The sequence below is a fragment of the Geobacter argillaceus genome (assembly GCF_007830735.1).
GTDB lineage: Bacteria > Desulfobacterota > Desulfuromonadia > Geobacterales > DSM-12255 > Geomobilibacter > Geomobilibacter argillaceus.
On sequence record NZ_VLLN01000004.1, the window covers coordinates 1 to 57,671 of the forward strand.

Here is a 57,671-nt window from a genome sequence, read left to right on the forward strand (position 1 = left end):
ATGCCGGTGATGGCGCCACCCTTGAAGGCGACGTTAAGGGCCTTGTGGATGCCGGATTTCGCTGCCTCGGTGGTGCGGATGTTGGCCCGGACCGAGACGAACATGCCGATGAAGCCGGTGAGGCCGGAGAACAGGGCGCCGACGGCAAAGCCGACAGCGGTCTTGGCGCCGAGGGTGGCAAAGAGCAACACGAACATGACCACGCCGACCACGGCAATGATGGTGTACTGGCGCTTCATGTAGGCGCTGGCACCCTCCTGGATGGCGGCGGCGATCTGTTTCATCCGCTCGTTGCCCTGGGGAAGCCCGAGTATCCACTGGGCCGAGACCAGGCCGTAGGCGATCGCTGCCACGGCACATGCCAGGGCAAAGTAGACTGCATACTGTTCCATTGCGAAAAAATCCTCCTTCTACGAATATCTCCAACCAAAAAGGTTTGGGTGCCCAGAAACGCAGAATGGTTAAAGGAAAAGGGCCTGATTGTCAACTCCTTAATGTGTCTATTGAAAAAAATCTTCCCAACAACATTGCATAGATTTTCAAAGCAGGTATACTCAACCCGATACACTAATAATGGGAATCATTCGGGCTCGGCACATTAAGCCGAATGGGATCAGGTTGCAATTCATGCATGACGCCATGAAAATCAAGGTCGAAACCAAACTTCAGTCCCTTGCCTCAGTCTGTCGCGCCCAAGGCCTTGCCTTGACTGTCCAGCGCAGGGTGATCCTCGAAAATCTTGCCGGACGGACCGACCACCCGACCGCGGACCAGATCTATTCGGCCATCAAGGACCGGCTGCCCGGCATCTCTCGGACAACGGTATACCGTGTTCTCGAGGCATTCGTCGACCTGGGGATCATCCAGCGGATCAGCAACCCCGGTGCCACGGCCCGCTTCGATGCCGATACCAAGCGCCATCACCACCTGGTCTGCCAGAAGTGTCAAAAAGTGAGCGATCTCATGAGCAGTGCCCTGAACAACCTCCCCATCCCGTCAGCGGATGAGGCCGCATTCCACATCACCGACTACTCGATCACCTTTACCGGAACCTGTCTCGACTGCCACGCCGGACTATCTGCCTGACGCCAACAACCAACGGAAAAGGAGCGTAGCCCATGAAAAAATGGCGCTGTGTCATCTGCGACTACATCCACGAAGGCCCCGAACCGCCGGAAACCTGCCCGGTCTGTGGCGCAGGTGCCGACCAGTTTGAAGAAGTGACCTGATTAACAAGTGCTGTCCCGTTCCGACGGGCCTCAGCGCAGGAGGGATTTGATGAAACCTGTTGAACTTGCCAGCGACATCTACTGGGTTGGTGCCGTTGACTGGGCAGTCCGTGATTTTCACGGTTACGAAGTCCCCCGCGGCACCAGCTACAACAACTATCTGATCATGGATGACGAAGTCACGCTCATCGATACGGTCAAGTACGACTTTGCCGACATCACCCTGAAGAACATCCAGAGCGTGGTGGAGCCGTCCAGGATCAAGCATGTGATCATCAACCATATCGAGAACGACCACGCCACCAGTCTCGATCGGATAATGGAGCTCGCCCCCCAGGCGACCATCTACCTGACCGAAAAGGGACGCAAGGGACTGGAGCGGTTTTACTACAACACCAACTGGAACATGAAGGTGGTCAAGACCGGCGACACGCTGAAGATCGGCAAACGCACCCTCCGGTTCATCGAATCGGCCATGCTGCACTGGCCCGATTCAATGATGACCTATGCCGAGGAAGACAAGATTCTCTTCTCCCAGGATGCCTTTGGCCAGCACATCGCCTCGGCCTCCCGTTTCGAGGACGAGTACATCGCTTCGGCATCGCAACCGGAACTGGACGATGCGGTGATTGACTACTATGCCAACATCCTGATGCCCTTTGGCGCCCTGATCAAGTCCAAGATCGCGGAGATACAGAAGCTCGGGCTGGAAATCGCCATGATCGCCCCGGATCACGGGGTCATCTGGCGTAAGAATCCCCAGCAGGTACTTGGGCGCTACCTGGAGATGGCCAACGGCAAGGCGAACCTGAGTGTGGCAATTGCCTACGACACCATGTGGCAGAGCACCGAGAAGATGTCGGTACCGATAGCGGAAGGGATCAAGGCCGAAGGGCTCGACGTGAAGGTCGTCAAACTGCGGGCCACCCCCATGAGCGTGGCCATCAAGGAGTTCTGGAAATCCCGCGGCACCTTGATCGGCTCCCCGACCCTGAACAATATACTCTATCCGTCGGTGGCCGAATTTCTCACGCATCTCCGCGGCTTGCGCCCGAAGAATCGTATTGTCAGCGCCTTTGGCAGCTACGGCTGGGGTGGCGGAGCGGTCAAGGAGGCGATCGAGGAGGCGAAGAAGATGGGGCTGGAAACGGTGGAGCCCGGAATCCAACTCCTCTACCGGCCGTCCATCGCGGATGAACAGGCCTGCTTTGAGTTTGGACAGAATTTTGCCCGGCGGGTCAAGGCGTACCACGAAACCATCTGATCGGGATATGCATTACCGGTGTCAAACGTGACAAGTACAGGAGGATTTCAGTATGGCTAAAAAGTTGGAAGTATACAAATGCGCTCTCTGCGGAAACATTGTCGAAATATTCCTTGCCGGCGACGGCGAACTGGTCTGCTGCGGTCAGCCGATGCAGCTGCTGAAGGAAAACACCGTCGACGCATCCAAAGAAAAGCATCTGCCGGTTATCGAAAAGGGCAGCGCAGCCATCACGGTCAAGGTGGGAAGCGTTCCCCATCCCATGGAGGAAAGCCACTACATCCAGTGGATCGAACTGATTGCCGACGGCAAGGTCTACCGGGAAATGCTGAAGCCGGGGCAGGCCCCGGAAGCCACCTTCAACATCTCGGCCGGCCAGGTGACGGTGCGCGAGTACTGCAACCTCCACGGCCAATGGTCTGCTCAAGGATAACGGTTAACTCCTGACCAATCAGCATCGTCAAGGGGGGGCACTGCTCCCCTTTTTCCGTTCAAACTCGTAGATCTTGCCCTTTTCCAACAGGACCGGTATGATGAGGACGCTATGGAACTGAAGTACGGCGACACCGCATTCCCCCTGCAGTTACCCGAACGGCATCTACGGGGTGTCATCCAGGCGCGCCCCACGCTGCCGACCGAATCACCCGAAACCATCATTGACCAGGCTCTCGACGCCAACGCACCGTTCTTTGCCTCACTGCATTCCGGTCAGCGGGTGGTCATCGTCACGTCCGACATTACCCGCTATACCGGCAGCGAGGTCTACCTGCCGCGACTGGTTGCCGGGCTCAATCGGGCAGGGATCGCCGATGCCGCCATCACGATCATCATTGCCCTTGGCATCCATCGTAAACAGACCGAACACGAACACCGCAAGATTCTCGGGTCCCTTTTCGGCCGGATTCGCGTCCTTGACCACGACTGCGACGATCCGGGCCGTCTGGTCCATATCGGGGTAACAACGAATGGTATCCCGGTGGAGATCAACCGGAGGGTGGCAGAGGCAGAGGTAGTAATCCTCACCGGCACCATCGGTTTTCACTACTTCGCCGGTTTCGGTGGCGGCCGCAAAAGTATCCTCCCCGGCGTTGCCAGCCGCAGAAGCTGCATGGCCAGCCATTTTGCCGTGCTCAACCACGGCGAGGGGGCCGGCAGAAACCCTCTGGCCACGACCGGCAACCTTGAGGGGAACCCGGTCCACCAGGCAATGATGGAGGCGTGTGCCATGGTCAAACCCGCCTTCATCCTGAACACCGTTCTTGCCCCGGACAAACGGCTTATCGCCGCCTTTGCCGGTGACTGGCAGGAAGCGTTTGCCGCGGGGAGCCGCACCTATGCCGAACAGTTCAGCTACCCACTGGCGGAGCAATCCGACCTGGTGGTGGTTTCCTGTGGTGGCTTCCCCAAGGACATCAACCTGATCCAGGCCCACAAATCCATGGAATACGGCTGCCAGGCACTCAAAGAAGGCGGCGTCATGATACTGCTCGCCCAGTGCCGGGATGGCTACGGCAACGCCACCTTCTTCAACTGGTTCCGCTTCCGGGAACTGTCCGCGTTTGAAGCCCATCTCCGACATCATTACGAAATCAATGGCCAGACAGCCTACGCAACCCTGCACAAAGCCCAACGATTTCAGGTGATACTGGTATCTGACCTCCCTCCTGAAGAGGTACGGACCATGCAGATGACCCCGGCAAAGGGCCTTGACGAAGCGTTGGCCCTGGCGGAACAGATGCTTCCGCACGATTATTCCGCATATGTCATTCCCGAAGGAGGAACGGTTTTACCGGTGGTGATGTAGGGGCAAACCTTGTGTTTGCCCGATTTCAGGGCGATCACAAGGATCGCCCCTACAAGGAACGTCATGCTCAATTCGCGAATCATACAGGGACTGAAACAAATCGTCGGCGCGGAAAACGTTGCCACCGACCGGCAGGACCTGATCTGTTACGGTTACGACGCCACCCAGATGGAATTCCGCCCGGATGCCGTCGTTCATCCGGGGAGTACGGAAGAGGTCGCCAGGATTCTCAAGCTGGCCAATACCGAAAAGTTTCCGGTCTTCCCCCGCGGTGCCGGCAGCGGCTTCACCGGTGGCGCGCTCCCCAAGGGGGGGGGTATCGTCCTGGTGGTGACACGGTTGAACCGCATACTGCGCATCGACACGGAAAACCTCATCGCCGAGGTGGAACCGGGCGTGGTCACCGAGCAGTTCCAGATCGAGGTTGAAAAACTGGGGCTCTTCTACCCGCCCGACCCGGCATCCCTCAAGTTCTCCACCCTGGGCGGCAACGTGGCCGAGAATGCCGGCGGTCCCCGCTGCGTCAAGTACGGTGTGACCCGCGACTTCGTCATGGGGCTTGAGGTGGTACTGCCGACGGGCGACATCATCCGCACCGGCGGCGAGACTTACAAGGGGGTGGTGGGGTACGACCTGACCCGCCTGCTCTGCGGATCGGAAGGGACCCTCGGGGTGATCACCAAGATCATCTTCAAGCTGCTGCCGTTGCCGGAAGCAAAAAAGACCATGCTCACCATCTTCGACTCCATCGACGGTGCAGCCAAGGCGGTTTCCACCATCATCGGCAACAAGATCATTCCGACAACCCTGGAGTTCATGGACTACGCGACGCTGCAGTGCGTCAACAAGCGGTTCAACCTGGGGATTCCCGATAGCGGGCGGGCGGTGCTGATCATCGAGGTGGATGGCGACCGGGACCTGATCGAGAAGCAGGCGACCCGTATCCAGGAGCTGATCCAGCCTTTGGGACTGGTGGAGTGCAAGGTGGCAAAGGATGCCGCCGAGTCCGAGGCGCTCTGGAAGGTACGGCGCCTAGTGTCGCCCTCCCTTCGGGACGTGAACCCGGACAAGTTCAACGAGGACATTGTCGTGCCGCGCTCCAGGGTGCCGGACGTCATCCGGGTGATCGACGGGATTCAACAGAAATACGACATCCCGATCGTCAATTTCGGCCATGCCGGCGACGGCAACATCCATGTGAACGTCATGATCGACAAAGCTGTGCCGGGACTGGAGGCGAAGGCCCATGAAGCCATTGCCGAAATATTCCAGGCAGCACTGGACCTTAACGGCACCATGTCGGGCGAGCACGGCGTGGGCCTGGCCAAGCAGCCGTACATCCACCTGGAACTGAAACCGGCCCAGGTGGCGGCGATGCAGGCGATCAAAAACGCCCTGGATCCCAATAACATATTGAATCCCGGCAAGATGTTTCCGGTGACGGGATAATGCCGCACTTTTTACACAGCTGCTCCCGTCCCGGAGGGACTGAAGACCTGTAGCCGGGGGATTCATCCCCCGGTCTCCGATTCGGATAAATCCAGACGTCACGTACGTGACGAAAATTTGCGCAATCAACGGGACCCGGCGATAAATCGCCGGGCTATCTGCATTCTGTCCCTACGGGACGTCATAGGCCACTTCATAATGAATCAGCAAGTGAACACCGACGCAATCAAGCGTGTCGAAAACGAACTGAAGAAATGCGTCAAGTGTGGCGCCTGCCGGGCGCACTGCCCGGCATTCACCGCCTTCCAGCGTGAGCCGGCCGTGGCACGGGGCAAGGTGGCGCTGGCCCAGCACCTGCTGACAGGGGACATCCAACTGGACGACCAGACCTATCTGGCCATGTCCAAGTGCCTCCTCTGCGGCAGCTGCGTGGAGAAGTGTCCCAACGAAGTGCCTACCGACGAGATCGTCATGGTTGCCCGCGAAGCGCTGGCCCGGCAACGGGGGCTCACCACCTTCCACTCGGCCGTGGGGCGGGTGATCCGCAACCGGTCGTTGATGAAGTTCGGTGTGGCAGCGGCCCGGATTCTCGGCCCCCTCTTTTTCCGCAAGGTGCCTGAGACTTCGGGCTTACGGCTCCGGTTTCCACTCCCCTTTGTCGGAGGCAAGCGCCACATTCCCCCCATTGCCAGGAAGCCTTTTCTGGAGCGGCACCCCGAACTGATCCCCGGAGAGCCCGGTAAGCCGCGCATCGTCTATTTTGTGGGGTGCATGACCAATTTCTGCTACCCGCAGGTGGGAGAGGCCGCACTGGCGCTGTTCAGGCATCTCGGGTGTACCGTCATCATTCCCAGGAACCAGCAGTGCTGCGGCCTGCCGGGAATGTCCGGCGGGGACCTGGACACGGTGCGGGGACTGGCGGAAAAGAATCTGGCCGAACTGGAGCGTTTTGACGCCGACTACATCATGACCGCCTGTGCCACCTGCGGGGGGGCACTGCACAAGTTCTATCCCAGCCTGGTGGGGAAGAGGCACCCGGAACTGGCGGCCCGGCTCAAGGCAATTGCCGCAAAGACCGTCGACGCATCCCAGTTGCTGCAGCAGCTGGGATTGAACCCCGAGGAGACCGGAGCCGGCGGTGACGTGCGCATCACCTACCATGACCCGTGCCACCTGCGGACCCGGGCCATCACCAGGCAGCCGCGGGAACTGCTAAGCGCTACCCCCGGGGTCGACCTTGCCGAGATGGAGGGGGCCGACAAATGCTGCGGCCTCGGCGGGACCTTCAATGTCTATCACTACGAGAGTTCTCTGGCCATCAACCGGATGAAGAGCGCGGCCATTATCAATACCGGTGCCCGGGCCGTCGTTACCGGCTGTCCCGGCTGCATGATGCAGCTTTCCGACGGCCTCAAACAACAGGGCAGTGGCGTCAGGGTGCTCCATACCCTGGAGATCCTGGCCCGCAGATTGACCGTGCCGGCTGACAAACGGAAACAACGTTGAGCCGCGACATTCATGACCGGACGCAAGCCCCCCCAGGTTTGCGTCCGGTCATGAAAAAATAGTAGTCTGACAGTTTCCGCACCCCCTCCCGGGGCCCTTCCCGCCAGGCCCATATTTCAGTCAAATCAAAAATCCCCCGGCCTCCACGCCCAATCACCGCGCAGACAACGTTAAACAACTTCCCCTCTTTTCCTTTGTGCATGCCATTTTAGCCTGCTTGTGTATACAAAATAACTATTGACAGTTTTTGGCTATTTGAGTATTTTTAGCCGAAATAAAAACCAGTTTTACTGCAATCCATGTAGAACCGGAGCATTGACAGATGACCGACTACAATATCGGGGCAAAGATCAAAAGGCTGCGCCTCGCTAAAAAACTCACCCTTCAGGCGGTTGCCCGTGAAACCGGCTTCTCGCCCGCACTGATCTCGCAGATCGAGAACAACAACGTCTCGCCTCCCATCGCCACCCTCTCCAAAATCGCCAAATTCTTTGACGTGAAGATCGGTATCTTCTTCACCGAGGACGAGGAAGAGTACCGTTACGAGGTGGTCCGCAAAGAAGAACGAAAGATGATCCCACGCGTCATCTCGCGGGCCGGCACCAACCAGGGCTACTCATACGAATCCCTCTCCTTCCGCAAGCAGAACAAGAAAATGGAACCGTTTCTCCTGACCGTTTCGGAGAAAGCCGTGGAAGAAAACACCTACAGCCACGACGGTGAAGAGTTTCTCTTCGTCATGAAGGGGACAGCGGAACTGCTCCTGGAAGACGAACGGATCACGCTCCATGAAGAAGACTGCGTCTACTTCGACTCTTCACTGCGCCATCGCCTCCTTTCCAAAGATGGCAATGAAGTCAAGGTGCTGGCGGTCGTTACCAGATAATCTTTGATTCGCGGTGTCAAGAGCTGTCCGCTCTTGAACCGAAATTATTTGCGGTACTTAATCCCATGAACCGGAAGGAAGTCCGAGATGTCGAAGAATGCGATCAAGCCCCAGCTGAAGAACCCGTTTGACCCACCTGAGAAAGTCGAATTCACCATCCCGGGCGAGATCTCCCGGGTGACCGGCGGCTACGAAGAGGCGATGAAGGAGGGGTATGACCTCATCCAGCGCCCTATCAAGTCGGTCAAGATCGATCAGATCGAAAAACAGCACTTCAAGAAGCGGATGACGGTCTGGGAGCGGCTCAAGGTGCTTTCCGACCAGACTCCCAACGTGCTGTACCAGAACTGGGGCAAGAACCTGGACGGCGCCTCCCTGGTGACCGCCATCCTCAACATCGGCGGCCGCGACGTGGCGGTGTACGGCCACGACTTCACGGTCCGCGCCGGTTCCATCGACGCCACCAACGGCAGCAAACTGGCCCGGCTCTTCAACATGGCCGGCGAGAAGGGGATCCCCCTCATCGGCATGAACGACTCGGCCGGCGCCTTCGTGCCGGCAGGGGTCGGCGGCCTTGACGGCTACGCCGAGGCGTTCACCGCCCTGCGCAAGATCAGCGGCGTGGTTCCCTCCATCATGTGCATGTTCGGCTTCAATGCCGGCGGCGGCTCTTACCTGCCGCGTCAGGGGAGCTTTGTCATTCAGCCCAACGACACCTTCTTCGGCCTCACCGGCCCCGGCGTGGTCAAGTCGGTCCTGGGCGAGGACATCACCCCGGAAGAGCTGGGAGGACCAAAAGTACACGGCAAGTCCGGCGTGGCCGACCTGACCGTGGCCGACGAAGTGGGAGCACTCAGGACCGCAGTGCGGCTCCTCTCCTACATACCGGACAACAGCGGCGTTGGCGCCCCCTTCCAGGCGACCAGCGACCCGCTCGACCGCAAGACCTGGGAGATCAACACCCTGCTGAAGAAGGCCTTCAACTCGCCGACCGGCTTCAATACCCCGTTCGACGTTTCCATCGTCATCCAGCAGATCTGCGACCACGGCGACTATTTCGAGCTGCAGCCGGAGCGGGCCAAGGAAGCGGTTACCGCCTTCGGTCGTGTGGGCGGACAGGTGGTCGGCTTCGTGGCCAACAACTCGGCGGTCTCCTCCGGCCAGATCGACTGCGATTCGGCGGTGAAGATCGCCCGCTTTGTCCGCTTCTGCAACATCTACAACATTCCGATCATCTTCATGGAAGACACCACCGGCTTCCTGCCGGGACGCGAGCAGGAATCCCGCGGCATCGTGCAGGCCGGCCGCTCCATGCTCGATTCCATCGTTGACGTCCGCACGCCGCGGATACTGCTGATCCTGCGCAACGCCTACGGCGGCGCCTACGCCTCCTATAACAACTACCCCACCGGCGCCGACCTGGTGCTGGCGCTTCCCACTACCCGCCTGGCGGTCATGGGGCCTGCCGGCAAGGAGTTCGTCTATAAGGACGATCTCCGCAAGATACGCGCCGCCGCTGCCGACCTGGTTAGGAAGGGGACCGAGGAGCGGATCAAGTGCGGCATGGAAGGGGCTGCCGCCAAGCAGGATGCGGAGAAGGAAGCGGCAGAGTGGCTGAAGGGCCAGGAAACGGCGCTGAACCAGCGGTACGAAAAAGAACTGATGAACCCGAAGGAAGGCCTGGCCCTGGGCTCCATCTCCTCCATCGTCATGCCCACCGATCTGCGTCAGGTACTGGGAGAAAACATCGCCTTCCTGATGCGGCACTACAAGCCGGCACCGATGGGCGGCCCGCAGCGCGAGTTCCACTAAATCAACATTCAATAAACACTGAGCAACAGAGCAACGGGGAAAAGGACATAAAAATTATTCGATAGTCTTAACAGCAAGGCAGTAGTTTGGTTCTTAAGGTTCAAAACTCAGTTGCTCAGTTGCTCTGTGTTTTAAGCAAATTTTATATCTTTGAATTGGAGATAGATACCAATGACCGACCTGTATATGAACAACCCCCTGATTCACCGGGACCGCCAACTGGGCAAATCCCCGTCCGAATGGGTCCGGACCTTCGCCTGTGAGGACCTGAAACCCCTCATTGTCTGTCGTGGCCCGATCCGGAAGGAGGCCATGGATGTATTTGAAGAGATGGGGATCTCCCATTACGGTATCCTCCTCTCGGAGAAGGACTCCATCGTCTACGCCAACGCCCTTGCCCCTGAACTGCGCCAGCTGACCGATTCCACCCGTGTCCACCGCGTGCCCGACTATACCGGTGCCAGCAAGGAAGAGCGGGTCGAGCGGATCGGCCAGATCATCCAGATTGCCAAGGACAACAACTACGACTCCGTCTTCGCCGGTTACGGCTTCATGGCCGAGGATGAGGAGTTCGTTGCCGAGATCGAAAAGGCCGGCCTGTCGTTCATCGGCCCCAATTCCCGGACCCAGGCCGATGCCGGCAAGAAGGACGAAGCCAAGCGGACCGCCCTTGCAGTCGGGGTCAGCGTTACGCCGGGGATCAACAACGTCACGGCCCGCACCCTGGTCAGGAAGCACCCGACCCGGGAGAAGCTGCTGGCCCTGGCAAAGACCGAGGGGATCGAACTCGACGCCAAGCTGCTGAAGGATGCCAAGCTCTCCCTGGAAGACCTGGCTGACGAGATCCTCTATGCCTCCTACGAGAAAGGGCTCGACCTCTACTCCATCGAGGAACTGAGTGCCCAGGTACAGATTGAAGTGGAGAACATGTTCAAGGAGTACCCGGGGAGCAGGATCCGCCTCAAGGCGATCGGCGGCGGCGGCGGCAAGGGTCAGCGGATTCTCGGCGCCTCGCTGTTGACGGCCAAGAACCCGACCGACAAGCAGATCAAGGAAGCGGCCGCCGAAACCCCGACCCTGGTACGGGAAGTGCTGAACGAGGTCAAGGCCAACGGCGTCGGTGACAACAAAAACGTCCTGGTCGAGCTGAACATCGAACAGACCCGCCACAACGAGATCCAGCTGCTGGGGAATGGCGAGTGGTGCGTATCGCTGGGCGGCCGCGACTGCTCCCTGCAGATGCATGAACAGAAGCTGCTGGAAATCTCCGTGACCCAGGAAGGTCTGGCCCTAGCCATCGAGAAGGCCAAGCAGGCGGGTCGCAAGGCCGAAGTGAAGGCCCTTGAGAGCGACCTGAAAGTGCTGAAAAGAATGGAGGATGACTCCACCAAGTTCGGCCAGGCCGTGGGGCTCGATTCCGCCTCCACCTTCGAGTGCATCGTTGACCGGGACCGCTACTACTTCATGGAGGTAAACACCCGGATACAGGTGGAGCACCGGGTGTCCGAACTCTGCTACTCGCTCAAGTTCACCAACCCCAAGGACAAGAACGATTTCTTCATCGTCGAGTCGCTGGTGGAGGCCATGGCCCTGCTGGCACGGCACAAGAAGCGGCTCCCCAAACCGGAGCGGATTCCCCGCTTCAGTGCCAGCGCCGAGGCCCGCCTCAACGCCACCGATGCGTCACTGTCCCCCCACGCCGGCGGCATGATCCGGTACTGGTCCGCACCGATCGAAGGTGAGATCCGCGACGACCAGGGGATCTGCCTGGTAAACCCGGACACCGGCATGTTCATGCGCTACAAGGTGGCCGGCGCCTACGACTCCAACATCGCCCTGCTCCTCACCAAGGGGGAGGACCGGCTCGCCAGTTACCAGCACCTGGCAAAGGTGCTCGGCAAGACCACGCTCAGGGGCTCCGACCTTGCCACCAACCTGGAATTCCATTACGGCCTGGTCAACTGGTTCCTCGGCCAGAACGTCATGGCCAAGCCGACCACCCGTTTTGTCGTGCCGTACCTCACCCTGGTCGGCCAGCTGAAGGAAGAGGCCGGCAAGCTCGACACGGTGGCGGCATTCATCCAGCTGAAGAAACACTATGCCAAGAAGATGGCCGAGCAGTTCCCGGACGACGCCACCATCGGCAAGAGCATGTCGCAGATCCTCGACCGCAAGGGAACCCTGGTTACCCGTCCCATGGACAAGCTGCTGGAGGACCCGCACCTCCTCTCCGGCTGGCTCTCCCTCAACCGGAACAACTTCACCATGGAGAAGGGGAAGGTGGTCTGGCATGACAACCCCTTTGTCATCCTGGCCGACACCTATGAATACCTGAACATGACCTTCGACCCATCGGCTCCGGCAGCCGAGGTGATCTGGAACCATGACAACGACCTGCTCCAGAATGGCCTGCGTTTTTATGCTACACTGTCCGAGCGGTTCAAGCTGGGAATGCATGAGTTTGACAAGCTCTCGTCTCTGCTGGAAAAGGAAAAACCGCAAGTAGGGTTCTCGGCCGAGGAGTGGCTTGAGATACAGTCCGCCCATATGGGATTCGAGGCCGGCCTGGAACTGCTCGGCATGCTGTTCATCATTGCCGACAACACCAAGTTCTGGGCGTTCAAGGTAGAAGACGACCTTGAGGTCACGATCCCCGACTACCTGCACGACGCCGACCTGCAGACCCGGATGAAGAAGGTCCTGGTGCCGCCGCCGGCCACCAAGGCCGACGAGATCGTCGCCATCTGCGGCGGGATGTATTATGGTCAGGAGGCCCCCGGCCTGCCGCCGTTCACCCAGGAAGGGATGCATTTCGAGAAGGGCCAGGCCCTGTACATCATCGAGGTCATGAAGATGTTCAACACGGTCCGGGCGACCTTCTCCGGCACCATCGAACGGATTATCATGCAGGGGGCGGACGGCAGCATCGTCCAGAAGGGGCAGCCGCTGTTCAAGGTCACGCCTGACGAAAAGTTCGTGGAAGTTGACCCGGAAGAGCTCAGGCAGCTCAAGCGGGAAAATACCTTCGCTTATCTGAAGGCAATCATCTAGTTTTCATCCGTGAACGTCCGGATGGATACTACCAGGAGGATATCGTGAGAAAAGGGAAATTCATCGTTATCGAGGGGATCAGTGGCTCCGGTCAGCAGGTCAAGGCAGCCATCGTCGCCTTGCACAAGGCCCTGGTCGAACTGAAATACGACGTTGTCGAATGCGCGAACCCTGATTCCGGGCGGGTCAAGGAGTTGGGCATGGCGTCGATGCTCAACTGGCCGTTCGGGAAAAACGCCCGGGCCGACTTCATGTTCGAAGGCGCAGTACGGACCGAGATCTTCAAGAACATTGTCGAGCCGGCGTTGCAACAGGACAAGATCGTGCTCTGCAAGCAATCGAGCATCTCCTCGCTGGCCAATGCCTGGGTGAGCGGCTACACGAAGCATTTTGACGTGCTGCGCCATCTGGACAAGATATCCCGGGGATTCCTTTTCGAAGACGAGATCTACCCAGACCTGACCATCTTCATTGATGTGCCGGCCGAAGAAGCCCATGAGCGGGTCGAGGATGTGCTGCAGATCCACCACGAGGGTGGCCTCGAATATTATCAGCAGATGCGGGACTTCTATCTCAAGGAAATCCACCGCTGGCGCGGGGTCAGGGTCGATGCGCCAACGGACCGAGATCCGGACGAGATCACTGCCGAGGCACTGGCTTTGGTTAAGGCCATCCTCTGACCCACATTCACAGCTTTATGAAATGCCCTTACATCCCCTTTTCCCTGCCGGCATTGCGGTTGATTCGCGGTTAGGGGTAAAGGGGATGTTTGTCATTTATCGCCATCGAAGGAGAACGCTATGAGCATCGTTGACAAGAAAAAGAGCTGGCAGGAAACCGTTGTTGCCAAGAATATTGCCAAGGCCCCGGAAAGAAAGCCGCGCTTTCTTACTTCCTCCAACATCGAAATGGACCGTTGTTTCGCGCCGGAATTCGAGTATCCGGGCTATGACGAACAGCTGGGCTTCCCCGGCCAATACCCGTTCACCCGCGGCGTGCAGCCGACCATGTACCGGGGCCGTTTCTGGACCATGCGCCAGTATGCCGGGTTTGGCACCGCCAGGGAGTCGAACGAGCGCTACAAGTACCTGCTAAACGCCGGCCAGACGGGCCTGTCCGTTGCGTTCGACCTGCCGACCCAGATGGGATACGACTCCGACCACGGCATGAGCCAGGGCGAAGTCGGCAAGGTCGGGGTGGCCATCGACTCGCTGGCCGACATGGAGGTCTTGTTTGACGGCATTCCGCTGGATAAGGTCTCCACCTCCATGACCATCAACTCCACGGCGGCGATCCTCCTGGCCATGTACATCGCCGTGGCCGAAAAGCAGGGGGTCTCGCCGGACAAGATCTCCGGCACCATCCAGAATGACATCCTCAAGGAGTACATGGCCCGCGGCACCTACATCTACCCCCCCAAGGAGTCGATGCGGATCATCACCGACATCTTTGCCTACTGCAAGGACCATGTGCCCAAGTGGAACACCATCTCCATCTCCGGCTACCACATCCGCGAAGCCGGCTCCTCGGCGGTACAGGAGGTGGCCTTCACCCTGGCGGACGGCATCGCTTATGTGGAAGCCGCCGTCAAGGCCGGGCTGGATGTTGACGAGTTTGCCCCGCGGCTGGCCTTCTTCTTCAACGCCCACAACAACCTGCTGGAAGAGGTGGCCAAGTTCCGGGCGGCCCGTCGCATGTGGGCCCGGATCATGAAAGATCGCTTCAAGGCCAAGGACCCCAAGTCCCTGATGCTCCGTTTCCATACCCAGACTGCCGGCTGCACCCTCACGGCCCAGCAGCCGGACAACAACATCATGCGGGTCACCATCCAGGCCCTGGCCGCAGTGCTGGGCGGCACCCAGTCGCTCCACACCAACTCCCGGGACGAGGCCTTGGCCCTCCCCACCGAGGACTCGGTGCGGATCGCCCTGCGCACCCAGCAGGTCATTGCCTACGAATCCGGGGCTGCCGACTCCATAGACCCGCTGGCCGGAAGTTTCCTGGTGGAATCCCTCACTGACCAGATCGAGCAGGCTGCCACGGCCTACATCGAAAAGATCGACCAGTTGGGCGGTGCAGTGGAGGCGATTTCCCGCGGTTTCCAGCAGAAGGAGATCCAGGATTCGGCCTATGCCTACCAGAAGGGGATCGAGACCAACGACATGATCATCGTCGGCGTCAACAAGTTCACCGTCGAGAACGAGACCGCACCGGAACTGCTTAAGGTCAAGGAGGAAGTGGAAATCGCCCAGAAGAAGGGGCTTGCCGAAACGAAGGCCGGGCGCGACGAAGCCACGGTAAAGACGACCCTTGCCGAGTTGGAGTCGGTAGCCAGGGGGACGGATAACGTCATGCCGGCAATTCTGGCAGCGGTCAAAAGCTACGCCACCCTGGGTGAAATCGCCGACGTCTTCCGTGGTGTTTTCGGCAAGCATACGGAGACGGTAGTTCTTTAAATTCCTGAAACATAAGACGCGAGACGTACGACGTGACACGCTGTTACGTCTGGCGTCTCGCGTTTCACATCTGACGCTGTACCGGAGGTATCATGCTTTCCAAGATCAACCACATCGGCATTGCCGTGCAATCCATCGACGAAACCCTCCCCTTCTATCGCGACAACCTGGGCATGACCTGTGCCGGCCTGGAGGACGTCGCCGAACAGAAGGTGAGGGTCGCCATGCTCGCCATCGGCGCATCGAAGATCGAACTGCTGGAACCGACGTCACCGGACAGCCCGGTGGCTACGTTCCTGGAAAAGAACGGTCCCGGTATCCACCACATCGCCTATGAGGTTGCCGACATCGAGGCTGCAATCGCCAGGCTCCAGCAGGACGGCGTCAGGATGATCGATACCGTGCCGAGAAACGGCGCCCATGGCACAAAAATCGCTTTTGTGCACCCCAAAAGCAGCTCAGGTGTTCTGACCGAGCTTTGCCAGTCAGGGCACTAACGATAGATTCTCTTCGTAAACTCAACTGGCTAGCTCCGGAGACCTTCGCTTCCAACCAGCATCACCCGGACCTGCGCCATCAGGTAACGACCCGCCTCCCCGCTATTGGCCACAAACCATGGCAACCTGAATAAAGAAAAAGGCGCCTCCCTGTTGAGTCAGGAGGCGCCGAATCACTGCATTTCAATCGTTATCAGATTATTCTAGAAGAAGTAATAAAGCGCCAGACGCCCCACATTGGCATGGCCTGAATCAGAAGTTCCTACAGAATTATTACCGTACTGCGTGTTGAGGTTCTGGTACTCAGCGGCAACCCTTACCGCCGCATTCAGATCATAGGCGACATTGGCAAAGACCTGGGAGAATGACTTTTCAAAATTGCTGATTCCTGCATAGCTGGCATAGTTGTAGGCGTTTCTCTTGCCGTACCCGGCGGTGATCCCCAGATCCTGCGTCGGGTAGAAGATCACTTGACCGAACAGGCCGTACCCCTTGGCGGGAGCAAAGTTCTTAGTTACCGTGCCGGCGGTCGCGCCAATTCCACCAGAGGAGTTCAGGTTGGCCGCCATGTAGGCCTGCCCTTCAAATGAAGCGGTCATGGTCCGGTTCTTACCGTCTTTTGATTTCAGAACAGGGACAAACGTGTAGAAACCGTACCCCCAGTTATCCACTCGACTTGAAGCTCCCGCAACGTCCTGGTTGCCGTAGAGCCCGAACACACCGGCGGTCAACGAATTCATCGGCAGACCGTAATAGCCCGGGGAGACCCCGAGGGCATTGCTGACCAGCATCGCCTGGCCGGCCATGTTCACCATCGACCCCCAGGAATCACCGGTGGTTCCGGTTTGGGCATTCGAATCCTGTACCGGGTTCTGCACGCCAGCCACCAGTTTCAGGGCCGTGCCGGCACCGAGGTCCACCTTCTGGGTCACACGAATCTGTGGCACCCTGGGATTGTTTGGTGCTCCAGTGTTTGCCCCGGAACCGAAATCAACTGTCGAACCAACAATCGGACCGAAAATGTCGTACGCCTGGCCGAACAGTACCTGGGTATTGGCCCAATCCAGGGTCGCATTTGCGAGGCGCAGCCTCATTGTAGCGGACTGGTTTGCAGCCTGGCTGGGTGCGCCTTGTCCGTAGAAATCCGCCTCTATGAGGGCGCCAGTTTTGGCCCCGAGAAACGTGGGCCCGGCGACCTTGAACCAGATGCGCGATTGGCGGGCGGTAAAGATTGACTGGTCCTGCTGTGCAGCAACGGAACTGCTCTTGGGCATGCCTGGTTGCAACGCTCCGAGGGCTCCATTGTTCCCGAAGTTAGACGAGTTATAGGCATAATCAAGCTTTACAAAGCCGCCAATCGAGAGATCGAATTTGCTCTTTACCGGGGAGCCCATCTTGCCGTAAATACCGGGTGCCACCTCACAGTTTGGCTGAAAATCGCAGTTGTACACCGGTGGTGCAACCTGTGGAACTTCCTGGCTCAGGGCCGGAGACGCAAGCAACAAACTGGTAGCAACCGAAACCGATATCTTTTTAAGCATAGCCACCTCCTGATTTCATTGTTAAAAGTAGTGTGGAATAATGCCATTAACAAATCCCCGCGGTGTCTCGTTGCATTAGCTTGTGATGTTTCACCTCCTTGTTTTTCTGTAACGTGCGGGCCAGATTTACTCAGGGTATTCAACCCCTACCAAGTCGTTAAGCCGCACCTGTCCTCCCGGTTTGATAAGGCCATAGCTCCCCTTGGCGCCGACATAGCCAACAATCTCAACAGTTCCCACCAACTCTCCCCGGGCAAGGCCGAGCCCTTCGACTATGGTTCCCCCTCGATATATTTTCAGCTTCTGCCCCGGAACAATTCCGGCCTCACTGCCGATATTGAAGTAGACCTTCTCACCATCCACAGCTACGACCATGCCAAACCTGGGAATGAACGCCGCAGGCTTCCCTGCCAACCCGGTTATCCCGGCTTGCTGGGGTGTTGCCGTGGGAGCGGAAACTGCAGCAGCTGTGCTGCCACCGGTCACGGCTTCATACCCCCGCTTCACCAACTCACCACCACGAGGAACCCCGCTTTCCACATACCGCCGCGGTACCCATATCGTCGCGGGGGCATTGGGGGACATGGTAAGTGCGGGGTTTGGTACTTCCACGTAACCCTCTGTTCCAGCCGACTGGCCTTTGGTGCTTGCACAGCCAGCGATCAGGACGAACAACAAAAGGGCAAGTATTCTACCGTGCAGATCGTTACCGATTGTTTTGAAATGATGCATTTTTACCTTTCCTTTATGGGGTATTAAGTTTTTTCCACTTGAGGGATACCTTGATGCTGGTGCACCTCGCCACAGCCTTTAAATTTGTAACCATGTTTTATGTCTTGGCTGGAATGAAAAAAAAGCCCGGATACTTGAATCCAAGAGCCAGGCACTGTGCTTATCAATACTTTGGATTTCAATACCATGTTTTGCAATGACTTGTCTAGCTTAATTTGCGCTAGGAGATTCAGTCGAAATGGATTTTGCTTACGCATGTATTGAAATAATACCTGGTTTTTAACTCATTGACTTTGCAACAAAATCAGCTTTGGGTCAATCGGACATCCCGCCCAAAGGCTGTCGCAAAAATCCAAAACAGGCAATGAGAACCGGATACGGCTGTTAATGGACCAAGATCTTGTTCACCCATTTGGTGAAGCCTCCTGACGGGTAATCTGCTTTGCTGTCGAGATGTTACAACCTTTTTGGCATTTCAACTGCCGTTTTTGGAATTTACCCGTCCTACCCGATTGCAAGATGCTCTTTACCCGCAGCTATCCCTCTGATAACATCCAATGGCCCGCGTAGATCATCATGAAATCAATTGAGCTGTTGTAGAAGGTCAGAGTGAAGCTGGACCGGGATTGCGAGGATTGTCGCATATGTATGAAAGATATTACCGCAATCTCTTTCACTTTTTTGAGAGCCGCTCGAAGGTGTTTCACGTGATGCTCAGCGTTCTGCTGGGAAGCGGTATCGGATACCTCGACTACGTGACAAGCGACATTGATTTCGTCCTCTTTTATATTGTTCCCATCTTTCTTACCACCTGGTTTGTCGGCAAAAACGCGGGGAGAGCTGCGAGCGTTCTCTCATGCATCACAAGCTTCGGTGTAAACATGGATACTGCGTTAGCAAAAAGTACCGCAAAACATATGGCCTGGGATTTTACTCTGGACATGCTGTTCTTTATATTTTTGGGGTTCATGTTCCGGATGCTTCGGGAGAAATATGATGAAGTGAACAATCTGGCCTTGCGGGATCCACTTACCCAGGCACTCAATCGGCGCAGCCTGACAGAACTGGCTGAGTATGAACTGCTCGCCTCCAGGCGTCACCGCCGTCCCTTTAGCATAGCCTTTATTGACCTCGACAATTTCAAGACGGTCAACGACCAGTTAGGCCACAATGTAGGGGATCGTCTCCTTCTACGGATTGTTGACGTTATGAGGAGCACCGTCCGTAGCACCGATCTGGTGGCCCGAATGGGTGGAGATGAGTTTGTTGTCGCATTGCCCGAAACCGGTACTGAACAGGCCAGGAAGGTATTCGACAAATTGCGCGAAGCACTGCTGGAGTCAATGGCTGCCGAAGATTGGCCCGTGACCTTCAGCATCGGCGCGGTGACCTGTGAATGGCCCGCCTGCTCATTGGACGCTATTCTCAATAGGGCCGATACGCTTATGTATCAGGTGAAATCTCTGGGTAAAAACAGCATTATTCATGACGTTGTCGGCGAACGGCACTCGGCCGACAGCCCGGATGTAACGCCTTCTGAGGACTGAATGGGGCCGAATCTGGGTCGGTATTGCAACGTATGACAACAACCAAGCCATGGAAATCATCAACAACCTTCTCCCCCAAATAGGGCACTTCCGCATACAGGGATACTGGCTCGTCCTGCTCGCCTCTTTGCTGGAATCACTGGTGCTGGTGGGCGTAATCGTTCCGGGGGCTGTTTTAGTCGTCTTCGCCGGAGCTTTGGCCGCACAGGGATATTTTGATCTCGGCGATCTCATCTGGTTTGCCGCCGTCGGCGCGGTCCTGGGCGATGGGATCAGCTTCCTGCTTGGGCAACATGGAACCGGATTGTTCAAAGAAACGAACAAGGTCCTCAAGGCAAGCTACCTGGAGGCAGGAGAACAGTTTTTTCGTAAACATGGTGCCAAAAGCATATTTCTTGGGCGTTTCATCGGTCTTGTCCGAGCCGTCATCCCGTTTGTTGCCGGGCTGTCGGGGATGGCCGCCAAGCGGTTCTATCTCTGGAATATCCTCAGTGCCTTTGCCTGGGCCGCTTCCCACCTCCTTGCCGGCTACTTTCTCGGACAGGCGTGGCAGATGGTTGAGGTATGGACAAGCCGCGCCGGCATCTTTCTGACGGCGCTGATTCTGGTTCTCTTCTGTGCCAACCTGCTCAAGCGGTTCATCGTGAAACAGGGTGGGCAGCTGTTGAATCTGTGCCGGTCACTATGGCTTTCAGTTACCCAGGCCCTCATCACCAATCCCGATGTGGCAAGGCTCATTGCTCGTTATCCCCGGTTCTTTTCCTTCGCCAATGCCAGGCTGGACAGAGCCCGCTTCTCCGGTCTGCCGTTAACCCTGCTGGGCATCGCTTTTCTGTACACCCTACTGCTCCTTGGCGGCATCATCGAAGACATGCTGGCTCTTGACCCGATTGTTGCAGTTGATACACGGCTTGATAATCTCCTCTATTTTTATCGAGCCGAGATGCTGGTCAAAGGATTTCTCTGGATTACCCTGTTGGGGAAGGCCAAGGTTGTTCTCAGTGTGGCAACGCTCTTCACGGTTCTTTTCTGGATACGGAAAAACCGTGAATTCATCCTGCCGTTCTGGCTAACACTAGCCGGAAGCGGCGTCTTCAGCCTACTCGGGAAGTTGGCATTCCACCGGCAGCGACCGCTTGGCATCAGTGTCTTTACTGAGGCAAGTTTTTCCTTTCCTAGCGGTCATGCGACCATCGCCGCCGCGTTTTATGGTTTCATCGTGTATTACTTGTGGAGGCAGGCGCAAAACTGGAACATACGGCTGAACCTTTTGTTTGGCGGCAGTGCGCTTATTCTGGCAATCGGTTTCAGCAGGCTGTACCTGGGGGTCCATTTCTTGAGCGATGTGCTCGGCGGCTATTTGCTCGGGTTCCTGTGGCTCATACTTGGTATCTGTATGGTTGAAAGGCATCTTTTTGCCAGGAGTGGCATGCAGGCGCCGGAATGCTCGTCGTTCTCGGTAAGGCTAACGTCCGCAGCTCTCATACTCGTCGAATTGATCTTCTATATCCATAGTGGGTTACATTACAACCCGACACGTAACAGTGTTGAAAACCTTGGGGCGACAAAGTCAGTCAGCATGGATGTTGTCAGTGGTTTTGATCGTTACCGGCTTCCCCGCTTCACCGAATCCATATCTGGCAAGCAACAGGAACCCTTGAACATCATTATTGTCGCCAGGGACGATGCTTCGCTGGTGAGCGCTTTCAAGGTTGCTGGCTGGCAACCGGCCGATCCGGTAACCATCGGTACCGTCGCAAGAACGGTAAAGGCACTCCTCGGCACCGAAAGCTATCCAACCGCACCTCTTACCCCTTCATTCTGGAACGGTAGCATCAATGATTTCGGATTTGAAAAGCCGACTCCGGTGCACACCATGCTCCAACGCCACCAAGTCCGGCTCTGGAAAACTGATTTGGTGACGACCGGCAAGAGCTGCGTTTTTATCGGCACGATCAGTCTTAATGCGGGACTGAAATGGGGATTGATGCACAAGATGAAACCGGATATTGACTCCGAGCGAGATGCGCTTCTCAATGACCTGCTTCTTGGCGGCAGGGTAACAGCTTACTACAAGAACAGATTTGTTGCGCCACTCTCAGGTCGCAATTTTGCTGGTGACATTTTTTCCACTGATGGCTATATATGCGTAGTGATTATTGATTATTGATTAATGGCTGTCATCGCCATGTGATTTCGTTCCTGCTGTGGTTCAAGGTAGGCACAGTAGGCAACTCCTCAAGGAAGTTAGTCAAACAGAAGGAAGAATGGCTACATGGAACAGATAGAAATGTTGAATCGTGCGCTTTTCCTAAAGATCAATGCATTACCGGACACCGCTCCGTGGGCCATCGGGGTAGCAAAGGTGGTTGCCGATGACCTTATCTACATAATCCCGGCATTGCTGATCATATATTGGCTATGGGGCAGTGAGGCGAAGCGATCATTGGCACTTAAAGCGTGTCTTGTCGCCATGCTGGGTGTGGGGATTAACCAGCTTATCGGTCTGGCGTGGCAGCATCCGAGACCCTTTATGATCGGTTTGGGGCATACATGGGTACCGCATGTAGCGGATTCATCGTTCCCCAGTGATCATATGACGGTATTTGTCGGTATCGGCATTAGTTTACTGTTTGGTGGCGAGGTATTGGCGGGGATACTTACGCTGGTCACCGGCATGGCTGTAGCATGGTCCCGCGTATTTCTCGGAGTGCATTTCCCCCTTGACATGATGGGCTCAATCGGCATGGCATCTCTTTCCTACACGCTGATTTCGCCAGTATGGCGGCGTGTGGGTAACACTGTGACCACACTCATAGAAATGTTGTATCGAAGTATCATGGCTAGGCCAATTGAGAGAGGTCTCATGCGGCGCTGAAAGCGACAAAGTTGTTTTAGTAGACTCACATGAAAAAAGGCCGCATTGCTGCGGCCTTTTTTCATCGCCAGCAAACGTCTGCTGCGACCGTTAGGCAGCGCTGGTGGCCTGCTTCCCCAGGACTGCGTCGCGGAATTGCTCGATCCCCATCTCCTCGACAATTGTGCCGATACGGACCTCCCGCCCCGATTGCCGGTACCAGTCGAGGATCTGCTCAACAACGGCGAGCACCGCCGCCTCATCGGCCGGTGTCTCGACCAGCAGGTCGGCCAGCCGCGGCCGCGGGCCGGCGTTTCCCCCGACCAGTATCCGCCACCCCTTGGGGGTCCCCATGATGCCGATATCCTTGATCGCTACCTCGGCGCAGGAGAGCATGCAGCCGGAAACCCCCATCTTCAGTTTGTTCGGCAGCGGCATGGCGTGGTAGATGGCGTCCATCCTGAGCCCCAGGGAGATCGAATCCTGGACCGCTCGCTTGCACTGGGTGGTGCCGGGGCAGATCTTAATGCTCCGGACACAGAGCCCGATGGCTGCGCCGGGCTTTTCCGACAGTTCGTCCCAGATCGCGTCGATCTCCTCCTCCTTCACGCCGAACAGGGCGATCCGCTGGGCCGATGTCAGTTTCATCTGCAGGTTGTATTTGTCGGCCACGTCGCAGATCTTCCGCAGGGTTGCGGTGGTGGTGATGCCGCCGGGGATGTGGGGGGCAATGGCGTAGGTTTCCCGGTCCCGTTGCAGGATGGCCCCTTTTTCTCTGATATCCTTTTTCACGCGTGCTCCTTGGTGCGAAATAGTGTGGGCAGATCAGGCGTCGTTGTGCCGTAGCGGATAATACCCCAATCTGGTGCAGAGGGAAAGAGGGTGCTGAGGGGCTGGTGTAAAAGAATTGTTGGCTTGCAGATGGGTTGGTATAGGTTAATATCATTTGTGAGAAATTACCACACAAGCTTTATGAGGGGAGATTCAACGATGCTGAAAGTTCAAACAATCAAGGCCAAGCTGGTGATGTTTTCCTTGATTGCTTTTTTATCGGTCGGTTTTTGTGTTGGTTTCTCGTACTTCATTGCTGTTCATGAGGTAAAGACCATAATGGAGGCGGATATAGCATCAGTTGCGGATGCGCTGCAGGGAAACCTGACCTATATAGCCTCAGTTAAGCCCGATTCGTACAAGGACCCCGCGTTTAAGAAGCTCTTCAACCAGATAAAAATAGGGAAGAGCGGCTATGCCTTCCTGCTCGACGAGCAGGGAACTCTTGTTGTGCATAAGAAGGATGAGGGGAAAAATCTTGCCGGACAGAAGCATATCGACTTCATTCGCAGCCATAAAGAAGGCGGGACATACCAGTACACCGCCAAGACCACTGGGCAGGACAAGATCGTTGCCTACAGATATATCGAACCGTGGAAACTCTGGGTCGTCCCCGGTACCAACGTGGCGGACTATTTCGATGCAATGAAAAAATCGTTTTTGTGGTGGAACCTCTTTTTCGGAGTTGGGATCTTGCTGGTTCTGGCAGCCTTTGCCATCGGAATTACGCGAAGCATATCCCGCCCGATTGGTGATGCCGTAAGTATTGCCAACAGACTGGCCGACGGAGACTTAAGCATTGAAATCCGGACCATGGCAGGGGGAGAAGCCGGGCAACTGCTCACGGCGATGGGGAATATGGTGGACAGTCTCAGGGATATCGTGAGCAAGGTAAAACAGGTTGCCGAGGAGGTGGCATGCGACGCCTCGAGGCTAAGGGTATCGGCCGGCCAGATGGCGGCTGATGCCGATGCGGAGTCGCTTCAGATCGGTACCATGGCAACTGCCAGCGAGGAGATGGCGTGCACCTCTACCGAGATTGCCCGCAACTGTGTTTCCGCGGCTGAAGGGGCGAAACAGGCAACTGAAACTGCGGATGTGGGAGCTACGGTCGTCGAGGAGAATGTCAGAGGGATGTCCCGCATTGCCGAGCGGGTCAAGGAGTCGGCTGCCACCGTGCAAAATCTTGGCACCCGGAGCGACCAGATCGGTGCGATCATCGGTACCATTGAAGATATTGCTGACCAGACTAATCTGTTGGCTCTGAATGCAGCAATAGAGGCAGCCCGAGCGGGCGAACAGGGGCGAGGGTTTGCCGTCGTTGCGGATGAGGTGCGTGCGCTGGCGGAGCGGACCACCAGGGCTACCCGAGAGATAGGTGAAATGATCCGCGCCATACAGGTAGAGACTAAAGGGGCGGTTGGGTCTATGGAAGAGGGTGTGGTGGAGGTTGAAAAGGGAACAGACGGCGCTGCCAAATCCGGCCAGGCTTTGAATGATATACTGGAACAAATTAACAGCGTAACCTTACAGGTGAACCAGATAGCCACGGCAGCCGAGGAGCAGACGGCTACAATCGGAGAGATCAGCGGCAACATTCACAAAATTACCCGGGTAGTCCAGGAAACTGCCCGAGGGGCGGAGGAGAGTGCCACTTCGGCGAATGATCTGGCTGAGCTGGCGGAAAGGCTTAAATTGCTGGTGGGAAGGTTCAGGATGGCAGCATAAGCAGGTAATGGGTAAGTTGAGAAGGATGGGGGCAGAACTCAGATGAGGCGATGATGTTACGACGGAACACCAAGGTGATCATCGGTCGCCTTGGTGTTCCGTGCTACAGTTAATTGTCTGGTCGGCTGTTATTCGTAAACCCCGCACGCTACGGTCAGGTCGCCGACAGGCTCGGCATACGTCACTTTGTTCTCGATCTTTTTGGTCGCCGGATTGGTGAACTTATATTTCGGAGTCCACCCCCCGCCCTTTTTCGCAACGTTTAAAATATCTCTCGTAAAATAAATTCCATCAGGATCTTTCAGGTCATACAGGTTCTTGCCGATCAGTTTCGCGTTGGCGCCATGTGCCAACATAACCCCTTTGGGATCAAAAACGAAAACGTACAGTTCACCCTTGACGAACTTGCCATGCTGGTTGCTGATCTCGGGAAATGCCTTTTCTTTGCCGTTTTCCTTCAAAAAAGCCGCGGCCTTCTTGACAAGCGCCTTGGCGTCCTCCTTATCCCCGGCACAGGCAACCCCGAGTGTACCCAACATAACCATCCCTGCTACCATCAGACTGATGAACTTTTTCATGCGTGTCCTCCCTTTCTGTTTACTTGTTGTTGCCCCACTCAATTGGCAGGTGCGTTGAATAATATTCTCTTCAGGCTGCAAGTTTGAACTGTGCGACCAGTTGCTGCAGTTCGCCCGACAGGTGCGATAGTTGCGATGCGGCCGAGGCTGTTTCCTGGGCACCCCTGGCGGTCTGATTCACCACTTGGTTTATCTGCTGGATATTGTTGCTGATCTCGCCCGTGGTCGCAGTCTGTTCAGCCGCGGCGGTGGCTATCTGGTTCACCTGCATGGTAACCTCGCTGATGTGGTTCAATATGTCCTGGATCGCCTGGCCGGATGTCGCCGCTCGCTGTGTCCCCTCTTCGACTTCCTTGACCCCTATCCCCATTGCTCCGACGGCATTTTCCGTCTCAAGCTGGATCGCCTTGATCATGGTGCCGATCTCTTTGGTTGCTTTGGTGGTACGTTCGGCAAGTGCCCGCACTTCATCTGCAACCACGGCGAAACCGCGTCCCTGCTCGCCGGCCCGGGCCGCCTCGATGGCGGCATTCAGGGCCAGCAGGTTGGTCTGGTCGGCGATGTCTTCGATGGTGCCAATGATCTCGCCGATCTGATTGGATCTCTGCCCCAGAGTCTCCATGGTCTTCGCCGATGCTTTGACCTGCAGGGCGATCTTTTCCATCCCCTTGACCGATTCTTCGACAACTGTTGCCCCTGAACGGGCGGACAGGTTGGCTTCGTTGCCTTTTTGCGCGGCCAGATTGCAGTTCTGGGCGATTTCATCGGAAGTGGCAGCCATCTCCTCACCTGCAGTCGCAACCGTGCTTGCCTGGGTTGCCACTTGCTCGGTACCGGTGGCCATCTGCTCCGAGGTGCTGCGGAGCTGGTTTGCCGCCACTGCCACCTTGGTCGAGGTTTCGGCAACTTCCCTCAGTATCCTGTTCAGCTTTTCCAATAGTTGATTGAAATTCCCTGCCATCTGTCCGACCTCGTCCCTTGAGGCGACATCGATTTTCCTGGTGAAATCTCCGGCGGCAACACGCTCGATCCCGGCAACGGTTTCCCGCACGGGAGCCAGAATTATCTTGTGCAAAAAGGTGCTGATGGTGAACGAAAGGATGAAGGCGACGATCAGAACCGTGATGACTATCAGGTTGGTCCGGTTAGAGCTGGCGATGGCGGTTGCATACTGATCGTTGCTCAGGCTCTTTTCCAGGACCAGCAGCTTGTCAAAATTCGCTTTGATGTCACGGAATGCGTCTTCGGTGCTCCCCATGAACATGGTTGCGGCATTCAGGTCTGTTTGCAGCATGTCTATCAGGTCATTGGCGCTTTTGTCGTATTCGTTCAGCTTGGCGAGGATAGGCTGGAGCAGTTTCTTCTCCTCGGCACTGGTGCCCGGCGCTTTCTGCAGTTGTACCAGGCTGGCGGTTGATTCCTTTAGTGTCCTCTGCACTTCCTGGCCGAGCTCGCTGACCTTGTTGCTGTCATATTTTGCGCCGGTCCAGCTGATCAGTTTGTAGAGGCCTGTGTTGGCCTGGGATATATCGCCGAATCGGTTTGCGCACGTTTCATAGGTCTTGAATCTGATATTGTAAATATCGTTGATGGATTTAGTCTGGGTATGGAGCCCGCTGTAGGCGACAGCTCCGAGCAACAGGAGGGAAAAGAGGCTGACGGCTGAAGAGAGCATGAGCTTGTTCGACATCTTCATGTGCAATAGAAAGTTCTTCACGTCAGGTTCTCCTTGTTGAGTTCTTGCTGAGGTCGCGTAGTGACAGCCAGACGAATCGATTCCCTGGATATTTTGTTCTCATTAAGTATGGAGCTTGTATCGGGTTGCTGAAAGAGAACTTGAACAAAAAATGCGTGTGGATGTAGAAATTTATAACAATATTATTATTTTTTCGCCTGTGCAAGGCTAGTCAATTAAGGTAGTTGTGTTGATGATGTTATTGCTTTGGAGCTGGTGATAGGCATGGGTATGAGATAGTTGTATGCGTGTTTGATCGTCTGCGAGGAGGACGGGCCGTGAGGGGGGGCAATAAGGTCTGAAAGATGTGGGGATGATTCGTGGGGCCGTGATTGCCGATTCTCCACAAAAAAGCCCCCAACCAAAGGCCGGGGCTTTTTTGTGGAGAAATGTCACTCCACGCTTTTTAGCGCTTTTACGATCCCATCGGCAGTAATCTCGTTTCCACCGACGAGCGCTTTTGACTTGTTGGTCTTGGTGTTGAAAAAGACCATGGTCGGAGTGGCGTTAACCTTGAACTGTCCGGAAAGGGCCTGGAATTTCCCCATCTGCTGGGTCACCTCCATGAAGCTCAGCTGCTTGTAGGTGACCTTCAGAGGGGCGATGGCTGATGTGATGTCTGTCAAGGTGGGGTTCTTGGTTTTTCTGGCCACGGCAAAGAGGACCCTGCGGAGCTGCAGGTATTTCTCCTTTTCATTGACGGCAAAGGAGAGGTGATACGGGACGAAGTTCATCGATTCGGGGTGGATTGCCTTGTCCACAAAGGTGACCTTCGCCTTCTGGGACAGGGTGGGGAACGCCGCTTCGATGACCGGCTCAACCTTTTGGCAGACAGGGCAGAACCAGTCGGAGAAGACGTATACTTCAACCGTCCCCTTTGGCTTGCCGAGGGAAAAATCGTGCTGATCGGCGGTGGCATCCATTTTCATGATGCCGGTAAAGGAGATCAGAAAGCCGGCCAGGGCGACGAGGGCTACCAGCAGAGAGTTGGCGAACAGACGTTTTTTCATGACAGAGCTCCTCCCGAGTTCCCGAAAATATCTGAATGTCCTCATGATGCAGAGAAGATAGACGACTCCCGCAATCCCGAGGCAGAGGGGACACCAAGCTTTGATGACGTTTTTTTGCAGGTGGATCATGGTCAGTTCCGCTCCGGCGCCACCGGCCAGCAGTAAGGTTGTCGTGAGTCCGGCGAGCGCCAGCCGAGAGGAGAGGATCTGGGCAGTGGCAAGTAGGCCGAAGTAGACCATGCCCAAAATCGGCAGAGTGACTCTGTGGAATCGGTACTGGTGGGCCTCGGTGCAGCCGCCGAAATTGCAGAGATCGGTTGCCGAGAGTATTGACAAGATCAAGCCGACGCCGGTCAGGAGCAGGGAGAGTGTAAACAAGCGCTTGGTCATGCGGCACATTCCCGGCAGTTCTGGCTGGCAACGTCAAGCGTCTGCCGTTTGTCCGCCGATTGGCTGGCACTTTCGGCATGGCGGCATCCCTGCCAGGTGCCGCGGCGTTTCAGCTCGTGCACGATGGAATACCACATCTGATTATTTTTCAGGTTCCAGGTGGGGGCAATCCGTATGGCCAGGGGGGCCGATCCGTAGAGGCGTTGGACGCTGATTCCGGCAGGGAGCCGTTCCAGGAAGTCACATGCCGTGGCCACATATTCGGTGTGGGTAACGGGAATAAACTCGTGGCGCGCGTACAGCTCCGCCAGACGCGTCCCGCTGACGGCGTGAAGCTGGTGGAGCTTGACCGAGCTGATCGGCAATCCGGCCAGGAGTTCGGCGGTTTTCAGAAAACCGGAACGGGTCTCGCCCGGAAACCCATAGATCAAGTGGGTGCAGAGCTCTATTCCCCGTCCCGCTGCCCGCGACACGGCCTGCAGATAGTCGTCCAGGGTGTGCCCCCGGTTTATCCTGCCGAGGATGGCGTCGTCCATGGATTGCAGTCCGAGTTCCAGGCAGACGTAATGGCTCTCGGCCAGCCCGGTCAGCAGGTCCAGGGCTTCGTCTGAAAGGGCATCCGGGCGGGTGCCGACCGAGATGCCGAGGACATCCGGGTGGGCGAGCGCCCGGGTGTAAAGGTCTCTTAGTTGCTCCACCGGGCCGTAGGTGTTGGTGAATTTCTGGAAATAGACGATGAATCTTTCGCTGCCGAGCCGGTGCCGGTGGTAGGCCATGCCGGCGGCCAGCTGCTCTTCTATCGGAACCGTTGCCTGGGTGTTGCCTGGCGAGAAGGAGCTGTTGTCGCAGTAAATGCAGCCACCAATCCCCTTGCTCCCATCCCGGTTGGGGCAGGTAAAGCCTCCGTCAACATTGACTTTGCTGACCCGGTAACCAAACCGACGGCGCAGCTGAAACCCATAGGAGTTGAAGCGCAGTTCGGGATGCACTGTTGCGGGAAGGGCTGTCATGGAGTCACTATCGCGGCCGGCAGAAGCGACAGCAGGGTCTGGGCCGCCTGTCTGGGCTCGTGTGCGGCTATGATGGCCGAGATGAGGGCGATCCCGGTGGCTCCGGTGGCTAGGACCTCCCGCGTGTTGGTGGCGTTTACCCCGCCAATGGCAAAAACCGGGATAGTGAGGAGGTGGGAGACGCTTTCCAGCTTGTCGATGCCGACCGGCTTGCCGTACTTGGCCTTGGAAGCTGTGTAAAAAACCGGGCCGAAGGTGATGAAGTCGGCTCCCTTTTCCTGGGCGGTGATGGCGTTCACCTGGTTATGGCAGGAGACACCGATGAGCCGGTTTTTGCCGAGGAGCTTTCTCGCCCGATAGATGGGGATGCTGCCACTCCCCAGATGCACGCCGTCGGCGTCAACTGCCAGGGCGATGTCGATCCGGTCGTTGATCAGGAGGTTAGCGCCATACCGGCTGGTAAGCTTCTTCATGTCAAAGGCAAGTTCGTAAAGCTCACGGCCGGTAAGATCTTTTTCCCGCAGTTGTACAGCCTTCACCCCGCCGGCCAGTGCCTCTTCGACCACTTCGAGGAGGGTCCTCGTGCCGGTCTGGAGTCGGTCGGTAATCAGGTAGAGGGTGAAATCGATGGGGGTGGACATGGCTCAGCTGATCACCCCTTCGATCGGGCTTGAGGCCGAGGCATACAGCTTCTTCGGTATCCTGCCGGCCAGATAGGCCAGGCGGCCGGCCCGGACGGCCAGATTCATCGCCTCGGCCATGGCGATCGGATCCCTGGCGCCGGCGATGCCGGTATTCATCAGTACCCCGTGGCACCCCAGTTCCATGGCAATGGCCGCGTCAGAGGCGGTACCGACGCCGGCGTCGACAATGACCGGGACTTTGACGGTGTCGAGGATGATCCGGATGTTGTACGGGTTGCGAATGCCGAGGCCGCTGCCGATGGGGGCGCCAAGGGGCATGACGGCGGCGCAGCCGATATCCTCAAGCTTGCGGCACATGATCACATCGTCACTGGTGTAGGGAAGGACGGTGAACCCTTCTTTTACCAGTATCTTCGCCGCCTTCAGGAGCTCCTCGTTGTCCGGGAAGAGGGTCTTCTCGTCGCCGAGGACTTCCAGTTTGACAAAGTCGGACATCCCTGCCTCACGGGCCAGGCGGCAGGTGCGGACCGCATCGTCGGCGGTGTAGCAGCCGGCTGTGTTGGGCAGCAGGGTGTATTTCCGCGTGTCGATGTGGTCGAGGAGCGATTCCTTGCTCCGGTCGCTGATGTTCACCCGCCGGACCGCAACCGTGATGATTTCGGCGCCCGAGGCCTCGATGGATTGCACCATCTGCTCCATGGTGGCGTATTTGCCGGTGCCGACCATGAGGCGGGAGTTGAACTCCCGGCCGGCTATCACGAGTTTATCATTCTGTATGGGCATATGGCTTCCTTTACCTGTTTTCACCCTCCGCCGACGAAGTGGACGATTTCTATTTTGTCACCGTCGTTCAGGGGGGTATGTTCGTAGTCACCCTTCGGCACAATGGCACTGTTCAATTCCACGGCCACCCGGCGGGGATCGATGTCGAGTGTTTCCAAAAGCTGTCTGATCGACACCGCCTCCAGGCAACGGGGGTCTCCGTTAACGATGATCTCCATGAGAGTCTCCAACAAAAAAGGCCGCGAAGCGGCCGGAAATACACGTGGTACGCGCTTCCCTCCACCGGCATTATCCGGATCAGGTTCAAAGGGTTTGAGGCCGGCCAGCCTCATCTCAGTTCCTGCGAACTCCCCTAGCGTCTCTATGTCAGCCAGCGCGCTGCCGGCTTGTCGAAAATGTACGGTAACAGCATTGCCGGCACCCTGTCAATGTCTTTTTGCCGGTAGTTTGTTCATGTTTTTACATGGTTACGGGTGGAGGCGGGACTTCCTGGTGAGACTGTCCAGTTCTGCCAGCAGAGCACGTTCCTTCAGGATCTCTTCCCGGCAGTGTTGCCAGAGATGGTAGCTCTCCAGGCTGAGGATCGTCACGCCGGCGGCAAAGACCGCCCAGAAGTGCACGTCCATGTTGCCGCTGAAGTGGTAGAAGAAGTAGAAGGCTGCCAGGTACCCCAGGTGGGCGAAGCCGCCGGCTTTGCCCGTGCCTTCCATCATTCTCGCCAGGGTAAGGATGATGGCGGAGAAGAGGTAGACCAGCAGGGCAGCGCTGATCATCTGCGCGGAAGGCGGTTTCCCCAGGGCCTTGAGAACGGCCGGAGGGAAGGAGGGGAGGAGGGAGAAGTTTTGTACGGCCACAATGCTCAGGGTGATAAAAATGGCAAGGATGTACAGGCCGTGGTTGGCACGGCGTTCCAGTCTCTTGATATTTTCCCTGATTGCTGCCCGTCGATCAGCGGTGGACTGGTTTTCGGTCCGTTGAGAATGCTCCTGGCTGGTGGTGAAGGTGTCTGGCTGTTCCATTCGGCGGCTCTGCGCTCTCCGGTCGGTTATACGGGTGGGCCTGCTCCTCCGGAATTGTTCAAGGGCCAGTGGCTGGATTCTTGGCGGCTGACCGCTTCCGATCTTCCTCCTGCACCTTCATGTACTCGGCGAGAATATCCAGTTCGCTGTTGAACCGGGGGATTTCTCCCCCCTGTTCTCCTCGCACCCGTTGGGCGGCATATTCGGCGAGCTTCTGGATTGGGATGAATACCGAGCGACGCAACAGCGCAGCTACGCCACCGATGGTGAGGCAGAGGACCATGAGGCTGAAGACTATCATCCGGGAGCGCATGGTGGCCAATGTCTCTTTGAGTGGAATGGCAGAGAGACCGATGTCAAGGGTTCCCAGCACCTTCTGGCTTGCGGGGTGTACGTGACAGGGCGCTGACGAACAGGCTGGCTCGTTGTAAATCGGGGCCGTTATGGCGATGACCGGCACGTTCCGTCCGTTGACGAACTGTCGCGCCTGCTCCATACGGCCGAGGGCGGTGGCCGGCACCGGTCCGGTATGGCAGCCGATGCAGCCGGCTTCCCGCTTGTCCACGGCCCGCCCGATTTCGGCGCGGTCCCGGGAGAACATGATCAGCCCCTTCTTGTTGAAGATCCGCACATGCTCTATCCCCTCCTGGGAGCCGATATTGTCGATGAGGGTGTGCATTGTCTCCCGGTCGTCCCGGAGCATGCTGTAGCGGGCTGACTTGATGACCGTGCCGGCGAGATTTGTTTCGTAGTGCACCGCATCCTGCGTGGCGTCTTCCTTCATCAGCCCGTACAGCAGGAAGAAGCAGACCACCACGAAGCCGGTAACGGTGACGGTGACCGGAATGATGGCCCTGGTGGTCAGACTCCTGAACATGGCAGACCTCCTCTGGTCTTACGAAACCTTGTGACAGCGTGCGCAGTTTTCCCGCACCGTGAAGGCGGCTTTGCCGTCATGGCAGGCCCCACACGACTTGCCTTTTTCCATCTCCGTCATCGAGGCCGGCTTGCTGTCCCCGGGCGCAAAGATGCGCGGGTGACATCTGTTGCAGGTCTTGTATTTCCCCAGGTGATAATTGTGGCTGAAGGTGACGTTCCCCGCCCCCTTGATCCTGTATTCCAGGTCCTTCACCGGGTGGCATTTACCGCAGTTGTCGATGCTGAAGGCTTCCTTGCCGTTATGGCAGGCGCCGCACGATTTTCCTTTTCCCATTTCAGCCATACTGACCGGCTTGTTCTTGCCGATCGCGTAAATTTTGGTGTGGCAGGCATCGCACTTGCGCAGTTCCGTGTGCTTCTTGTGGCTGAAGGGAGTGACGCCGGCCGATTTTGACTTGAAGGTGATTTCCCTGGTGGGGTGGCATTTGCCGCAGTCGCTGATGTCAAAGGCCTTTTTGCCGTCATGACAGGCACCGCAGGATTTTCCCTTCTTCATTTCGTTCATGGTGACTCGTCTGTTGGGACCTGCGGCGAAGAGGGCCGGGTGGCAGCTGCCGCAGTCCGGGGCGACGAGCAGGTGCGCCTGGTGGCTGAAGCGGGTTGCACCTGTTGCCTTGACCTTGTAGGTGATCTCCTTGACCAGGTGGCATCTGGAGCACTCTTTCAGGTTGAAGGCCTGCTTGCCGTCGTGACAGGCACCGCACGATTTTCCTTTTTCCATGTCGGCCATGGTGTGGCGGACTTTTTTCTTCATGTTGAAGATGGCGTTATGACAGGCCTTGCAGTTGTTGCTCATCCCCTTCTGGCTGATATGCAGGTTGTGGCTGAATACCACCTCCCCGGCATCCTTGGTCTTGAATGTTACATCCTTGAGGTTGAGGGCAAGGGCGGCTGTGCTGACCAGGATGGCCAATAGTGACAGGGAAAGGATGGTGCGAAATTTCATGATTGCCTCCTGTTAGTACGAACTGCTAAGACTGGAACATAGGTGGTGATTATAGGTAATTATTGTTAATTGGTCAAAGTTAATTTGTTCCTCATCTGTACAAAACGGCGCTCCGGAAAATCTGCGGAGCGCCGTTTTGTGGCAGGATATCAGTTCGATGGTCAATGATGCTGCTCTTCCAATTCTTCCCAGCCGTCCCACATCGGTTTGAAGTGGGCGAGAGGGGTGTGGCCCAAGGTTGCCAGGTAGATATGGACGAAGAGAAAGGCGTTGAAGCAGCAGGCAATGAGGAAGTGGGCGCTCACGAGCGTTTTTATGCCGCCTATCAGGAGAATCAGTTCTCGCAGGGGGGCCACGTACATCAGAAGGAATCCGGATACGATCACCAGCGGCAGCAGGACCATCATAATCATGAGGTATGCGGTCTTCTGCAGTGGGTTGAATTTGTTGTCAGGCGTGCTGTGGTGCGGGTTTGGCCGCCCAAGGAAGTAGGAGAAAAAGTAGAAGAACGCCTGGCGGAACAGCCCGCTCTTGATGTCCTCGATGGTCGGGATGTAGAGTTTGGCCAATGAGCCGGATACGAAAATGTAATAGAAGAGCCAGAGCGCATAGGAGACGGAAACCGTTACCCCGGCGGTGTTGTGGAGCCGGATGGCCGCCTTGTAGGTGCCAAAGAAGTTCACATACTCAGGAAAGCGAATCTGCAACCCGGTTACGCAGAGGGTGACGATCCCCAGCGCATTCAGCCAGTGCCAGATCCTGACCGGCATAGGGGTGAGGTATATATATTCCTTGTGTTCCATGGTCAGTGCTCCTTTCTGTTTTTGCGCGTCAGGAACCGGAAGGTACCGTGGCCAACCGGCATCATCAGGCCACCGACGAGGATCAGGGCTCCAATGATGTTCAGCGGGGTACTCCGCGTGGAACCGAGCATGTAGAAGTCGGGCGTGCCGTACAGGATGTCCAGAATGGCCCCTTTTTCCACGGCCACCCGGGTGTACGAGCCGTCCTTTTCGGGGAAGGATACATAACTGGTCTGCATTGCCTGCGGGCCTGAGGCATGGCAGAAGGTGCAGTCCCAGCGGTTTTCCATGATTTGATAGCTGTGGGTCACCACTTCCGGGGTCATCATCCCCCAGAGTCGCATATCTTTCGACCGGGCGTCAGCGTTGAAGTTTCTCAGTTCCTTGAGGGATATCAAGCCATCACCGTTTTTGTCGATCAGGCTCTTGAGCTCGCGGTTGGCGGGCAACAGCCTGGAGAGCTCTTCACGGGTGGCAATCTTGAATTCGCTGTGCTGTTCACCAGATTTTCGATTTTCTATGAACATGGTGATGACATAGTTCTTCGAGCCGGTGTGGCAGGTGATACACGGCATGGCATCAATGTGAAGGTCAGCCTGGGGGAGCCACTTGGTGTGGCTCTGAATGGTTTTCCTGGCGTCGTGGCACCGTGCACAGTGGGCGTTCATCTCATCCCCTGACACAGAGACCGACGCCTTTACCTCGTGGGGGTTGTGACAGTCGGCACAGGCCGCCTTGGTGCCGTGAACGCTGCGGGAATACTCGGCCTGAACCGGCGCATGGCATTCTTTGCAGGTAGCCTTCGACGGGATTGCACCATCGTACGGATGATTCGCCGATACCTTGTCGTGGCAGGCAGGACAGCCTATGACGGCATGGGTTGTGCCGGCGAACTTGGCAGGGTCCACGTAGAAGCGTTCCCCTTTTTCCGCGATCGATTTCTGGCCGTGACAGCTCAAGCATCTCCCATTATGCTGGCTGGCAGCAGTTGCCGGCCCCGCGAGTGCCATCAGTGCCGCCAGGCTGAGCAGTATGGTGCTGGTTGCGATGTTCACGTTATCCCTCCTTTTCCGTGTCTATTGATGGTTGTTACCGTGTGGTATCGCGGGCAGCACGGGGCTCTTGAGTTCCATGGCCGTTATTCGCCGCTCTCCCCCCTGGATTGAGGAGGAATTTGCAGGCCCTTAACGCCTGGGGAATGATGATGAGGGAGCAGTAACCGATAAAAACCCAAAACGCTATTCCCCATGTTCCATTCGCCGAGCCTTCTGCGGCGAAAGCCGTTTCGCCGCTCATTGCAACGAAGAGTGCTGAGGTTAAAATTTGCTTGATCATGGCAACCCCCGTTGAATATTCTCGCCACCTATTTGTTAACTGGTTGGGGAACTTCTTCCTTTTGCTTGCCAAAGGCCTTGGCAAATCCAAGGGCGACCATTATTGCCGGAACGAGCTGGGCAACGATGATCAAGGCGCAAAATCCCAGAAAAATCCAAACGAACAGGCCGCTGTTGTCTTCGCGAGCCCCGGTTGCCGCAAACGCTGTAGATGCGGAGCCGATAAGCATTGCCATAGTGTTTCCCGGAGTTGTGGTTTTCATGGCATCCTCCCTATTTCCCCTTGGTTAGGCGCCTCATCCTAGCGATGGGCCGCGTGATCGTTGTTCATGTTCTGAACTGCGCACTGAACCGCTTGGCAAATCTCATCCGTATCCTGTTTCAGTGCGTGGTAGAAGATCCCTTCACGGCGGACCTTGCGGATGGCCGGAAGGGGGATTTCGTCAGATACCAGGATGATGGTCAGGTCCCTATTGCATTTTTTCAGGAGCGGAATCAGGTCTCCGGCGGCTAACTCGTCGAATTCGTTGCCGAGAATGACGATCTGTGCCGTCCTTTTCAGGATTCCATGCAGAGCGTTGGCTGCGGAGCTTGTCACGGTTACGGTATAACCCGCATCTATCAATAGATCAGCGATCTGCTTGCGGACATCGATGTCCTGTTCGGCAATCATCAGTCCTTCCATGGTGGCAGCTCCCTTCATGTGCCGGGTTCCCGACAGGTTGGAGTTGTTGTTACTCCTGCTGCTCATCTTTGTCAGCCGATGCCATGGCGGTCTTCTTTGCTGTTGCCGAAAATAGCCCTTTCAGCATGGAGCCGAAGAGCACGGTGGCGGGAACTAACTGAAATACGATAATCAGGGCACCAAAACCGATAAACAGGGTCCACAGCCACCCTCCCTGGTCGTTGGTGCTGCCATCCGCAAAGGCGTTTGCCGCGAGAACCAGGGTAATCGCTATCGTGTTGACAAGAGACCTTTTCATGACGTCCTCCCGCTCACCCCAAAATTCTTACCCATTGGTCTTATCCTTAGCAGTGATCATACCAGTGCAATAATTTATTTATTAAAAAAATATAACTAAATGAAAAACAAGTTGTTATTTTGTTCGAACATCCGGAGGAAAAGGCGGAATGAAGGTTCGTGTGTATCTGTAATGTATACAGGAATTTAGGTGAGGGGGTGGGGCAGGGAGGGATACCCTTTCTCAACCAGCTTGAATTGCGCAGTTTTTTGAATTTTTGTGAGTGTATGATAAATCATGCACCTGAGTTGAAACGAATCGGCAAGCGCTTCTGTCATGACAAATCAGCCAGTTCTGGCTGTATGGTGTGAAAATAATGATTAAAAAATGTTCAGTTATGTGGTAGGCTAAGTACAATAAATTGTGGAGCCTTATACCCGCTGACGCAGGGAGAAGAGAATGGGAACTGTACGCATAATGGTGGTTGACGATGAGGCGGTGATCCGCGAGGGGCTCCGCCGTATACTTGAAGGCGAAGGTTTTATGGTCGAGACCAGTGCCAGCGGGCAATTGGCGTTGGAACGGCTTCTGGAGGTCGATTTCGATCTGGTGATTACCGATCTTAAGATGCCGGGCATGAGTGGCATGGAGGTTCTCGGGACCCTCCGGTCGCTTCGTCCCGACATCCCGGTCATCATGATCACCGGGTACGCCATGGTGGAGACCGCAGTGGAGGCAATGAAACACGGAGCTGCGGACTACATTGCCAAGCCGTTCAAGCCGCAGGAGATTCTTGCCAAGGTGATCAGTGCCCTGGAAACGAGCACGACCAGTCTGGACGAGTCCTACCTGACAAAAGAGCTAAAGGACTCCCATGGCTTTGGCCTTTTCATTGGAGAGAGTCGGGAGATGCAGAAGGTTTACCGCCGCATCATGCAGGTCGCCCCGACGGACAGCACGGTGCTGGTGACCGGCGATAGCGGAACCGGTAAGGAGCTGGTGGCCAAGGCCATTCACGCCAACAGCCAACGGCGGAACAATCCGTTTGTGGCGGTGGATTGTACGTCGCTGGTGGAAAACCTGCTGGAGAGCGAACTGTTCGGACATGTCAAAGGTTCATTCACCGGGGCGATTCAGACCAAGACTGGTCTGTTCAAGGTGGCAGACGGTGGTACCCTGTTTTTGGACGAAGTGGCCAACATCAGCCTGACCACCCAGGCAAAGCTGCTCAGGGTGCTTCAGCAGCGGGAGGTTACCCCGATTGGCGGGACCAGCCCGATTCCCGTTGATATCCGTCTGGTGGCTGCAACGAACAGAAATTTGCGTGTCCTGGTACAAGACGGTACATTTCGGGAAGATCTCTTCTTCCGGCTCAACATCATTCCCATCGAAATGCCCCTCTTGAGGAACCGCAAAGGGGACTTGCCGTTACTGGTACGGCACTTTCTGGTAAAATATGCAGAAGAGATGGGTAAGGAGGTCCGCGGACTCGCTCCCGATGCCATGGCCGCCCTTGACCAGTACCAGTTTCCGGGTAACGTGCGGGAGTTGGAGAATATCATCCAGCGCGCCGTGGTCCTTGCTGAGGGTGAGATTATACGGCGAGCCGATCTGGAGCTTCTCGATGAGGAAGCAACCCTTCCCCGTTCAGGCAACTACGTGCCGTATACAGCGGACCAGTTGAAGGAAAGCAAGCGACTTCTCAAGGAGCGGACCATTGAGCCCCTGGAAAAGGCTTTTGCTCTGCAGGCCTTGGAGCGGAATGACTGGAACATCACCAGGGCAGCCGAGGAAACCGGCATGCTGCGCCCCAATTTCCAGGCACTGATGAAGAAGCTCGGCATCTCGTCGCGGGGGTGCCAGAGCATCTGAATATGATTCATGCTGCCGTTTTAAATACGTAGCACACAAAAGCAGCCCCCGGATGATCTCCGGGGGCTGCTTTTGTGTTGGCTGTACGTCTTTTCGGGAAGCGGGTCAGTGCTTCTTGGCTTCACCGTGCTCAGCGGTTTTTCCCTCTCCAGGGACGTCGTGACCTTCTGCCATGTGACAGTCACTGCAGTTGGTCCTGTTTATTTCGTCGCCGATATCCACCGGGTGGACAAAGTTCTTCGGCGTGGTACCGGCTGGGACGTTCTCCTGAACCTGCTTCAGGATGGTATGACAGAGGTTGCAGTCCTTGGAGATGACTTTGCCTTCGGCATTCTTGTGCTTGCCGTCGTGGCAGCGGAAGCAGCCCGGCGTATAGAAATGGCCGATGTGGTTCGGGTAGGTGCTCCATTTCACCTTCATGGCCGGGAAGAAGTTGCGCTCGTAAACATTCTTCACATGCTCAACTGCTTGATTGATGGCTGCAGCTTTTTCCTGGGCGACTTTAGGATACTGCTTGGCATAGTAGGCCGGAATTTCGCTGGCAATGGTGGCGAATCCTTCCTCTTTGGTCTTGTATGGCCGGTTCAGAATCTCCACGGCTACCTTCTTGATATAGGGGAGCGATGGGTCGATATGGCCGGAGACGAAGTTCATATCCATCTCTTCCGCCGGTGAATGGTAGATATGGGTCGGCCTGTTGTGGCAGTCGGTGCAGTCCATGAGACGCTTCTTGCTGCTGGCAATCTGCTCCTTGGTGAGCGGGTTGTCGGTACTCATGTATTCGGTGATCTTGCCGTCATTACCGCTAACGGCGACATACGGGATGTCCAGCCGCTTCGGATCGCGGGAGATATAGTGAACTTCCCGGCCGATGTGCCAGTGGATGCCCATGGCGTTAGGAGTCTTGGGGGTACCGCCAATCCGGATCAACAGGTCAATTTCCCGCGGCGTGTTTTGCTCGTTAGGGGCGTAATGGTAAAAGTTTTTCTGGCGTCCGGCATAGAATTTTGCCGGCCAGTGGCAATGTTCGCAGGTATCCCGGGCCGGGCGTAGGTTTTCGATCGGCGTTTCAATGGTTTCCGGGTAGGTGTGGAAGACTACGGCGTAGAGCTGCTTCATGCCGGAGATCTTTGCTTTCACGTACCAGGCAGCTCCGGGGCCGACGTGGCACTCGACGCATTTTACCTTGGCATGGGGGGAGTTGCTCCAGGCGGTGTGCTCCGGAGTCATGACCGGATGGCAGAGCTCGCCGCAAAATGTGGTCGATTCGGTGAATTCATACCCCTTAATGGCAGCAACTGCGACTATGACCACAAACACGGCGGTTGCTACAACGAAGAAAATAAAAAGATGCCGTCTGGCCGGTTCATTCAGGTCGAGGCGGGGAAACTTCGGGATCTCCTCTTCAAGAGAAACCATCCCCTCTATAACTGCCTGACGTCGCTGGTTCCGTACCCGCCATGCCCCGATCGGTACCAGTAGAAGGCCGAAGATGAGCATTCCCGGGAAGATGAAATAGGTCATGATCCCCAGGTAGGCGTGTTCTACGCCGGTAATCACCTCAAGGGCGACGAAGCCGATGATCAGGCCGGTTGCGGTCAACGCCAGGATCATGCCGACAAGGCTGATCAGGTTCCAGGCGTATCCTGCTGTTTTGCGGATTGCCATAACTTCTCCTTCATTTGTAATCTAAAATAATCAGGATTCTGAATAAACAAGGAGACAATAACTACCCCAAATGAGCCATTTTGTCAAAAAATTTGGAGAAAAGTGTAACGGGATGTTTTTTGTTGCGCAATTCGGAAACGGTGAGCTTGATCCGAACATATTGTTTTTCTGTGAATGTAAAAGAGATTGCTTTGGTGGATAGCTTTTGCAATTATAATTAAATTAAGGTGTTAGCTCTTAAGTGGCCTTGGCGGTCAGGCTGTTTTTCCCTTTGGTCGGACGGTGTCCCGGTGGGCATTCATTCGCGATATAACTTTTTATTGTAACAATGTTCTAAATTAGTATATAGATGTAATGGCGCATCAATCATCGTTTCCAGCTGAATCTGCTTGTTGAATTATCTGGGCACAATTCGCAATTCGTAGATTGATAAAATACTATATAGGTTTAAACTTCGTTGAACGATTTGGGCATGAACTCTCTGGAAATACTTTCTTTTAAGCAGGTAACCGGAATCCGCTACGGTTATGACGCAAGAGGCAAGACCGCTCGTTAATCACCGAGCGGTCATTTGTGCAGTACTCCTTTGAGGTGCCGATGAAGACGCAGAATCCTACTTGCCGCCTGCTGGTTCTTTTCACCGTGCTATTGGTGCTGTTTCTGTCTGCCACCCTGAGCACTGCGGCCAAGGGAAAAAACTTCGACCATTCAGGGAAACAATTTGCTACCGAAAAAACAGCAGCCGAACAACTCCGCACCTACGACATAAAGAACCGACCGCCGGAGAAGAGCTATCCCGTGCCGCGCCCTCCCTTTTCCGACGATTTGGTCTTCCCCTGCACCCAGTGCCATGCTCGCTTGCAGCCTCCTAATGCGAAGCGCCGGGTCTTGACCGAGTGGCACACTGATATCGTTCTGCATCACGCCGAAAGCCAACGCTGGTGTTTGGACTGCCACAACCTGAAAAACCGCGACAAATTGCGACTGGTCTCCGGCGAACTGATCGACTTTACCGAATCATATCGGTTGTGCGGCCAATGTCATGGTGACAAGTTCCGCGACTGGAAGGTTGGTGTCCATGGCAAAAGAACGGGCTACTGGAACGGCGATAAGCAATACCTTCTCTGCGTCCACTGTCACAATCCGCACGACCCGAAGTTCAAACCGCTCAAACCTCTGCCGCCGCCGGAACGACCGGGCAACACACGGCGCTGATCGGAACCTGTTTCCGTGGAGTTGGATTCATGTCAGATATTCAGAAGCGCGCTATGCACGTCCGGCAACAGTCACGCCGAAAGTTCCTGAAAGGTCTGGCAACCGGTGTAGGTTTTCTGCTGTTGCCAGGCAGGGATGCGTCGGCTTCGGTGTGGGAGGAGTTCTTCCAGAAACATTTTCGGGAACTCTCCAGAGATGAGGTCAAGAGCGTTATCGCCCGCCTCGAAAAGGAGTACAGTCGGCAGTATGGCAAACAGGTCACGGTCAAGACAACTCCGCCTATCGAGGGGGTTCTTTACGGCTACGGACTTGATCTCTCCCGCTGCATTGGCTGTCGGCGCTGCGTCTATGCCTGCGTGAAGGAGAACAACCAGTCGCGCAGCCCGCAGATTCACTGGATCAGGGTCCTGGAGCTGGACAAGGAAAAAGGGGTCGATCTGTCCCATGCCGAACACTATTACAACCCTGTAGAGGTTCCTCAAAAGGGGCATTTCTATATGCCCGTCCAGTGTCAGCAATGTGAAAAACCGCCCTGCACCAAGGTCTGTCCGGTGCAAGCGACCTGGAAGGAGAACGATGGGATTGTCGTTGTCGATTACAACTGGTGCATCGGTTGCCGTTACTGCATGGCGGCCTGCCCCTATGGTGCCAGGCATTTCAACTGGACCAAGCCCGGCCTTCCGGCAAAAGAAATGAATCAGAACACCCACTACCTCGGCAATCGTCCACGCCCCAAAGGAGTGGTGGAAAAATGTACGTTCTGTATCCAGCGCACCCGTGAGCAGCCGGGCCGTTATCCTGCCTGCGAGGAGGCCTGCCCCGTCGGTGCCCGCAAGTTTGGCAACCTGCTTGATCCTGAGAGCGAAATGCGCTACCTGATTGAGAACAAGAGGGTTTTTGTTTTCAAGGAAGATCTTAACACACAGCCAAAGTTCTACTATTTTTACGCGACCTGACCGTCCCGGGAAACAACTATGAAAAATATCTGGTCCTTTTTTAAAGGCACTCTGGTGCTGGTTTCCAAGGGGAGCACGCCTTACTATTGCTGGATTTTATCCTTATTGGGATTGATGGCCGTTGGTGCCGCAGCGTACCTCCGTCAGTTGGATGAAGGTCTTGTTGTTACCGCCATGAGGGACCAGGTTTCCTGGGGCTTTTACATCTCCAACTTCACCTTCCTGGTTGGCGTGGCAGCGGCAGCAGTGCTGCTGGTGATCCCGGCGTATGTCTACCATTGGAAACCGATCAAAGAGATCGCCGTGCTGGGGGAACTGCTGGCCGTATCGGCAATCGTCATGTGCCTTCTTTTTGTGACCGTCGACATAGGTCGACCCGAGCGGTTCTGGCACCTTATTCCCCTGCTCGGCCGTCTCAACTTTCCCCAGTCGCTGCTTGCCTGGGATGTGGTGGTGCTCAATACCTATCTGATGCTCAATCTGACTATATCGATCTACATTTTGTACAACCTCTACTACAAACGGGAGCCGAACAAGAACTTCACCACCCCGTTGCTGCTTTTCTCGATTCCCTCCGCAATTTCAATCCACACGGTGACGGCCTTTCTCTACAACGGACTTGGTGCACGGCCTTTCTGGAATTCATCGATACTGGTGCCGCGTTTTCTCGCTTCCGCCTTCTGCTCCGGTCCTGCATTCATGATCCTGATCTTCCTGCTGGTGCGCAAGTACACCAGGTTCAAGATCGAAGACGCGGCCATCCAGAAGGTGGCCGAATTGATCGCCTACTCAATGTTCATAAATCTCCTGCTCCTGGGGGCTGAGGTCTTCAAGGAATACTATACGGCAACGGTCCATCTGGCTCCCATGCAGTACCTTTTCCAGGGGTTGCATGGGTATTCGGCGCTGGTTCCCTGGATCTGGACGGCGATGGCTTTCAACGTCACCGCCTTCCTGATCTTCCTGGTTCCCGGAACGCGGAAGAACAATGTAACCCTGGTTATCGGCTGCATCCTCGTGTTCATAGGTGTTTATATCGAAAAAGGGATGGGCCTGGTGATTCCCGGATTTGTTCCCGATGTCCTGCACGAGATTTACGAGTACGCTCCGACCGGCACGGAGATGTTGCTCTCCTTGGGGATCTGGGCCACCGGACTCTTTGTCTTCACCATGCTGCTAAGGGTGGCCATTCCCATCTTGAACGGTGATTTCCATGTTGCGGACGACGGCATTGGTTTCTATATCGGCGATCAGATGTTTATTGTTCAAAAGAGGGCGGAAGAGAGTGTGGAAACATCGGGAACAATCTGAACAATCTGAACAATCTGAATTCCGGGATACGACTCTGATTAATATAAGCAATTCCTGTTGTACTGCAGGAACTAACTAGATCGAATTTCATTAAGTGATAGCTGTTAACCACTAAAGCCAAGGGGGAGCGGAGAGTGAAAAGTCACGTCTGGCGGCCACTATATGTGGTCATTGCGTTTGTCGTCGCGATTCTGGTGTTTCGGTACTTTTATATCCCCAAAGACTTCGGCTCCGGTGCCAGGGGCTTCATGTACGCCTTCCACCGGAAATCCAATGAAGCGGAGTGGAAAAAACAGCCCGTGAAATACCGGGATACCGGCAAGCAGAAGATGCATGAATACTGCGGCACGTGCCACGGTAAAGAGGTCAAGATTCGTAGCGAAGATCTGCACGGCATCATTCCCTGTGAAAACTGCCACGGCCCGGCGCTCAGGCATCCTGAGGAGCCGAGGAAGCTGACCATCGACCGCAGTCGTGAACTTTGCCTGCGCTGTCATACCAGCCTGCCCTACACAACAAGTGAGCGCAAACGGATCCCCGGCATTGATCCGAAAACACACAACGTTGGCTTGGAATGCGTTTTTTGTCACAACCCACACAACCCGAGGCTGGCGGACAGGAGGGGACAATGAAGAGGCGAGATTTTATCAAGAATTGCATCGTGGTCATTGCCGGTGCCTCGGTCCCCCTCTCGGCCCTGGTAATGGTTGATCCCAAAAAGGTACTGGCCGCAAATCCCGAAATACAGTGGGCCTTCCTGATAGATACGACAAAGTGCGTTGGTTGCGGATTCTGTGTCAAGGCATGCAAGACCGAGAACGACATCCCCTTTAACGCCAATGTCACCCGTACCTGGGTGGAGCGCTACGTCTTCACCATGGATGACCAGCGCTATGTCGACAGCCCGAAAGGGGCACTCTACGGTTTCACCGATTCGCGGGTCGACCTTGGCATGGGAGAATTCAAGGAGATTGACCCGCACAATGTCGGCAAGGCATTCTTCGTCCCTAAACTCTGCAATCATTGTGCAACCCCTCCCTGCACCCAGGTATGTCCGGTCGGTGCCACCTACAAGACCGATGACGGCGTGGTTCTTGTCGACAGAACCTGGTGCATAGGGTGTGGCTACTGCATCATGGCCTGCCCCTACGCTGCCCGTTATTTCCACCCCACGCTCAAGGTCGCCGATAAATGCACCTTCTGCTATCACCGTATCACCAAAGGGCTGGAAACGGCCTGCGTCAACGCCTGTCCCTTCGGTGCCCGCAAGATGTGCAACATCCACGATATCAACGACCGGAACACCCAGGTCATCCTGAGAGAACGGGTCGGGGTCCTTAAAGATGATTTCGGAACCAAGCCTCAGGCCTTCTACATCGGCCTTGCCCAGGAGGTACGCTAGCCATGCTCGATCAGGTTGCTCAACAAGCGCTGCAGGTACACGGTGAAGCATGGACGGTCAAAGAACTTTTTGTCCTGCCGAACGAATATATCTACTGGTCGATCCAGATCGTCATGTACCCGTTCATGACCGGTCTGGTGGCGGGGGCATTCGTCCTTTCCTCCCTCTATCATGTCTTTCATGTGGAGAAGCTGAAGGAGATCGCCAGGTTTTCCCTGGTCTTCTCCTTTGCCCTGCTCCCTGTTGCCATGATGCCTTTGATGCTGCACCTGCAGCAACCCTTCCGCGGGATTAACGTGCTGATGACGCCGCATTTCACCTCGGCAATCTCGGCCTTCGGCATCGTGTTCCTGACCTATGCGTCGATCGTTGCGACCGAACTGTGGCTGGTCTATCGGCAGCATTTCGTGCTTTCTGCGCAGGCGTTGCAGGCCAAGCAGAACCGCGGCGTGATGGACAGCGCCTTCCTGTCGCTTTTCAATTGTCTGACCCTAGGCGCCCGTGACCTTAGCCACGAAGCCATCGAGAAGGACCACAGGGCCTGCACGAGGATGGCGGGCATCGGCATCCCGGTCGCCTGTTTTCTGCATGGCTATGCCGGCTTCATCTTCGGTTCGGTCAAGGCCAACGCCCTCTGGATGACGCCACTGATGCCGGTCATCTTCATCTGTTCGGCGGTTGTTTCCGGGGTTGCCCTCTGCATCCTTTGCTATGTGCTTGTTCAAGAGATGCGCAAGTTCATGGCCAAGCGGAAGATGTCCCGCTGGGCCAGGGAGGCCAGTGCGCCAACCTTTGCGGAGCTTGACGCTAACGAGCATGAAGAGGTCATGCTTGCCTCCAACTACCTGCTCTACTTCATGATCGGTGCCCTGACCCTGGAAATACTGGACCTGATTTTTCGTGGCTATACCCAGGTCAAATCCTGGGATATCCTGCGCAAGGTCATCATGGAGCGTGATTTTTTCAAGATATTCATCCTTCAGTACACGATTGGCAATGCTGTGCCGTTCCTCATGATGTCCCTGCCGGGAAGGACGGTCCGCCGCACCACACTTGCCACTGTCCTGGTGTTGTTCGGCGTGTTCATGATGCGGTACAACGTGGTTATCGGAGGCCAGGCCTTTTCGCTGAGTTTCGCCGGATTCATGGAATATCATCTTCCCATCATTCCGGAGGACTGGGAGACTTTCAAGGAGGGGTTGTTCGGGGCGTTGACGGTAGCAGCGACTCCCTTTGTCATCTTCTATTTCATTAACAAGGTGCTGCCGGTTTTTGGCATGAAGGAATCACACTGAATCATCTGTTCGGCTGAGAACAAACAAAGGCACTCTCTTTTCGGGGAGTGCCTTTGTTGTTGCAACACGGTAAATGAACTCAGTTATGGATCCGGCCCGTTCAGAGGAGGACTGGACTCTTTTCCCCCTTGCCATTTCCCCAGCGCCACTGACTCCAGGGCAGCGGCTAGGCCGAAGGAGAAAACACTCACTACCAGCGGCATGCCTTGAATGCCGATAAGGTCCGAGAGAAAAACCTTGGCTGCTCCTACAACGGTGACAAGAATGGCGATGTTGCGCAGTTCCTTGTTGCGCTGCCGGAACGCAATGAACATGAGTACGATTGCGGATAGATTGATTATTGTCGACTGGGCGCTGCGGAACGGGAAGTCGGCGGCACCCGGGCCGCTGCCGAGGAGTTGTTGCATGATAACTCGCAGGAAGAAGAATGCACTGACGAGTGCTGCGAGCAGAGGGATGGCACCGCTGCTGTCTCGTGTGTCCAGGCGGGTGAATATTTCCGAAGTGGTAGGTGGGGGGGTCTTGCGGCAATGGCGGTAATGGAACAGACCGATGCCTGCTACGATGAGGGCAGCTGCTGAACCCATGTATGGCTGTGCACTTGTAGGCCGGGAGAATAGTACCAGGGCGAGTACCACGGCAGCATAGGCCTGGAGGAGGTACGAGCTGAGACGGACACCGCCACTTTGCCAACGGCTGGCAACGTAGCATAGGCCACAAGCCATGCCCGACAGGATAGGCAGCGCGGGCAGGGCATTGCCAAATGCCACGGGTAGCGCCATTGCGAGGAGGACTGTGCCGGCTACGACGAACGAGTTGGTGCCCGGTGCCCGCTCCAGGTGCCGGCTGGCCAGCCAGGCGCCGAGACCGATATGGAACGCTGCAGCAACAATACAAATGATTCCCAGGGCAGATTTGCTCCCCATCCCGGCACCGACCACATAGTAGGCCGCGGCAAAACTCCAAATGACGTTGATGGTCGGTAGCGAGAAGTCGAAGCGGGCGATACGGTTACTGCCGCTGCGAAGAATGCCGAAGATGGCAATGGCCAGGTATGCTGCTACCAGTGCGACGAGCGCCGGAATGAACCACGTGGGGGCCAGCTCAGGCGCTGGTTGCTGCTGTCGGTAGAGGGCGGTGCCGAGTCGCAGCGCCCAAAGGTGGAGCATGGCAAGAGTCACGCAGAGAATGATCCAGCGCATCCAGGAGCACCGTTTGATGCGTGCTGCCAGGCAACCGAGCACGTTGGCAGTGACCAGGATCATCGCCAGATAGGGGAAGAATGGATGCGGGTAATCGATGGCGGCTCCGGCGAGGCACATGCTCATGGTTCCCACTGAGATGGGGGTGAAGGCGTTATACCGGTAGCTGACAACGGCCATGGCTACACCGGTGGCCATGAGGGTGAAGTAGGCCGGTACCAGAGGCAGCGACTGGAAACGGGCGTGAGTTTCGACGACGATTGTGCCCATCAGCGCAGCCCCGCAGGCGGCAAACACGGGGGCAAGGGGGTTGCCCCGGTGAAAGAGGTACCAGCCTGTCAGCATCAGTGCGGCTGCGTAACCCATGCCGATTCCTGAACCGGTAAGGTTATTGATCAACCCTGCATCGGTAATGGTGCGCAGGATAAGAGCAACCACCAGCAGGAAACAGAGGGTGGCCAGTCGCGGCAGGAGAGAGGCTTTCCCTGCCCAGGTGAGCAGTTCTTCGGTAACTTCTGATGGGTCGGAAGGTTGGGGCGGAATCTTTTTTTCGGTCTTTTCAGAGAAGACTATATAAGGCGAAGCAGTATATGGTGGGGCTGCCGGAAGCACAGTGTCCAAAGGTTCGATCGGTTGCTCCCGGCTCGTTGACAGAAGGTCTACCCTCTGTTTGAGTGCCTGAAGTTCGGTGGTCAGTTCATTGACCTTTTGTTCCAAAGTCGACAGCGCATCAGCCATGATTTATTTTCTCCCCCTCCAGGTCGTCTGTTGTCAGGATGGCGGTGGTTGTGTGTAATATAAAACACCGGTTAATATATTTAGCGTAATTATTATAGGGTGTTGAGCTATTTTACTTGCGGATAAAAGTTGTTATTTATATATTTTATAACGTAATTTATTGTTTGTAAAGGCTGGAGAACGGTGGCTTTCTTGTCCGAGACAAACCAGTCGCCTCCGATTCCGGGTCGGCCAAGGCCAATATCCTAAGGATGACCCGTTGATGCCGGTTGTTTTTATCCGTACTGCGAATAAGCCGGTTGAAACGAAAAAGGGCTGCCAAGTGGCAGCCCTTTTTCGTGCAGTTATGGGAGCGGAGAGGATGTCAGTGACCGCCGCCACCTCCCAGGAAGGCGATCAGCATCAGGGCCACGAGGCCGAGCCCGATGAAGAGCGCAGTGAAGCCGAAGCCTTTTACCAGGAAGTCATAGATAATGCCGCTGTTATGCTTGTTGGCAAACTGCTCGGTAATCCCCTCGGTTTCGTATCGTTTCCATTGATCGCCACGCTCCTCGATCATCTCTTCCTTGGCGATCTGGCCGTTGAAGATGACAAAGTCCATGGGGAACTTCTCCGGCCGGCCGTGGGTGTTGAAGAAGTGGACTGTGAAGATGAAGCCGGTAGCCAGCAACGCCTCGTCGGAGTGGATAATGGTGGCCACGTTGAACATCCAGCCCGGCAGGAATATGCCGAAGAGCTCGGGGAACCAGAGCATCAGGCCAGAGCCGCCGATGGCAAACATACCCCAGAAGACGGCGATGAAGTCGAATTTCTCCCAGTAGGTCCAGCGTTCAAAGGTCGGTTTCGGTCCCCGGAAGAAGAACCATTTGACCATGTTGGTCACGTCCTGTATGTCCCGCAGGTTGGGGCAGAGCGAATCGGGTCCGAAGAGCCGCTGGAAGAAGTTCCCCTTCACCTTGGTGCTGAAAAGGAGGAAATTGATGCTCATAACCAGCGCCATGCCGAAGTAAACGAAGGTAATCCCTGCACAGTAGCGGTGGATCTGGCCGGCATGGGGCGAACCGCCGTACAATCCCATCATGTACTTGGCCCACGCCTGGTCGCTGAACTTGAGCGGCAGGCCGGTGAGGGAGAGGCCGAGGAAGCTGGTGATGACCAGGATGTGCATGAAGATGTGAATCCGGTTGAAACGGCGGTACTGTTTGTGCGGTTCGCTGATCTCGTGGTGAACATGACCGCTCTGCAGGGCTACTGCCTTTTCCCGGTTTTCCACAAAGCCGCGGAACATCCAGAGGAGGGTATGGACCCAGAAAACGGCGAAGGTGCCGACCAGGAGGCCGGTCATGCTGACGAAGGTATAGAAGAGTATCGGATATTGTTCCCGGTCGTGCTCGCCGTGGGCGTAGAACTTGGCAAAGAGCGGGGTGGCCTTGGTGTGGCATGCCTGGCACATCTTCACGAGGTTCTGGGGATTGATGGTGGATTTCGGGTCGTCTTTCGGCAGCACCTGGTGAGCGGAGTGGCAATCGGCGCAACCGGCCACCTTTTCGGGGAAGCCGAGACGGTAGTTCTTGCCGTGGTAACTGGCCAGATAAGAGGCAACGGCAACGGTCGGCACGTTGTTCCGTTTCATCATCTTTGCGTCGGCATGGCACTTCATGCAGACCTTGGTATGGAATTCGCGTTCGGAGTGGGATCCTTTCGGTCCCAACGGCCTGATGTCGTGCAGGTTGTGGCAGTCGTTGCAGGCAGCGGAATCCTGATTGCCGGCGGCTACTGCCTTGCCGTGGATGGACCCCCGGTAGACGGCCTCCTTGTCGTGACACTGGATGCATTTCGCTACTACTTTGCGCTTGTCTTTTTTCCAGTAGGTATGGGTATGGATGTCGGTGTGGCAGTTGGCGCAACGGACATCGTTCTGGACGTGGACGCTATTGTAATGCTCGGCGTTTTCTTTCTTGTGGCACCGTTCACAGGCAACCTTCTGCACCTTGATTTCTCCCCGCATATGTTTGGGGAGATCGGTGATGTCCACGTGACAGCTGGTGCAGGCGTTTTTGCCATGCACCGATGCGGCGAAGCCGGCAATGGAAATTTTGTTGCTGTGGCAGCCAAGGCAGGTTGCCGGGTCGATGGCCATGCCCTGTTCGGCAAAGGCAGGCAGGATAGCGGTCAGGAGCAGGACAGGGAGCGAGAGCAAGATCATACGCCAGCGAAACATGTATTTCCTCCGTTTGACTTGGGGTAAAAATAGAATAAACGATTAATTATATGGATACATACATTGATTTAGGTTAATGGTCCGACATATTAAAAGAGCCCTTATAAAAAAGCAATCAAAAACGAGTATGCAGTATGCAGTTTGCCAAGATTTGGCCGGCAGGGCTTTATCCCCTTATTTGTGCGGGCGGAGGGGGGGCGCGTCTTGACAAGGAACCGGGCTTCTGTTAGGGTCCGGTGGATACTGCTCCATAGATAATTCACGAGGTTTTCTCACAAAATGACAACCCCTCACAAGAAACTGTTCATTCCCGGACCGGTCGAGGTTCACCCGGATATTCTTCAGGCCATGGCTACCCCGATGGTGGGGCATCGCATGAAGGAATACGCCGTGCTGCACGGGCGTGTGAAGCAGAACCTGAAAAAGCTCCTTTTTACCGATGGCCGGGTTTTTCTTGCCACTTCCAGTGCCTTTGGCGTCATGGAAGGGGCGGTCCGCAACCTGGTGGCAAAGCGCTGCGCCAATTTCTGCAACGGTGCTTTTTCCGACAAATGGCATGACGTGACCCGTCGCTGCGGCATCGAGGCAGATGCCTACAAAGCGGAGTGGGGACAGCCGATTACCCCTGAACTGGTCGATCAAGCGCTGGCGACCGGTCGGTACGACGCCATTACCCTTATCCACAACGAAACCTCCACCGGTGTCATGTCTCCACTGGCAGAGATCGCCGAGGTGCTCAGGAAGTACCCTGAGGTCGTGTCGATCATCGATACGGTATCCTCCATGAGTGCCATGAAGATCCCCCTGGATGAACTGGGGATCGACTGCTGTATCTTCGGGGTGCAGAAGGCGTTTGCCTTGCCGCCGGGGCTGGCGGTTTTCACCGCTTCGGAAAAGGCCCTTGCCAGGGCAACAGGAGTGGAGGGGCGCGGCTACTACTTTGACTTCCTGGAGTTCGCGGCCAGTGACGAGAAGGACAATACACCGTCCACCCCCTGCATCTCCCTGATCTATGCCATGGACCGGCAACTGGAGCGGATCTTTGCCGAGGGGGTCGAGCATCGCTGGGCGCGGCACCAGGAGATGGCGACCTATGTCCGGGAGTGGGCACAGGCCCGGGGATTTGCCCTCTTTCCGCCTCCCCATGCCCGTTCCGTAACGCTTACCTGTGCGACCAATGAGCGCAATGTCGATCTGGGCTCGCTGAAAAGCAGGCTGGCGGAACGGGGGTATGCATTCGATGACGGGTACGGTAAAATTAAAGGCAAGACATTTCGGATTGCCCATATGGGCGACATGACGGTGGATGATCTCAGGGAATTCACCGGACAGATCGACGAACTGCTGGCGCATGTATAACCGGTAACGGCAAGAGGAGGTCCGTATGAAGTGCCCAAATTGTGGTGAAAGAACTTCGGTGGAGATCGACATGCACTCGGGAGGCTTTTCTCCCGACGAGTTACCGGTGAAGGAGTGTGGTGTTTGCGGGTTGGTCTGGCGGGTCAAGTACGTTGGTGATCAAACGGAAGTGGATATCATCAAGCCGGCGACAAAGAAATGACAAAAAGGGCCAGTACGGTAACGTGCTGGCCCTTTTTGTATTCGTGCGCGCCCGGCAGGGCGCATGGTCTACTGCCAGGAAATCGCCTGCACCGGACAGCCGTCTATGGCGCTTTGGATGTCAGATTCCGGTGCTCCGCCGGGATCGTAACATTCTGACTTGCCATCAGCGTTGAAGCGGAATACACCGGGGCAGGTGGAGACGCAGAGTCCGCAGCTGATGCATGCCTCCTGGTCGACGACAGGTATTTTTGCCATGCGATAAAACCCTCCGGAAGATTGACCTTGTGAGCTTCATGGTAGCATTATCCGTGGGCATGTCAAATCATGTTCTGTCCTGTGGTTGTTTCGTCTTGCGAAATTAAATTTAACTACAAAAATTTACTTGCTTTAAAGGTGTTTTCTGGTTAATTCTTCGGAATCTTCGTACGGGGAATGCTGCTGGATGGAATTTCCGGCCTTCGAGAACCAAGGTGGAAAAATCAATAAAACATGAGGAGGAAGTTGGCATGGGCTACGAGGTTAAGAACGCGCAACTGCGCAAGTGGGTGGATGAAGTAACGGCGTTGTGTACGCCTGACAATATTCACTGGTGCGACGGTTCGCAGGAAGAGTACGACAGCCTGTGCAGCCAACTGGTGCAAAGTGGCACCTTCCGCAAACTGAACAACGACAAGCGCCCCAACAGTTATCTCGCCTGGTCCGACCCGATCGACGTCGCCCGGGTCGAGGACCGCACCTTCATCTGCAGCCTCTCCAAGCAGGATGCCGGCCCGACCAACAACTGGATGCATCCCAAGGAGATGAAGGAGAAGCTGGGCGGTCTTTTCAAGGGGTGCATGAAGGGGCGCACCATGTACGTCATCCCCTTCAGCATGGGACCCCTGGGTTCGCCGATCGCCAAGATCGGGGTCGAGATCTCAGACTCCCCTTACGTTGCGGTCAATATGAAGATCATGACCCGTATGGGGAAACAGGTCGTCGACGTGCTCGGCGACGGCGAATTCGTGCCGTGCCTCCATTCGGTCGGCGCACCGTTGGCGCCGGGGCAGAAGGACGTCGCCTGGCCGTGCAACAAGGAGAAGTACATCGTCCACTTCCCCGAGGAGCGCGCCATCTGGTCGTTCGGTTCGGGCTACGGCGGCAACGCCCTGCTCGGCAAGAAGTGTCTGGCGTTGCGCATCGCCTCCAAGCAGGGGAAGGACGAAGGGTGGCTGGCCGAGCATATGCTGATCCTCGGCGTCCAGTCGCCCACCGGCGAGAAGACCTACGTTGGTGCCGCCTTTCCGAGTGCCTGCGGCAAGACCAACTTCGCCATGTTGATTCCGCCCAAGCCGCTGCAGGACAAGGGGTGGAAGGTGACCACCCTGGGCGACGACATTGCCTGGATCAAGCCCGGCCCGGACGGCCAGGTCTACGCCATTAACCCCGAGTTCGGCTATTTCGGCGTTGCCCCCGGCACGAACACCAAGACCAACCCCAACGCCATGGCCTCCTGCGCTGCGAACACCATCTTCACCAACGTGGCCTTGACCGAGGACGGCGACGTCTGGTGGGAGGGGATGACCGACGAGCCGCCGGCAAAACTGACCGACTGGCAGGGGAACGCCTGGACTCCGGATTGCGGCCGCGTTGCTGCCCACCCCAACTCCCGCTTCACCGCGCCGGCCTCCCAGTGCCCCTCCATCGACCCTGACTGGGAAAACCCCAAAGGGGTACCGATGAGCGCCTTTATCTTCGGCGGCCGCCGCAAGGATACCGTGCCGCTGGTCTACCAGGCGTTCAACTGGAACTTCGGCGTCTACCTCGCCTCCACCCTGGGGTCGGAGACCACTGCCGCTGCAGTCGGCGCCACCGGCAACGTACGCCGCGACCCCTTCGCCATGCTTCCGTTCTGCGGCTACCACATGGCCGACTACTTCGGCCACTGGCTGCAGTTCGGCCGCACCATCCCCAAGCCGCCGCGGATATTCAGCGTCAATTGGTTCCGCAAGGATGCCAATGGCAAGTTCATCTGGCCGGGCTACGGCGACAACATGCGCGTCCTCAAGTGGATTGTCGAGCGCGTCCAGGGGAAGGCCGCAGCGGTGGAGTCACCGCTGGGCTGGATGCCGCGCTACGAGGACATGGACTGGGACGGCCTCGACATGTCGCGTGAGAAGTTCAACGACCTGATGTCGGTCGACCGGGACGTCTGGCAGAACGAACTGGTCGCCCACGAAGAGCTGTTCGTCAAGCTCTTCGACCGTCTTCCCAAGGAGTTCCTGCATATGCGCGAGCTGATTACCTCCAGCCTCTGGCGCTCCCCGGAGCATTGGGAGCAGGCCGTCGGAGCGACTGCCAACGAGGGGTGGAACGATTAAGCTGTCCGCGGCCACCTGAACGCCGCACCTGTTGAACATGAAAGAGCTGGGTGGCAGTGCCGGTTTGTAACCGGCCTGTTCCCCGGCTCTTTTTTTGTTTTGAAAGCGGATATGCCGGTGCCTTAATTCGGCTTGACAATGGCTCGGGGCGTAGTAAAACATTGTTGTTGTAGAGTTGTTTTTTGGAAAAGGAAGAGTGTCGTGAGACTGGTTCGTCGAACAATCCTTAACGGTTGAAAGGGGTTGATGTTATGAGCGGATACGGTAACGGTCACGATCAGAAAAGTCCGGAACAGCAGTTCAGTTTTTCCCGGTTGTTGGCCGAAAAGGGGGTGTCCCGGCGGGACTTCATGAAGTTCTGTTCGGCCACGGCTGCGGCCCTGGCGCTCCCCCCCGCATTTGGGCCGCAGATTGCCCGGGCACTGGACGAGGTAAAGCGCCCCACCCTGGTCTGGCTGGAGTTCCAGAGCTGCACCGGTGACACCGAGGCGTTGCTCCGCGCCGCCAACCCGACCGTTGCCGAGATCGTGCTGGATATCCTCTCCATCGACTATGCCGAGACCATCATGGCCGCTGCGGGACACCTGGCCGAGGCCAATCTCGACAAAGTGCTGAAGGAGGAAAAAGGAAAGTATATTGCCGTGGTGGAAGGCTCCATCCCGCTGAAGGACGACGGCATCTACTGCTGCATCGGCGGCAGGACCGCCGTTGACCGGGCCCGGGAGGTCTGCGGCGGTGCCTTTGCCACGATCGCGGTGGGGACCTGCGCCTCCTATGGTGGCATCCCTGCCGCAGCCCCCAACCCGACCGGCGCCGTCGGCGTCAGTACGGCGGTTCCCAGCGCCACGGTCATCAACCTCCCCGGCTGTCCGTTGAATGCCGACAATCTTACTGCCACCATTGTTCACTTTCTCCTCTTCAAGAAGCTGCCGGCCACCGACGGTATCGGCCGCCCCCTGTTCGCGTATGGCAAGCGGATACACGACAACTGCGAGCGTCGGCCCCACTTCGACGCCGGCCAGTATGTGGAGGCCTGGGGCGACCAGGGCCACCGGAAGGGGCATTGCCTCTACAAGATGGGGTGCAAGGGGCCGGAAACCTGGCATAACTGCCCGACCCAGCGGTACAACGACAAGACGAGTTGGCCCGTCGGCTCGGGCCACGGCTGTGCCGGCTGCTCCCAGCCGATGTTCTGGGACACCATGACCCCGTTCTACCGGCGTCTTCCCAACGTGCCCGGTTTTGGCATCGAGACCACGGCCGACACCATCGGCCTCGGCCTGGCGGCTGGCACGGCAGCGGCATTCGCGGCCCATGGTGTGGTCAGCGCCTGCCGGCGCGGTGATACTTCCGAAGGGGCAAAGGAGGAGTAATCTATGACCAGGATTGTCGTGGACCCGATTACCCGGATCGAAGGACACCTGCGTATCGAGGCGGAGGTAAACGGCGGCAGGATCACCAACGCCTGGAGCTCAAGCACCATGTTCCGGGGGATCGAAAAGATCCTGAAAGGGCGCGATCCGCGTGATGCCTGGTTCTTTACCCAGCGCTTCTGCGGTGTCTGTACCACGGTTCACTCCATCGCCTCCATCCGGGCGGTGGAGAACGCCCTGAACATAAAGGTGCCCCCCAACGCCGAATCGATTCGCAACATCATCATGGGAATCCAGAACGTGCAGGACCACGTGATTCATTTCTACCACCTGCACGCCCTGGACTGGGTGGACATCACCTCGGCCCTGCAGGCCGATCCGGCCAGGACCGCCCAACTTGCCGCCTCCATCTCCGACTGGCCCCTCAACTCCTTCACCTACTTCAAGGGGATACAGGAGCGGCTGAAGGCATTCGTGGCCAAGGGGCGCCTCGGTCCGTTCGCCAACGCCTACTGGGGGCATCCGGCCATGAAGCTGCCGCCGGAGGCCAACCTGATGGCCACGGCCCATTACCTTGAGGCGCTTGAGTGGCAGAAGGACGTCATCCGTATCCACGCCATTCTGGGGAGCAAGAACCCCCATCCCCAGACCTTTCTGGTGGGGGGGATGGCGATTCCGGTCGATCCCGATTCCCAGAACGCCCTCAATGCCGACAAGCTGGCCGAGATCGGCGGCTTGCTGAAAAAGGCCAAGGAGTTCGTGGAAAAGGTCTACATTCCCGACCTGCTGGCGGTCGCCTCCTTCTACAAGGATTGGGCCGGCATCGGGGCCGGCGTGGGGAACTACCTCTCCTGCGGCGAGTTCCCTGACCCGGTAAGCGGCAGGCTCTTCTTCCCGGCAGGGATCGTTCTCGGCAGGGACCTCTCCAAGGTCCTTCCGCTGGATCACCGGAAGGTCGCCGAGTACGTGGACCACTCCTGGTATGACTACTCGGGAGGGCAGGGGAAGGGCGCCCACCCGTGGGAGGGGGAGACCGAGGCGCGCTACAGCGGTCCCAAGCCGCCGTACCAGCAACTGGACACGGATCGAAAGTATTCCTGGGTCAAGGCCCCCCGCTATGAGGAACGGCCGATGGAGGTCGGCCCGCTTGCC

At 56.4% G+C, this 57,671-nt stretch carries 52 protein-coding genes, 2 pseudogenes and 1 riboswitch (1 of these 55 running past the window's edge); of the genes and pseudogenes, 30 read left to right on the plus strand and 24 right to left on the minus strand.

The genetic code is table 11. The features are described from left to right. The coding region (locus JN12_RS04070; RefSeq protein WP_211360499.1) for a sodium/proton-translocating pyrophosphatase at window positions 1–392 on the minus strand (392 nt) is incomplete at its 3' end. 235 nt (window positions 393–627) lie between these two features. Here JN12_RS04070 and JN12_RS04075 point away from each other — a divergent pair. The 13 genes from JN12_RS04075 to mce all read left to right on the plus strand — a co-directional run bounded on the left by JN12_RS04075 (window position 628) and on the right by mce (window position 15,954). Then, on the plus strand, window positions 628–1,086 hold the full coding sequence (locus JN12_RS04075; RefSeq protein WP_145018593.1) for a Fur family transcriptional regulator: 459 nt from the start codon (window positions 628–630) through the stop codon (window positions 1,084–1,086). 32 nt (window positions 1,087–1,118) lie between these two features. Then, a complete protein-coding gene (locus JN12_RS04080; RefSeq protein ID WP_145018596.1) occupies window positions 1,119–1,229 on the plus strand; it encodes a rubredoxin-like domain-containing protein in 111 nt (36 codons plus the stop codon). Window positions 1,230–1,278: 49 nt separating this feature from the next. Then, window positions 1,279–2,493: an FprA family A-type flavoprotein gene (locus JN12_RS04085; protein WP_145018599.1), complete on the plus strand. Its 1,215-nt coding sequence runs from the start codon at window positions 1,279–1,281 to the stop codon at window positions 2,491–2,493. Window positions 2,494–2,545: 52 nt separating this feature from the next. Then, complete coding sequence (locus tag JN12_RS04090; protein WP_145018603.1) at window positions 2,546–2,926, plus strand: desulfoferrodoxin; 381 nt, start codon at window positions 2,546–2,548, stop codon at window positions 2,924–2,926. Between the two features lie 111 nt (window positions 2,927–3,037). Continuing rightward, window positions 3,038–4,297, plus strand: coding sequence for a lactate racemase domain-containing protein (locus tag JN12_RS04095; RefSeq protein WP_145018606.1), 1,260 nt, complete (start codon window positions 3,038–3,040; stop codon window positions 4,295–4,297). A 63-nt stretch (window positions 4,298–4,360) separates the two neighbouring features. Next, the gene (locus JN12_RS04100; RefSeq protein WP_145018609.1) at window positions 4,361–5,746 is read left to right on the plus strand and encodes an FAD-binding oxidoreductase; all 1,386 of its coding nucleotides are present in this window, start codon (window positions 4,361–4,363) and stop codon (window positions 5,744–5,746) included. A 198-nt stretch (window positions 5,747–5,944) separates the two neighbouring features. Continuing rightward, the gene (locus JN12_RS04105) at window positions 5,945–7,252 is read left to right on the plus strand and encodes a (Fe-S)-binding protein (RefSeq protein ID WP_145018612.1); all 1,308 of its coding nucleotides are present in this window, start codon (window positions 5,945–5,947) and stop codon (window positions 7,250–7,252) included. 322 nt (window positions 7,253–7,574) lie between these two features. Next, window positions 7,575–8,138, plus strand: coding sequence for a helix-turn-helix domain-containing protein (locus tag JN12_RS04110; protein WP_145018616.1), 564 nt, complete (start codon window positions 7,575–7,577; stop codon window positions 8,136–8,138). An 87-nt stretch (window positions 8,139–8,225) separates the two neighbouring features. After that, window positions 8,226–9,950, plus strand: a complete 1,725-nt coding sequence (locus JN12_RS04115) for an acyl-CoA carboxylase subunit beta (RefSeq protein WP_145018619.1) — start codon at window positions 8,226–8,228, stop codon at window positions 9,948–9,950. A 171-nt stretch (window positions 9,951–10,121) separates the two neighbouring features. Beyond that, window positions 10,122–13,001 carry an ATP-binding protein gene (locus JN12_RS04120; protein WP_145018622.1) on the plus strand — a complete coding sequence of 960 codons (2,880 nt, stop codon included), beginning with the start codon at window positions 10,122–10,124 and terminating at the stop codon, window positions 12,999–13,001. Window positions 13,002–13,045: 44 nt separating this feature from the next. Beyond that, window positions 13,046–13,681, plus strand: coding sequence for a dTMP kinase (locus JN12_RS04125; protein ID WP_145018625.1), 636 nt, complete (start codon window positions 13,046–13,048; stop codon window positions 13,679–13,681). Between the two features lie 120 nt (window positions 13,682–13,801). Then, window positions 13,802–15,457 (plus strand): acyl-CoA mutase large subunit family protein, encoded by a 1,656-nt coding sequence (locus tag JN12_RS04130; protein WP_145018628.1) that lies wholly within the window; start codon window positions 13,802–13,804, stop codon window positions 15,455–15,457. Window positions 15,458–15,549: 92 nt separating this feature from the next. Then, window positions 15,550–15,954 carry a methylmalonyl-CoA epimerase gene (mce, locus tag JN12_RS04135; protein ID WP_145018632.1) on the plus strand — a complete coding sequence of 135 codons (405 nt, stop codon included), beginning with the start codon at window positions 15,550–15,552 and terminating at the stop codon, window positions 15,952–15,954. Between the two features lie 203 nt (window positions 15,955–16,157). Here mce and JN12_RS04140 read toward each other — a convergent pair whose 3' ends face one another. Together JN12_RS04140 and JN12_RS04145 are read right to left on the minus strand one after the other, a co-directional pair. After that, window positions 16,158–17,495 (minus strand): hypothetical protein, encoded by a 1,338-nt coding sequence (locus tag JN12_RS04140; RefSeq protein ID WP_145018635.1) that lies wholly within the window; start codon window positions 17,493–17,495, stop codon window positions 16,158–16,160. Between the two features lie 126 nt (window positions 17,496–17,621). Further along, the gene (locus JN12_RS04145) at window positions 17,622–18,107 is read right to left on the minus strand and encodes a hypothetical protein (RefSeq protein WP_246125745.1); all 486 of its coding nucleotides are present in this window, start codon (window positions 18,105–18,107) and stop codon (window positions 17,622–17,624) included. A gap of 764 nt (window positions 18,108–18,871) precedes the next feature. Here JN12_RS04145 and JN12_RS04150 point away from each other — a divergent pair. From JN12_RS04150 to JN12_RS04160, 3 genes are all read left to right on the plus strand, one after another. After that, the gene (locus JN12_RS04150; RefSeq protein WP_145018641.1) at window positions 18,872–19,774 is read left to right on the plus strand and encodes a GGDEF domain-containing protein; all 903 of its coding nucleotides are present in this window, start codon (window positions 18,872–18,874) and stop codon (window positions 19,772–19,774) included. A 49-nt stretch (window positions 19,775–19,823) separates the two neighbouring features. After that, a complete protein-coding gene (locus tag JN12_RS04155) occupies window positions 19,824–21,944 on the plus strand; it encodes an LssY C-terminal domain-containing protein (protein WP_145018643.1) in 2,121 nt (706 codons plus the stop codon). Window positions 21,945–22,049: 105 nt separating this feature from the next. Continuing rightward, entirely contained in the window at window positions 22,050–22,652 is a 603-nt protein-coding gene (locus JN12_RS04160) for a phosphatase PAP2 family protein (RefSeq protein ID WP_145018646.1), read from the plus strand. A 90-nt stretch (window positions 22,653–22,742) separates the two neighbouring features. Here JN12_RS04160 and JN12_RS04165 read toward each other — a convergent pair whose 3' ends face one another. After that, window positions 22,743–23,423, minus strand: a complete 681-nt coding sequence (locus JN12_RS04165; RefSeq protein WP_145018649.1) for a nitrite/sulfite reductase domain-containing protein — start codon at window positions 23,421–23,423, stop codon at window positions 22,743–22,745. 318 nt (window positions 23,424–23,741) lie between these two features. On the opposite strand from JN12_RS04165, the pseudogene JN12_RS21305 reads away from it, so the two are divergent. Beyond that, window positions 23,742–24,104: pseudogene (locus JN12_RS21305) on the plus strand (Cache 3/Cache 2 fusion domain-containing protein); the annotation flags it as partial. A gap of 48 nt (window positions 24,105–24,152) precedes the next feature. Then, window positions 24,153–25,190, plus strand: a pseudogene (locus tag JN12_RS21310) (methyl-accepting chemotaxis protein); the annotation flags it as partial. Window positions 25,191–25,318: 128 nt separating this feature from the next. On the opposite strand, the gene JN12_RS04175 reads toward JN12_RS21310, so the two are convergent. From JN12_RS04175 to JN12_RS04250, 16 genes are all read right to left on the minus strand, one after another. Continuing rightward, complete coding sequence (locus JN12_RS04175) at window positions 25,319–25,930, minus strand: cache domain-containing protein (protein ID WP_281287712.1); 612 nt, start codon at window positions 25,928–25,930, stop codon at window positions 25,319–25,321. Continuing rightward, window positions 25,839–27,485 (minus strand): methyl-accepting chemotaxis protein, encoded by a 1,647-nt coding sequence (locus JN12_RS04180; RefSeq protein WP_145018659.1) that lies wholly within the window; start codon window positions 27,483–27,485, stop codon window positions 25,839–25,841. Before JN12_RS04180 ends, JN12_RS04175 begins: the two co-directional genes overlap by 92 nt. 410 nt (window positions 27,486–27,895) lie before the next feature. Continuing rightward, complete coding sequence (locus JN12_RS04185; RefSeq protein WP_170241842.1) at window positions 27,896–28,903, minus strand: thioredoxin fold domain-containing protein; 1,008 nt, start codon at window positions 28,901–28,903, stop codon at window positions 27,896–27,898. Further along, window positions 28,900–29,913 carry a TIGR01212 family radical SAM protein gene (locus JN12_RS04190; RefSeq protein ID WP_145018665.1) on the minus strand — a complete coding sequence of 338 codons (1,014 nt, stop codon included), beginning with the start codon at window positions 29,911–29,913 and terminating at the stop codon, window positions 28,900–28,902. Before JN12_RS04190 ends, JN12_RS04185 begins: the two co-directional genes overlap by 4 nt. Next, entirely contained in the window at window positions 29,910–30,554 is a 645-nt protein-coding gene (gene thiE, locus JN12_RS04195; RefSeq protein WP_145018668.1) for a thiamine phosphate synthase, read from the minus strand. The genes JN12_RS04190 and thiE overlap by 4 nt, the downstream gene beginning before the upstream one ends. Before the next feature lie 3 nt (window positions 30,555–30,557). Further along, the gene (locus tag JN12_RS04200; protein WP_145018671.1) at window positions 30,558–31,340 is read right to left on the minus strand and encodes a thiazole synthase; all 783 of its coding nucleotides are present in this window, start codon (window positions 31,338–31,340) and stop codon (window positions 30,558–30,560) included. A 20-nt stretch (window positions 31,341–31,360) separates the two neighbouring features. After that, the gene (thiS, locus tag JN12_RS04205) at window positions 31,361–31,558 is read right to left on the minus strand and encodes a sulfur carrier protein ThiS (RefSeq protein WP_145018675.1); all 198 of its coding nucleotides are present in this window, start codon (window positions 31,556–31,558) and stop codon (window positions 31,361–31,363) included. Between the two features lie 39 nt (window positions 31,559–31,597). Next, a riboswitch (TPP riboswitch) is annotated at window positions 31,598–31,704 on the minus strand. Between the two features lie 103 nt (window positions 31,705–31,807). Further along, window positions 31,808–32,359: a menaquinol oxidoreductase gene (locus JN12_RS04210; RefSeq protein WP_145018678.1), complete on the minus strand. Its 552-nt coding sequence runs from the start codon at window positions 32,357–32,359 to the stop codon at window positions 31,808–31,810. A gap of 58 nt (window positions 32,360–32,417) precedes the next feature. Then, on the minus strand, window positions 32,418–33,236 hold the full coding sequence (locus JN12_RS04215) for a HAMP domain-containing protein (RefSeq protein ID WP_145018680.1): 819 nt from the start codon (window positions 33,234–33,236) through the stop codon (window positions 32,418–32,420). Window positions 33,237–33,254: 18 nt separating this feature from the next. After that, window positions 33,255–34,244, minus strand: a complete 990-nt coding sequence (locus JN12_RS04220; protein ID WP_145018683.1) for a cytochrome c3 family protein — start codon at window positions 34,242–34,244, stop codon at window positions 33,255–33,257. A gap of 161 nt (window positions 34,245–34,405) precedes the next feature. After that, the gene (locus tag JN12_RS04225; RefSeq protein ID WP_145018686.1) at window positions 34,406–35,047 is read right to left on the minus strand and encodes a cytochrome b/b6 domain-containing protein; all 642 of its coding nucleotides are present in this window, start codon (window positions 35,045–35,047) and stop codon (window positions 34,406–34,408) included. A gap of 2 nt (window positions 35,048–35,049) precedes the next feature. Beyond that, window positions 35,050–36,102: a cytochrome c3 family protein gene (locus JN12_RS04230; RefSeq protein WP_246125746.1), complete on the minus strand. Its 1,053-nt coding sequence runs from the start codon at window positions 36,100–36,102 to the stop codon at window positions 35,050–35,052. A 34-nt stretch (window positions 36,103–36,136) separates the two neighbouring features. Next, entirely contained in the window at window positions 36,137–36,382 is a 246-nt protein-coding gene (locus tag JN12_RS04235; RefSeq protein ID WP_145018689.1) for a hypothetical protein, read from the minus strand. 28 nt (window positions 36,383–36,410) lie between these two features. Further along, window positions 36,411–36,644, minus strand: a complete 234-nt coding sequence (locus JN12_RS04240; protein ID WP_145018692.1) for a hypothetical protein — start codon at window positions 36,642–36,644, stop codon at window positions 36,411–36,413. 38 nt (window positions 36,645–36,682) lie between these two features. Further along, the gene (locus JN12_RS04245; RefSeq protein WP_145019236.1) at window positions 36,683–37,066 is read right to left on the minus strand and encodes a response regulator; all 384 of its coding nucleotides are present in this window, start codon (window positions 37,064–37,066) and stop codon (window positions 36,683–36,685) included. A gap of 49 nt (window positions 37,067–37,115) precedes the next feature. Next, window positions 37,116–37,364 (minus strand): hypothetical protein, encoded by a 249-nt coding sequence (locus JN12_RS04250; RefSeq protein WP_145018695.1) that lies wholly within the window; start codon window positions 37,362–37,364, stop codon window positions 37,116–37,118. 438 nt (window positions 37,365–37,802) lie between these two features. Between JN12_RS04250 and JN12_RS04255 the strand changes: the two genes are divergently transcribed. Further along, window positions 37,803–39,215 carry a sigma-54-dependent transcriptional regulator gene (locus tag JN12_RS04255; RefSeq protein WP_145018698.1) on the plus strand — a complete coding sequence of 471 codons (1,413 nt, stop codon included), beginning with the start codon at window positions 37,803–37,805 and terminating at the stop codon, window positions 39,213–39,215. Window positions 39,216–39,320: 105 nt separating this feature from the next. Here JN12_RS04255 and JN12_RS04260 read toward each other — a convergent pair whose 3' ends face one another. Then, window positions 39,321–40,883, minus strand: coding sequence for a cytochrome c3 family protein (locus tag JN12_RS04260; RefSeq protein WP_145018701.1), 1,563 nt, complete (start codon window positions 40,881–40,883; stop codon window positions 39,321–39,323). Between the two features lie 597 nt (window positions 40,884–41,480). Here JN12_RS04260 and JN12_RS04265 point away from each other — a divergent pair. From JN12_RS04265 to nrfD, 6 genes are all read left to right on the plus strand, one after another. After that, complete coding sequence (locus tag JN12_RS04265) at window positions 41,481–42,098, plus strand: cytochrome c3 family protein (RefSeq protein ID WP_145018703.1); 618 nt, start codon at window positions 41,481–41,483, stop codon at window positions 42,096–42,098. 29 nt (window positions 42,099–42,127) lie between these two features. Continuing rightward, window positions 42,128–43,054, plus strand: coding sequence for a 4Fe-4S dicluster domain-containing protein (locus JN12_RS04270; protein WP_145018706.1), 927 nt, complete (start codon window positions 42,128–42,130; stop codon window positions 43,052–43,054). 18 nt (window positions 43,055–43,072) lie between these two features. Then, a complete protein-coding gene (gene dsrP, locus JN12_RS04275; protein ID WP_145018709.1) occupies window positions 43,073–44,365 on the plus strand; it encodes a sulfate reduction electron transfer complex DsrMKJOP subunit DsrP in 1,293 nt (430 codons plus the stop codon). Window positions 44,366–44,499: 134 nt separating this feature from the next. Beyond that, window positions 44,500–44,997, plus strand: coding sequence for a cytochrome c3 family protein (locus tag JN12_RS04280; RefSeq protein ID WP_145018711.1), 498 nt, complete (start codon window positions 44,500–44,502; stop codon window positions 44,995–44,997). Then, window positions 44,994–45,767 carry a 4Fe-4S dicluster domain-containing protein gene (locus tag JN12_RS04285; protein WP_145018714.1) on the plus strand — a complete coding sequence of 258 codons (774 nt, stop codon included), beginning with the start codon at window positions 44,994–44,996 and terminating at the stop codon, window positions 45,765–45,767. The genes JN12_RS04280 and JN12_RS04285 overlap by 4 nt, the downstream gene beginning before the upstream one ends. Before the next feature lie 2 nt (window positions 45,768–45,769). Continuing rightward, window positions 45,770–47,062: an NrfD/PsrC family molybdoenzyme membrane anchor subunit gene (nrfD, locus tag JN12_RS04290; RefSeq protein ID WP_145018717.1), complete on the plus strand. Its 1,293-nt coding sequence runs from the start codon at window positions 45,770–45,772 to the stop codon at window positions 47,060–47,062. A gap of 83 nt (window positions 47,063–47,145) precedes the next feature. On the opposite strand, the gene JN12_RS04295 is transcribed toward nrfD, so the two are convergent. Both JN12_RS04295 and JN12_RS04300 read right to left on the minus strand, forming a co-directional pair. Next, on the minus strand, window positions 47,146–49,002 hold the full coding sequence (locus JN12_RS04295; RefSeq protein WP_145018720.1) for a DUF2339 domain-containing protein: 1,857 nt from the start codon (window positions 49,000–49,002) through the stop codon (window positions 47,146–47,148). A 364-nt stretch (window positions 49,003–49,366) separates the two neighbouring features. Continuing rightward, window positions 49,367–51,208, minus strand: coding sequence for a cytochrome c3 family protein (locus tag JN12_RS04300; RefSeq protein WP_407925373.1), 1,842 nt, complete (start codon window positions 51,206–51,208; stop codon window positions 49,367–49,369). A gap of 294 nt (window positions 51,209–51,502) precedes the next feature. Here JN12_RS04300 and JN12_RS04305 point away from each other — a divergent pair, with 294 nt between their 5' ends. Then, window positions 51,503–52,582: a pyridoxal-phosphate-dependent aminotransferase family protein gene (locus JN12_RS04305; protein ID WP_145018726.1), complete on the plus strand. Its 1,080-nt coding sequence runs from the start codon at window positions 51,503–51,505 to the stop codon at window positions 52,580–52,582. Between the two features lie 25 nt (window positions 52,583–52,607). After that, complete coding sequence (locus tag JN12_RS20420; protein ID WP_170241843.1) at window positions 52,608–52,784, plus strand: hypothetical protein; 177 nt, start codon at window positions 52,608–52,610, stop codon at window positions 52,782–52,784. Window positions 52,785–52,852: 68 nt separating this feature from the next. Here the strand turns inward: JN12_RS20420 and JN12_RS04310 are convergent, their stop codons facing one another. After that, entirely contained in the window at window positions 52,853–53,041 is a 189-nt protein-coding gene (locus JN12_RS04310) for a ferredoxin (RefSeq protein WP_145018729.1), read from the minus strand. A gap of 227 nt (window positions 53,042–53,268) precedes the next feature. Between JN12_RS04310 and JN12_RS04315 the strand changes: the two genes are divergently transcribed. From JN12_RS04315 to JN12_RS04325, 3 genes are all read left to right on the plus strand, one after another. Further along, window positions 53,269–55,146 carry a phosphoenolpyruvate carboxykinase (GTP) gene (locus JN12_RS04315; RefSeq protein ID WP_281287715.1) on the plus strand — a complete coding sequence of 626 codons (1,878 nt, stop codon included), beginning with the start codon at window positions 53,269–53,271 and terminating at the stop codon, window positions 55,144–55,146. A gap of 251 nt (window positions 55,147–55,397) precedes the next feature. Beyond that, complete coding sequence (locus JN12_RS04320) at window positions 55,398–56,519, plus strand: hydrogenase small subunit (protein WP_145018735.1); 1,122 nt, start codon at window positions 55,398–55,400, stop codon at window positions 56,517–56,519. A gap of 3 nt (window positions 56,520–56,522) precedes the next feature. After that, window positions 56,523–57,671, plus strand: partial view of a nickel-dependent hydrogenase large subunit gene (locus JN12_RS04325; RefSeq protein ID WP_145018738.1) — the 5' portion only. It continues 552 nt past the right edge of the window; only the first 1,149 of its 1,701 coding nucleotides appear in the window; its start codon is at window positions 56,523–56,525; its stop codon lies beyond the right edge, outside the window.

Bases quoted from the DNA above. Each gene is read 5' to 3' on its own strand.
- JN12_RS04245 (WP_145019236.1), bottom strand. From the start codon at position 37,066: ATGGAAGGACTGATGATTGCCGAACAGGACATCGATGTCCGCAAGCAG.
- JN12_RS04305 (WP_145018726.1), top strand. From the start codon at position 51,503: ATGACAACCCCTCACAAGAAACTGTTCATTCCCGGACCGGTCGAGGTT.
- JN12_RS04115 (WP_145018619.1), top strand. From the start codon at position 8,226: ATGTCGAAGAATGCGATCAAGCCCCAGCTGAAGAACCCGTTTGACCCA.
- JN12_RS04320 (WP_145018735.1), top strand. From the start codon at position 55,398: ATGAGCGGATACGGTAACGGTCACGATCAGAAAAGTCCGGAACAGCAG.
- JN12_RS04295 (WP_145018720.1), bottom strand. From the start codon at position 49,002: ATGGCTGATGCGCTGTCGACTTTGGAACAAAAGGTCAATGAACTGACC.
- JN12_RS04215 (WP_145018680.1), bottom strand. From the start codon at position 33,236: ATGTTCAGGAGTCTGACCACCAGGGCCATCATTCCGGTCACCGTCACC.
- JN12_RS04155 (WP_145018643.1), top strand. From the start codon at position 19,824: ATGGAAATCATCAACAACCTTCTCCCCCAAATAGGGCACTTCCGCATA.
- nrfD (WP_145018717.1), top strand. From the start codon at position 45,770: ATGCTCGATCAGGTTGCTCAACAAGCGCTGCAGGTACACGGTGAAGCA.
- JN12_RS04260 (WP_145018701.1), bottom strand. From the start codon at position 40,883: ATGGCAATCCGCAAAACAGCAGGATACGCCTGGAACCTGATCAGCCTT.
- JN12_RS04140 (WP_145018635.1), bottom strand. From the start codon at position 17,495: ATGCTTAAAAAGATATCGGTTTCGGTTGCTACCAGTTTGTTGCTTGCG.
- JN12_RS04080 (WP_145018596.1), top strand. From the start codon at position 1,119: ATGAAAAAATGGCGCTGTGTCATCTGCGACTACATCCACGAAGGCCCC.
- JN12_RS04270 (WP_145018706.1), top strand. From the start codon at position 42,128: ATGTCAGATATTCAGAAGCGCGCTATGCACGTCCGGCAACAGTCACGC.
- JN12_RS04085 (WP_145018599.1), top strand. From the start codon at position 1,279: ATGAAACCTGTTGAACTTGCCAGCGACATCTACTGGGTTGGTGCCGTT.
- mce (WP_145018632.1), top strand. From the start codon at position 15,550: ATGCTTTCCAAGATCAACCACATCGGCATTGCCGTGCAATCCATCGAC.
- JN12_RS04200 (WP_145018671.1), bottom strand. From the start codon at position 31,340: ATGCCCATACAGAATGATAAACTCGTGATAGCCGGCCGGGAGTTCAAC.
- JN12_RS04265 (WP_145018703.1), top strand. From the start codon at position 41,481: ATGAAGACGCAGAATCCTACTTGCCGCCTGCTGGTTCTTTTCACCGTG.
- JN12_RS04185 (WP_170241842.1), bottom strand. From the start codon at position 28,903: ATGACCAAGCGCTTGTTTACACTCTCCCTGCTCCTGACCGGCGTCGGC.
- JN12_RS04105 (WP_145018612.1), top strand. From the start codon at position 5,945: ATGAATCAGCAAGTGAACACCGACGCAATCAAGCGTGTCGAAAACGAA.
- JN12_RS04120 (WP_145018622.1), top strand. From the start codon at position 10,122: ATGACCGACCTGTATATGAACAACCCCCTGATTCACCGGGACCGCCAA.
- JN12_RS04255 (WP_145018698.1), top strand. From the start codon at position 37,803: ATGGGAACTGTACGCATAATGGTGGTTGACGATGAGGCGGTGATCCGC.
- JN12_RS04240 (WP_145018692.1), bottom strand. From the start codon at position 36,644: ATGAAAACCACAACTCCGGGAAACACTATGGCAATGCTTATCGGCTCC.
- JN12_RS04110 (WP_145018616.1), top strand. From the start codon at position 7,575: ATGACCGACTACAATATCGGGGCAAAGATCAAAAGGCTGCGCCTCGCT.
- JN12_RS04190 (WP_145018665.1), bottom strand. From the start codon at position 29,913: ATGACAGCCCTTCCCGCAACAGTGCATCCCGAACTGCGCTTCAACTCC.
- JN12_RS04130 (WP_145018628.1), top strand. From the start codon at position 13,802: ATGAGCATCGTTGACAAGAAAAAGAGCTGGCAGGAAACCGTTGTTGCC.
- thiS (WP_145018675.1), bottom strand. From the start codon at position 31,558: ATGGAGATCATCGTTAACGGAGACCCCCGTTGCCTGGAGGCGGTGTCG.
- JN12_RS04285 (WP_145018714.1), top strand. From the start codon at position 44,994: ATGAAGAGGCGAGATTTTATCAAGAATTGCATCGTGGTCATTGCCGGT.
- JN12_RS04100 (WP_145018609.1), top strand. From the start codon at position 4,361: ATGCTCAATTCGCGAATCATACAGGGACTGAAACAAATCGTCGGCGCG.
- JN12_RS04310 (WP_145018729.1), bottom strand. From the start codon at position 53,041: ATGGCAAAAATACCTGTCGTCGACCAGGAGGCATGCATCAGCTGCGGA.
- JN12_RS04150 (WP_145018641.1), top strand. From the start codon at position 18,872: ATGTATGAAAGATATTACCGCAATCTCTTTCACTTTTTTGAGAGCCGC.
- JN12_RS04250 (WP_145018695.1), bottom strand. From the start codon at position 37,364: ATGAAAAGGTCTCTTGTCAACACGATAGCGATTACCCTGGTTCTCGCG.
- JN12_RS04075 (WP_145018593.1), top strand. From the start codon at position 628: ATGCATGACGCCATGAAAATCAAGGTCGAAACCAAACTTCAGTCCCTT.
- JN12_RS04160 (WP_145018646.1), top strand. From the start codon at position 22,050: ATGGAACAGATAGAAATGTTGAATCGTGCGCTTTTCCTAAAGATCAAT.
- JN12_RS04235 (WP_145018689.1), bottom strand. From the start codon at position 36,382: ATGATCAAGCAAATTTTAACCTCAGCACTCTTCGTTGCAATGAGCGGC.
- JN12_RS20420 (WP_170241843.1), top strand. From the start codon at position 52,608: ATGAAGTGCCCAAATTGTGGTGAAAGAACTTCGGTGGAGATCGACATG.
- JN12_RS04225 (WP_145018686.1), bottom strand. From the start codon at position 35,047: ATGGAACACAAGGAATATATATACCTCACCCCTATGCCGGTCAGGATC.
- JN12_RS04090 (WP_145018603.1), top strand. From the start codon at position 2,546: ATGGCTAAAAAGTTGGAAGTATACAAATGCGCTCTCTGCGGAAACATT.
- JN12_RS04300 (WP_407925373.1), bottom strand. From the start codon at position 51,208: ATGATCTTGCTCTCGCTCCCTGTCCTGCTCCTGACCGCTATCCTGCCT.
- JN12_RS04095 (WP_145018606.1), top strand. From the start codon at position 3,038: ATGGAACTGAAGTACGGCGACACCGCATTCCCCCTGCAGTTACCCGAA.
- thiE (WP_145018668.1), bottom strand. From the start codon at position 30,554: ATGTCCACCCCCATCGATTTCACCCTCTACCTGATTACCGACCGACTC.
- JN12_RS04220 (WP_145018683.1), bottom strand. From the start codon at position 34,244: ATGAAATTTCGCACCATCCTTTCCCTGTCACTATTGGCCATCCTGGTC.
- dsrP (WP_145018709.1), top strand. From the start codon at position 43,073: ATGAAAAATATCTGGTCCTTTTTTAAAGGCACTCTGGTGCTGGTTTCC.
- JN12_RS04210 (WP_145018678.1), bottom strand. From the start codon at position 32,359: ATGGAACAGCCAGACACCTTCACCACCAGCCAGGAGCATTCTCAACGG.